Genomic DNA, 45,212 nt, shown 5'->3' with positions numbered 1-45,212 from the left:
CTAAATTGAAAACTGGAGTGTTCTCACCGAGAAAACTCCAGTTCTCAACATACTAAATCAGGGTTAATCGCAAGCTTTGGCGTCAGCGTTGACCTGCACTTTTAGGCAGACACGGCTTCAGCAGCAGGATACACACTGATTTTCTTGCGGGTTTTTCCTTTGCGCTCAAACGTGACAACGCCATCTACCAACGCGAACAGGGTATCGTCAGAGCCACGACCAACGTTGGCACCTGGATGATATTTTGTGCCCCGCTGACGGACAAGAATATTTCCAGCCTTGACAACTTGACCCCCATAACGCTTGACTCCTAAGCGTTGGGCATTAGAGTCGCGTCCGTTACGAGTACTACCAGTTCCTTTCTTATGAGCCATAATTCCCTCTGCGTTACCTTAACTTCGTCTTACGTCAGACCCGTACATTTGATTAGATCCGATCGATCAAAATTTACGGCGATTAGAATGCCTGATGTTAGTCTTCGGCATCATCCGCGCTGTCAGCAACAACGACCGCTTCAGCCGTTTGAGTCTCACTACTAGACGCGATCGTTTTTCCATTTAGGCTAATGGAATTAATCATCAATCGGGTCAATTCTTGACGGTGCCCTTGCTTCTTGCGGGTTTTCTTTTTCGGACGCATCTTATAGACAATAATCTTGCGTCCACGCAGATGTCTTAATACGGTTGCCTGTATTAATGCACCTTCAACTAAGGGCTGCCCAATAGAAAACTCACCTTCGTTTTCTACAAACAAAATCTGATCGATGGTGACGTCTTCACTCTCTTCGACTGCGAGCCGCTCAACGTCGTAAAAGCGACCGGGTTCGACGCGGAGCTGTTTGCCACCTGTTTCGATAATTGCGTAAGCCATTTTTTCACCTTAAATTAAGCCGTACAGGTAGCTGACTGATCCAAATTGAAGCGTCAACTTTGTTAAAAGGGACCTGATCCGAGCCAGTAAACAATCAAACATTCATTCTCCTTAATTTAGGAATCGAATGTCAAGCCCTGAATTTGAAGGTATCAATGTACTGGATAAGACCGTCAACCCTATCAGCGCACATTCAGATTTTTTGTGGCGTGGGCGACGCCCGCGCCACAAAAAATCATTACCTTTTTAGGACTACCAGAACTGCTATATAACGAAGCTGGTGGTTTCACCCTGTGCCGCTTGCCAGCTGCGAGCATCGTAATATAAGTCTTCTAGAGAAATGCTATAGAGCGCTTCTTTTAATTTTTGATTGAGCCGATTCCACAATGTATAGGTTACCCAATCTCCTGCTTGATCGGCGTTGGGAACATGGTGTGGCAAGGGTTCAATGGTTTCGCCAACTGCCTCTAAAATTTCTCCAAGAAATATTTGAGCGGGCGATCGCGCCAGTTGATAACCGCCCTGTGCCCCTCGACTCGATATCACCAATCCGGCGCGGCGCATCTCAATCAATAACTTCTCTAAGTAAGGCGGAGGCAGGTCTTGTCGGTGGGCAATAGTCTTGACAGACGCTGGTCCATATCCCGGTTGCAAACTTAAATCTAGCAGTGCTTTTACGCTATAGTGCCCGCGAGTTGTTAGCTTCATCGATCGCGATTCCCCTGTGATCACCCTGAACGGATAGCATTCTAGAGCGTGTTTTAAAACCCGCTAAGAGGGTTGTTTTTTCGTAGCGTTGGGGCATAAAAAAGAACGTTCTGGACGGGCGATAAAAGCATTTCTCCAGATCATTTATCAACTGTACAGGATGATCCAAAAAACAAATGGATTTAGGTTAATTTCGCGAACATGGAAGTCTGGAATAGACAATGCGTTTTCTCAGCCTATTTAAGATACTTGCAAAATAGACAACTATAACGCCAGAGTATTTAGAAAAAGTAGAGTCTATGATTGGACGAGATTTTGCATCTGGAACAGAGTTTCTATCGCCGGATGCCATTGGTTCGATCGCTTTAATTTTTTGGACAACACTCCCAATAGATGGCATCTCTGGATCATGGATTGCCCAGTCACGGTTGCTGGATCGGATGCAAATTGACTCAAAATTGTTGTTTAGATGCTTCTGTAGCAGAGCTGAACCCCTGCTGGATAACGGACAAAGACTGATAAAGTCCGCTAGACTTCTGGTGATCTAGCCCATCAGTTAATAATCTCTCAGTCAGGATATGATCGCAGACTAAACTTCGTTTAAAACGATGCGATCCATAACACTAGTACACATTGTATAAAGAAGATACTTGAAAAAGAACTCCCTTCGCTAGAAAATTATTTTTTCGTCAATCCTATAAGCCTAAGATCATATATTTCTCAAAACAAACATCAATCGATTAAAAAGATTGAACCTTATACGAAATCTGCGAAAAGATAGAAATTATCCGTGTAATATATTTGAATGAGCTGCCATAGAGTTGGAGGTTTTACTTTTCTTCTAACTCTCGGCTGTATTGAGTTGATGAAGAACTTATTTCGATTGATTCAGAGTTGAGTTAATGACTAAGAAGAAAAAAATTGAGCCTTTGACCGGCGAACTACTCTTGGCTAAGGTTAAGGAGTTAGAGCACCTCAGTAAAGAGGATAAAGCGAAAGAATGCGGCTACTACACTGTGACCAAAAATGGTGTAGAGCGCGTCAATATGATGAAGTTTCTCAATGCACTGATTGATGCAAATGAGATTCAGCTAGATGGCAAACAATCTAGCAATGGACGAGGCGGACGGAGTGCTAGTTATCGCATTACAGTTCAGTCAAATGGGAATTTGCTGATTGGTTCTGCCTATACAAAGCAAATGGATTTACATCCAGGAGATGAATTTGAGATTTCGCTGGGTCGGAAGCACATTCGACTCAAGCAGATTGATGCTGAATAACTTTCTTCAGTAAAACTTTTCTCTGGATCTCTATCGCCAGCAAAAGAGGTGACTTGCCAAAAGCAAGTTCTCTCTATAGCAATTTCACCACTGCTCTATTGCGGGTGGTAGCATTTTTTGAGATAGAGCGATCGCCATTGGCGATCGCTCTATTTTCATAGGCTTCTCTCATCGGCTCTTCAGGTGGCGATGATATCTCTTCGGTTTTAATTAATCCACAATCTTGCGGATCACAAATTCGTTAACCTGTCATTCATTGTGAGAGAGCGATGGCGAAGCCATCGCTCTCTCACAATGAACTGGATTTTATTCAATCGACGATCCTCCGTCGAGTGACACATTGAGACGAGACAAATGGATCAGGCTCAGGGTTTTGCGGGGCAAACTTATCGTTTCAATGTGTCAGCAATTTACCAACTGACTGGGGCAATGCTGCTATACAATATCCGACGGCTTGATGAATTGAGATCACTCAACCGCAATCCTATTGTTCTCTATAAAACTTTTCGGTTTATTTTTTTCTAATTGGTATCAAAAGTAAACCTTATCATAGTACCGGATTGCTTTAGAGTGAGAATAGTTAACCATAACTCCTTTAATGACTCAAAAGGTAATCTCTATGCACCTGAGTGAAGTCACCCATCCCAACCAGTTGCATGGTCTATCAATCCATCAACTTAAACAGATTGCCCGCCAGATTCGAGAGAAGCATTTGCAGACTGTCGCCGCTACTGGTGGTCATCTGGGGCCCGGATTGGGTGTTGTAGAATTGACCCTGGCTCTCTATCAAACTCTTGATCTCGATCACGACAAGGTGATATGGGACGTAGGGCACCAGGCTTATCCTCATAAAATGGTGACTGGGCGCTATAACAACTTTCATACGTTACGTCAGAAAGACGGTATAGCTGGTTATTTGAAGCGATGCGAAAGCAAATTTGACCATTTTGGCGCAGGTCACGCATCCACTAGCATCTCTGCGGGGTTGGGGATGGCTTTGGCGCGAGACCTTAAAGGTGAAAAGTTTAAAGTTGCTGCGGTAATTGGGGATGGTGCTCTGACCGGAGGGATGGCTCTGGAAGCCATTAACCATGCCGGACATTTGCCCAAGACCAATTTGTTAGTGGTTTTGAACGACAATGAAATGTCGATTTCGCCCAACGTTGGTGCTATTCCACGCTATCTCAACAAGATTCGGCTCAGTCCTCCCATGCAATTTTTGACCGATAACCTGGAGGAGCAGTTTAAGAATTTACCTTTTGTAGGAGAGACGTTAACCCCTGAGCTGAGCCGGATTAAGGAAGGCATGAAGCGTCTGGCGGTACCCAAGGTTGGGGCTGTGTTTGAAGAACTGGGCTTTACCTATATGGGACCCGTCGATGGTCACAATTTGGAAGAGTTGATTGCAACCTTCCAGCTTGCCCACAAACATGCGGGACCTGTGCTGGTGCATGTGGCAACGGTGAAAGGCAAAGGATATGCGATCGCCGAACAAGATCAGGTGGGATATCATGCCCAATCTCCGTTTAACCTGACCACCGGAAAAGCTATCCCCGCCAGCAAGCCCAAACCTCCGTCTTACTCCAAGGTATTTGCCGATACACTGATTAAACTGGCAGAAAACAATCCTAAAATCGTCGGGATTACGGCTGCAATGGCGACGGGTACCGGGTTAGATAAACTGCAAGCCAAATTGCCCAAGCAATATATTGATGTGGGTATTGCAGAACAACATGCCGTAACCCTGGCAGCAGGCCTCGCCAGCGAGGGAATACGTCCGGTTGTCACCATCTATTCCACTTTCTTGCAACGAGCATACGACCAGATCGTTCATGATGTCTGCATTCAAAATCTACCCGTCTTCTTTTGCATGGATAGGGCAGGCATTGTTGGGGCAGATGGTCCTACCCATCAAGGGATGTATGACATTTCCTATCTACGTTGCATTCCGAATATGGTGTTGATGGCACCCAAAGATGAAGCGGAACTGCAACGGATGTTGGTCACCGGGATCGAATATACTGACGGTCCGATCGCCATGCGCTATCCACGGGGCAATGGTCATGGTGTGCCTCTGATGGAAGAAGGCTGGGAAGCCTTGCCCATCGGGAAAGCTGAAATTTTACGCCAGGGCGATGACGTATTGATCTTGGGCTACGGCACCATGGTCTATTCGGCAATGCAAACGGCTGAAATTCTCAGTGAGCACGGCATTGAAGCAACTGTTGTGAATGCTCGGTTTGCCAAACCGATCGATACTGAGCTAATTGCACCATTGGCACAACGGATTGGTCGAGTAGTAACAATGGAAGAAGGCTGTCTGCCCGGTGGGTTTGGGTCTGCGATCGCAGAATCATTACTCGATTTGGGTGTGGTTGTACCCGTCCAGCGCATCGGCGTGCCCGATATCCTGGTCGATCATGCAAAACCAGAAGAGTCGTTTGTCTCGCTAGGTCTGACGCCATCCCAGATTGCCGATCAAATTCGTCAGCGTTATGGCTCCGTTTTGCAACCCTCTGTGGTCAGCTAAACCGAATCGATAAAGCTGCCCTGCTTTTTGAGGGAGCGATCGCAGAACCATCGCTCTCTCAAAAAAACTGGATTTGAATTCATCATCCGGATGATAATGTGTTGAAAAGCGGCGCAGAGCGCCGCTTTTCAACACATTATCTTTTCTAACAGCATCGCCTAAGGCTATAGACTTGGAAAGGGCATGGCATCTTTGCTCCATGCCAAAAACCTAAACCCATAGCTATTTTTAATTGCTAAATGTTGTGTGCCGCGCTCCGCGCGGCACACAACAAAAAACTCTAACCCTATCAGGCGCAAAGCGCTGTAGGTCATTTCCCGACATGAAAATGCCAGCGATGTTTGGAAAATTTAGATTGGCACAGCCCGGTTTGAAACAATGCCCGTCGAGCCTGAGGCACCCAGGCAACCCCAAGCCACTACACCTGGGGTTGGGGTTCGTCATGCTTTTGATCTGGTTTTATCCGACCCTGGCGAGCATAGCGGAGCCTATCCCCCCACGGGTTGCACAAACCCAACCTCAGACCGCTGAAGAATGGCTCAATCAAGGGTTGCAATACATTCAGCAGGGGCAAATCCAGGGAGCGATCGCTGCGTTTCGCCGGTCGGCAGAGTTAAATCCGCAGTTGGCACCGGCTCATTACAATTTGGGGTTGGCTTTACGCCAGCAAGGCAATTTACAAGACGCCGCCGATGCCTTTTATCAGGCACTCCAGGCAGACCCCAGCTTTGCCCTGGCATACGCTAATTTGGGAGCGGCATTGTTAGAGGGAAATAATTTTGCGTTAGCAGAGCAATATCTGCAACGTTCGATTCAGCTGGATCCCAATTTGGGATTGGCGTATTACAACTTAGGCTTAGTCCAAAAGCAGCAAGGTAATGTGTCGCAGGCGATCGCGTCATTTCAACGAGCGACCCAACTCAGCCCGAATGCGCCCGAACCCCACTATTATTTAGGTGAAATTTACCTTCAACAGCGGCAGACCGATCAAGCTCTAGACGAGTTTCAAAGAGCGATCGCGATCGCACCCCAATACCCGGAAGCCCACTATAGTATCGGCTCGATTTTATATGAACGCAACGATTATGAGGGCGCGTTAGAAGCCTTTCGCCGGTCTGCTGAAGCCAATCCTAACTATGCCAATGCTTACTATGGAGCCGGATTAGCGTTCTTGCAACAGGGTAAATATGACGATGCCGAGCAAGTGCTAGAGTATGCAAGAGATTTGTTTGCCAGTCAGGGCAACCCCCAATGGGCAGCGAGTGCCGAACAGCTTTTACAGCAAGCGCAGCAACGATAATCCTGACAGGGTTCGTTGTACATCTGCCCTGACTGCTCATTAGAAGTCTCATGAGAGTTGAAGATGAACACCGTTTTAATGCTGAAATAGGGGCATGACACTAAAGCGACGGGCATTCTTGCAGCAAACGGGCTTAGCACTGACCGCCCTTGGGTTCAGTGACTTGAGTTTGTCTGGGTTGACAGGTCGCTATCAGCACGCTTTGGCTCAGCCTAGTCGCCGCAAGCTGGCATTACTCGTAGGAATTAACCAATATCCCGAACAGGTCTGCGATTGCACAGTGTCGCGAGGAAATGCGTTGCAAGGCTGCCTCACAGATGTGGAGCTGCAACGGGAGCTGTTGATCGGTCGGTTTGGGTTTCAAGCAAGCGACATTTTGACCTTGACCGATCAGCAAGCCACTCGCTCAGCCATTGAATCAGCCTTTTTGTCACATCTCACGGCTCAAGCGCGTCCGGGAGATATCGTCTTATTTCACTTCAGCGGTTTTGGCAGTCAGTTTCAGCTCAGCGATACTCCCGATACCGTTGCCAATGGTCTGGTGCCAGTGGATGGGTTTTTGCCGACCGAAGATGCCCCCTTTATTCAAGATCTACCCGAAGAAACCTTAGGGTTATTGTTGCGATCGCTGTCAACCGAGCAAATCGTCACCGTTCTGGATGCCAGCTACTTACCTCCTGGAAACAAAGCCTTCCATAGCAATTTACGGATGCGCTCTCGTCCCAATCCTCCCAGCGGTCAACTGGCTGAAGCAGAACGAGTCTTTCAAGATACCCTGTTAATCCAGACTCAAACCACCAAAGCCCAAATCAATACCCAGTGGCAATCTGGGCAACTCCCTGGGCTGGTGCTTAAAGCCGCTAAAAGTAACCAGATTGCTGTCGAATGCCAATGGAGTGGATTTAGTGCCGGGTTATTTACTTACAACTTGACGCAGCAACTGTGGTGGGCAACACCAGCGACCACATTGCGGGTTAACCTCAGTCGCGCCAACAAAACTATCAACCAGATGATTGGGGTTGAGCAACAGCCTGATTTAAGTGGTCAGAAAGCGCGAGATCAGCATTTGTTGCCCTACTTCCTCACCCCTGAACCCTTGAGTGGAGCAGATGGGGTTGTCAAAAAGCTCGACGAAGATGGGCAGAGTGCTCAAATTTGGCTGGCAGGTTTACCAACGCCCGTGTTGGAACATTATGGCGTCAGCTCGATTGTGACCCTTTGCCCTACGCCATCAACCCTTGCCACCTCATCAACAGTCAGTTCAGGTGCTTCCGATGCCACGACTGGCACATTCCCGGACGATGCTGTTTTTCTGCAAGTTCGTTCTCGCGATGGGCTAACGGTCAAGGCGCGGCTGTGTTGCACCAGTCCTAAACCCAATGCCATTCAGGTCGGGCAACTGGTGCAAGAATTTACTCGCATCTTACCTCGCAATGTTGGGTTAATCATTGGGTTAGACACCAGTCTCGCCCGGATTGAGCGAGTCGATGCTACGAGTGCGTTTGCCGCAATTCCCAGAGTATCTGCTGTCATTGCCGGTGAGCAACCAACCGATTATCTATTTGGCAAAACTCAACCGCCCGTTCAATCGCTGGCAGTTTCTCTCTTACCCAACCCGACCGCATCTGACGAAACAGTGCCAGCGCTTGCACCCGTGCCACCCCCCAGCCATGACAGCTATGGGTTATTTAATTTAGGACGGACGGTGATTCCCGGCAGTTTGACCGCCGATAGCGAAGCTGTAAAAACAGCCATCAATCGCATTACCCCTAAACTACAAACCTTACTTGCCAATAAGTTGCTGAGGTTGACGGCTAACCAGGGGTCGTCTCGCCTGGGTGTGCGAGCAACGTTGGAAATGGTGGCACCGCAAGAACGAATTGTGGCGCAGCAGGAAACCATGCGAGCAGCTGAATTGCTACCTCAAGGTAAGTTAGCCGCTCTCTTTGTGGGGGATGGGACGTTACCGGCCTTACCGATTGGCAGTCGCATCCGGTATCGTCTGCAAAATTATAGCGATCGCCCGATTTATTTCATCTTGTTGGGCTTGGAAAGTAATGGCAATGCGATCGCCCTTCAACCTCCTGCCCAAACGGCAAATGAACCTTCAGAGGCTCAACCTTGGGGCATGATCGCGGCCGCAGATACCCTGATTATTCCTCAAACCCTAACTCCCTCAGAATGGACCATTCATCCTCCAGAGGGTTTAGTAGAAACGCATTTGATTTTTAGTGCTGCTCCGTTTGACGAAACGCTGGCTGTTTTGAGAGCCGCAACGTCACCGGCTGATAGTCTGTATCGATTGACTTCTTTGCTCAATCCGTTGGATGTGGCGCAATCCGTTTTACAAGATCTACATCACGCCAGTTCTAGCTTGAACCAGACAGAAATTCCTGCGGATACCTATAGCCTTAACGTTAATGCCTGGGCAACGCTCAGCTTTCAATACAAAGTCATCAGTAGTTAGCCAATTCTTTTCAAGCCCATATCTAGCGATCCAGATGGGTTATGAGAGGCACACCCCTGCGGGGCGCGTCTCTCACAACGGATCATTTTCACGAATCCAATGGGATTGCTATATATCCATTTCTCATCATTTACAGAGATATTTTGTGACTTACGTCACAACTTTTAAGCTTCATTATTGTTAAGCATCCTGCGTGTAATTTGCGTCGTAGATGGCGCAAAAAAATAATTGTTTGCCCACTCAAACCTAGAAAGTTTGAATGCATAAAAAATAATTAAATATTTAACCGTACTTAAACAATAAAGGGGGCGCTATGGCTAGATCCACAAGACTTCTAGGTAATTGATGCTTTATGTGAAGGGATCAATACATAACAACATAATTCATATGTAATTTTGATTAGAAAGATTGCAAACGTTCTAGAGAAATGACATAATTTATTTCTGAACTAAAAGCATTTTTAAACCATCCGTCCATTCCGTAAAATCTTTACAAATTTAAGTCTTTTTTCACATTGAAAGATTTTTATTTAGCGGGCAGATTGAATTGTTTACCCTAGCAAGACTCGATCCAACCCAAGGGCATTTTCAACAAAATCTTTATTGCTGGAGCCAGAGCTGAAGCCAAAGAGGTTTTGGTGCGTCTCTCAAGCAATGTTTTACGTTTCAGTCAGTCGTCATCATTAAACATCAAACCTTAAACCCTTGCGCTGTCTGCGCAGCGGGCAGTGTAGGGTTCTACAACTGATTTTAATGAGGCTCCTGAGTTTTAATATTTTTCCAATAAAAAGAAGGGTTTAAAAAATGAAGACAATTCAATCCGTCCGATGTCCTAACTGCGGTGAACCTGCGGAACGTCATCACATTGCCGTCAGCCAGGTGATTCGCACTCAATGTCCGATCTGCGATTATTTGCTGGTGATGTGTTCACGAACTGGAAATGTGGTCGAAGCTTATGCTCCCGGTATTTCCGTGCATCGGTAAATTAGCACATGTCTCAGTTTTAAATGAGTTGTAAGGTAAGCGGGTTGTGAGAGGCTGACTCCTTCGGAGTCAGCCTCTCACAACCCATTTGGGATTGTTATATAGCGCTTCGCGCTTAGATAAATTACGGTTTTTGTGGGCGAGCCGCACGGAGCGCGGCTCGCCCACACCAATTTGCACTTTATGCCATAGAGAATTGCTATAGGGATTAGAAACACAATCCATATCCTGACTGAGTTGTAGGTAGTGGAGTCACCTTGCAATACAACTGGGATTTGATTAACCAACCAAGCGATCGCCCTGAACACTATAATCAGAGGTTTAGAACGAAAGACAACTAAGCAGAGGGCTTGGGATAGGCGGGTACCCGCATTTCTATCCCAACTCAAGACATGGAAGTTGTTCTAGTCCCTTAATTTGGTTGTCTCCCACTGAAAATCTCAAGCGTGAAAGTGTCTATTCCCACCGATATCCTGTGGGCTTTGATTGGCTTAATTCTGACCATTGGCGGTACCTTTCTGGAGGCATTCGTCACCAATGCACCGTGGGCGTGGATAGATAAAGGCTTACAGGCACAATCTTTGGGTGTTTCGTTTCAGATTGGAGCCGTTTTGCTGATTGGCTGTTTAGCAGGCAAAAATGCGGCTGTTATGTCCCAAATCGCTTATATACTCATTGGGCTAACCTGGTTTAATGTGTTTACCCAAGGAGGAGGGCTGGACTATATCTATCGACCCAATTTTGGTTATTTACTGGGATTTATTCCAGGTGCCTGGGTGTGTGGCTCTCTGGCATTTCGCGTTCGTCCCCGGTTAGAGTCATTGGCATTTAGCTGCCTTTGCGGGTTGCTCAGCATTCACCTGATTGGCATTAGTTATTGCTTTCTGGCAACTCAAGTGTTTAGTTGGTTAAGCCTCAACACAAATTCTCTGCTCAGCACTTTGTTAACGTATTCCATTTATCCTCTGCCAGGGCAGCTAGTGGTTGTGTGTGCCGTTACAGTGCTTGCCTTTGCATTGAGACAGCTCATGTTTTATTAATAGTGACGGTGCTTTTTCATCAAACTCCAAGCATGAATATCAAAAACCATTTCTTCTGGGTCGCTACGTTTGTCGGTCTCATGTTGGATCAGTTAACCAAATATTGGGTAGTGCAGGGCATGGAGCTGAGCCAGACCATTCCGCTATGGGATGGGGTTTTTCATCTCACCTATGTCACCAATAAGGGGGCAGCGTTCAGCATGTTTACGGGTGGAGTTTGGTGGCTGCGCTGGTTGTCTCTGGTTGTGAGTGTAGGGTTAATGGCGTTAGCGCTATTTGGACCGCAACTAAGTAAGTGGGAGCAATTAGGTTGGGGCTGTGTGTTAGCAGGGGCGATGGGAAATGGCATCGATCGCTTTTCTGCTGGCGAAGTGGTCGATTTCCTTGATTTTCGCCTGATCCAATTTCCCGTCTTTAACTTAGCAGATGTATTTATCAATATTGGGATTGTGTGTTTGTTGGTTGTGACGTTTCGCAATTCACCCCAATCCAATGGCAACGGGAATCATTCTTCCAAAGATCTATAGCGATTCTGAGTCAGTTGTGAAAGCGCCCGCCCGAAGGGCGGGCGCTTTCACAACTGATTTAGGATTGCTATATGAATCTAAATGAGATATCGACAGTGGTGAAGAATCCAGTAGATTAGCGATCGCTCATAGTTCATTACAGACCCGATTACTGGCGGAAATGACGGTCATGTCTGGGATTCTGCCGTTTTTATCCCTACTGACTTAATTTATCAATGCGATAGATTGCTTGGATTTGTGAATGGAAAACAAGCTTATGTCATAATCTTTAACAGAGTTCTCATCCAGGATGTCTTAAATATAGTTTGGAACGATGAGCACTGAAACTGTTGAACCTCAAAGTTTAGACCGCTATGAATGTGGCGCTTGCGGCTACATTTATGAGCCTTCCAAAGGAGATGGCAAGCAAATCCCTGCGGGTGTAGCCTTCGAGGATTTGCCTGACGACTGGCGCTGCCCCGTTTGCGGAGCTAGAACTAAGCAATTTAATAACGTTGGACCGACGGGTAACCCCTCCGGATTCAAAGAAAATTTGGGCTATGGGTTAGGGGTCAACACGCTAACACCAAACCAAAAAAATCTTCTCATTTTTGGTAGTTTGGCGCTGGCATTCTTATTCTTCTTGAGTCTCTACGGCTTGCATTGAATTGATCCAGACGCATTTAAGTCTCTTACGATCTAGCTAATCTGGGATTTACAAAACTTTAACTATAGCTAATCTGTGTATCGCAAATTTGAAGCTGATGAATCTGATCCTGAAGTCCTTAAGGCGAGTTCTTACACTACTGGTTGTAGTGCTGTTTTGTAGCGGTTGTGCCAAGGCATTCCTGCCGACTTTAGAAAACAATCCCTGGAAAGTTGTTGCTCTGCCAACAGATACAACGCTTTCGGATATTGCTTTCACCAATGACCAAACTCATGGTTGGTTAGTGGGTAAAAACTCCACTCTGCTAGAAACGTTTGATGGTGGAGAAACCTGGAATCTGCGAAGTCTGAGTCTGGGTGAGCAAGCCTATACCTTTACATCTGTCAGTTTTGCTGGCAAAGAAGGGTGGATCACGGGACAACCGGGAATTTTGTTGCATACCACAGATGCCGGTCAGTCTTGGTCTAATGTTCCGCTGAGTGATCAGTTGCCGGGGTCTCCTAGTCTGATTACAGCCTTGGGTCCCCAATCGGCTGAGATGATGACCGATATCGGCGCAATTTACGAAACGAAGGATGCGGGTCGGACGTGGAAAGCGTTAGTGCAAGAAGCGGTCGGAGTGGTGAGGAATATTTCGCGATCGCCTGATGGTCAGTATGTCGCGGTTTCTTCGAGAGGTAACTTTTACTCCACCTGGAAGCCCGGACAAGTAGCTTGGGAACCCCATAATCGCAATAGTTCCCGCAGATTACAAAACATGGGCTTTGCCCAATCAGGGCGGCTCTGGCTATTAGCCCGTGGCGGGATCGTTCAATTCAGCAACCCTGAAGACGTCGAAACCTGGGACGAACCCATTAACCCTGAATTTTCAACCAGTTGGGGATTGTTAGACTTAGCCTACCGAACGCCAGATGAACTCTGGGTTGCAGGTGGCAGCGGCAACTTACTTCGCAGTACTGATGGCGGAGAAACCTGGCAGAAAGACAAAGAAGTTGAGAACATCCCGTCTAACTTCTACCGAATTGTGTTTCTCTCGCCAGACCAAGGCTTCATTTTAGGAAATGGAGGAACACTTCTAAAATACGAGAAATCTGCTTAGAAGTGTAAATTTGTGAGCAAATTGATGGGCGATGAGTCACTGATTTGATTGTAGAAATTTCCTTCTCAATTGCGATTGGTTGCTTGTGGCACATTACCTGCTCCTCTATGATATAGATCATCGATACGTTCAATTGTTGTGGGAGGAATTTGAATGGCTGGTACCACGGGTGAGCGCCCATTTTCAGACATTATTACAAGCATTCGTTATTGGGTGATTCATAGCATCACAATCCCGGCGTTGTTTGTTGCAGGCTGGCTCTTTATCAGCACAGGTTTGGCATACGATATTTTTGGCACTCCCAGACCTAACGAGTACTTCACTCAAGAACGCCAAGAATTGCCGATCGTTAATGATCGGACGACTGCAAAACAGCAGATTGAAGACTTCATTAAGTAAGTAGTTTTTAAGTTGACGAAAATATGACCAGCAACAGTCCTAATCAACCCGTTTCCTATCCCATTTTCACTGTTAGATGGTTGGCGGTTCATACCCTTGCTGTCCCTACCGTCTTCTTCTTAGGAGCGATCGCTGCAATGCAGTTCATTCAACGTTAGGAGCAAGATATGGCAACTGAAAGATCTTCTAATCCCAACAAGCAGCCTGTAGAGTTAAATCGTACGTCGCTCTATCTGGGTCTGCTACTGATTTTTGTGCTTGGCATTCTGTTTTCAAGCTACTTTTTCAACTAATCGACAAAAGCCAATTTTGCAGGAGTAGAGGGGTTTTTGCTCCTCTAGGGGAGTTAAAACCTCAGCTCCTAAATTTCAAAGTTTAATGCGTGTAAGACCAGCTTTTTCTGGTTTTCAATGGCTGTAAATGTGTGTGTTTATTTTGAGTTAGGAGGTTCAAATCAATGTCTGGAACAGGCAGAATACCACTCTGGGTTGTCGCAACTATTGCGGGCATGGGAGTTATTGCCGTCGTTGGGCTATTTTTCTACGGCGCTTATGCGGGCTTAGGTTCGTCTATTTAGTCTTGTGCCTTAGAGTATTTGTGATGAACCCATTACAGGGTCTATAGCTAATTCTTCAGGCTTAAACAATAAGACAAATTCGTCATTTGTTGGCAAATCAATCGTTGATTCGACAAAACAATAAATCCTGTCTTACAGCGACTGTAGGACAGGATTTTTTAGATTAATAGAAGTCCAAATTTTTGAGAGAGCGACGGCTCCGCCGTCGCTCTCTCAAAAATTAGGTTTTATTCAATTCCTAATCCAATAGGCTGAAGCCAGCCAAATTGTTAGCGGCGCTTGAATTGTCTGTAGAGCAACCAGATACCAAACGCGACCAACAATGCCATTAATACTATTTTGGAGACGGGTCCTAAATACTCATCGACTAGCGTGTAGTTTTCGCCCAACGCATAGCCCAAATAGGTGAGTAAACTCACCCAAATTACCGTTCCTAAACTGGAGTAGAGGAGAAAGGGTAAGAGGGGCATCGCACAAAATCCGGCAGGTAACGAGATCAGCGTTCTGACACCCGGAACCAAGCGACAGAAGAAGACGGCTCCATATCCATAGCGTTGAAACCATTGTTTCGATTTATCGATATCTTCGCTATTAATGCCAAGCCATTTTCCGTAATGATCTGCCCATTGTTTTAAGCGCTTTTCTCCAACCAATTTACCAATGTAATACCAGGGCAATGCGCCTAACATGGTGCCAAATACCCCTGCCATGATGGCAGGTGCAAAATCCATATCCCCCTGAGAGATTGAAAAGCCAGCCAGGGGCATGATGAGTTCTGAAGGAATGGGTGGAAATAGGTTCTCCAGGAACATTAATAGCCAAATCCCGGTATAACCCAGGAAGTTCATCACGTTTGTGATCCACTCAGCCATGATGGATACTGCTCCTTAATCTACAGCCAGCTTTTAATGAGACCTCTTGCGGATCAATCGTTTGAGACTAGTACACCAACATAAAAGTTTTGGAGGGGATGGAGGGGGTGAAACCCCCTCTTGGGGGCGCAGCCCCCAACCCCCCATGTTGCAAAATTTAGTGTTTGTAATACTAGGATTGATTCGGTAGCCTGCGTCCTGATACTTTGCTGTCTACTTTAGCGATCGCACACTCTAAACCCGCACACTCTAAACCCGCATATATAGCAATTGAAGGGTTAATTGGGACGGGGTGCAGGAGTGGAACTCCTGTCCTAACCAGCTCTTCGGCTGCTATACCAGAGAGTCTGAACTAACCTGTCTTTTTTTAGAGAGCAACGGCGAAGCCGTTGCTCTCTAAAAAAATTGGGTTTTATGAAATTCACGATCCTAAGGAATGAGAATTAAATAACTCCGATGATTTGTTGTAGGGGCGAACGGCCGTTCGCCCCTACAAACGATTCAATATTCGATCTTATTTAATTCACGATCCTAAGCAACAGGGGCGCTGTCTCAACAACGCCCCTAGCACTATGTTCTATTTGCAGGACTTAAGTTCCCGATGTCCAAGAATTCATGTATTCAATTTGCTCTGCCGTGAGTTGATCGATCGCAATTCCCATGGCTTGGAGTTTGAGCCTTGCAATCTCTTGATCCACTTCTTTAGGAATCGAGTGCAAGCCCGGCGCTAATTTGCCTTTGTTCTGCACCAGATATTCGCAGGCAAGTGCCTGGTTGGCAAAACTCATATCCATCACAGCGCTGGGATGACCCTCAGCTGCTGCCAGGTTAACCAATCGTCCTTCACCCAAAACGACGACAGATTTGCCGTTCTTAAGACGATATTCTTCGGTGAAGTTGCGCACTTGCTTCACGTCAGTTGCCATAGAGCGGAGTGTTTTCAAGTCAATTTCGATATCAAAGTGACCTGAGTTGCAAACGATGGCACCATCCTTCATGGACTCAAAATGTTCAGCCCGAAGGATATGTTTGTTGCCGGTGACGGTGACGAAAATATCGCCCTGGGGTGCCGCGATCGCCATTGGTAGCACACGGAACCCATCCATGACCGCTTCAATCGCCTTGATCGGATCAATTTCAGTCACGATGACATTGGCACCCATGCCCCGAGCGCGCATTGCGGTGCCCTTACCACACCAGCCATAACCAGCGACCACAATCGTTTTTCCGGCTAGCAGAATATTGGTGGCGCGAATAATGCCATCTAAGGTAGATTGCCCAGTGCCATAGCGATTATCAAAGAAATGCTTGGTATCGGCATCGTTGACATTCATCGCAGGGAAGGTCAAGACCCCGTCTTTCAGCATGGCTTGAAGACGCACAATTCCTGTGGTGGTTTCTTCGGTGGTGCCAATCAAATCAGCAACTTGGTGCTGACGTTCTTGAACCAGGGTAGCAACGACATCGCTACCGTCGTCGATAATGACGTTAGGGCGGTGATCTAGAGCAATTTGTACGTGCCGCAGATACGTGTCCCCATCTTCACCCTTGAACGCAAACACTGGAATGCCATAGTCAACGACTAAGCTAGCTGCCACGTCATCTTGTGTAGAGAGGGGGTTGCTCGCAATTAAGATGGCATCAGCTCCAGCATTTTTGAGTGCGATCGCCAAATGAGCAGTTTCAGTGGTGACGTGACAGCAAGCCACTAACCGAATTCCGGCTAAAGGCTTTTCTTGAGCAAATCGCTCCTGAATTTGACGCAGAACTGGCATCTCTCTCCCTGCCCACTCAATGCGCTGCTTACCCTGCGAAGCGAGGGAGAGATCTTTAACTTCGTGTTTTACTTGAGTTGTTGTGGTCATGGAACTCTTGCTTAAAGAAAATAACTTAGAACTTTGCTACAGTTTGACGTACTACAGCAACAAAAAATAAACATTGCCAGGAGTCATGTAAAGCGGCACCTATTTCAGAGGCGCACCTATCTCCAAACATTACAAAAATTTATTATTTGCGACACTAGTATAGATCGTCTGTTAGCTAAATTGGCGATCGCCACCTAGCGGACCAGAGTGATCAGCACTGTCAAAACTGATATTTAGCGTAGCGATGACAGCCGGAAGATAAAACCGTACGGCAAAAAAACTAAGTATCTTTACACTCTTAAAACCCATCGTTTTTTGAGGAGAGTGCGGCAGAGCCGCACTCTCCTCAAGATCGATAGCAATCCCAAATAGCCTGTGAGAAGCGCACCCCTTCGGGGTGCGCTTCTCACAACCCGTCTATTTTGCTATATAGCGCTGTGCGGGTTGATTTAGTCCGGTATTGTGGGGCGCGGAGCGCCCCACAATACCGTTTCTGTGCGTAATGAACTTGCATACCGCTGTCTTTCAGCCATTTTGACCAGAATCCTTAGGATCACAAATTAATTAAAACCCGGACGTTTATTTTTGTCAGCGCGGCGGAGCCGCGCTGACAAAAATAAATCTTCGGTTTTATTAAATCCACGATCCTTAAGTGTCACCGTATTCGTAATGTCGTTAATCTGGGGGTTGCCGTAAAGGGCGATCGCCTATTTTTCTTTGGTGACTGCAAAGCCTTGATAACCGCTAGTTTCTCCAGGTTCTGCATTTAGTCAGGGTTTATAAAAACTTAATGATCTCTAGAACTTAACGTGAATCAGGCTTTATCTCCATCACTCAACCTTTTGAAGCGCTACATCATCTCATACAATGCTATTCGAGGGGTGTTGAAGTTTGGCTTCATTTAACCTCAGTGCCTAAATTTGGAGAATTGTTGTGGACTTATCGCGCATTCCCCCGCAGCCCAAGCCAGGTCTAATTAATGTCCTGATTGAGATTCCGGCTGGCAGCAAGAACAAGTATGAATTTGACAAAGATTTGCAAGCGTTTGCGCTAGACCGAGTGCTCTATGCCTCGGTGCAATATCCTTACGACTATGGGTTTATCCCCAATACCCTCGCCGATGATGGAGACCCATTGGATGGCATGGTAATTATGGATCAGCCTACATTCCCCGGATGTGTGATAGCGGCTCGTCCCATCGGCATGTTGGAAATGATTGATGGTGGCGATCGCGACGAAAAAATTCTCTGTGTTCCAGACAAAGATCCTCGCTACGTTCAGGTTAAATCCATTAAAGATATTGCGCCTCATCGCCTAGATGAAATTGCAGAATTCTTTAGAACCTATAAGAACTTGGAGAAAAAGGTCACTGAAATTTTGGGCTGGAAGGATGTAGACCAGGTCATGCCACTGGTAGAAGCCTGCATTCGTGCCGGTCAAAAATAATTTTCCTGACAAACCTAGACGATAGGCTTGAGCGGGTTTAATTAGACAGCCTGATGAAAGTCCTGAAAGGGGGGCATGGGGTTTTGACCCTGTGTCCCCCTTTTTTGATATCAATCCCCAGTAGGTTGTGAGAGGCGCATGCCGAAGGGGTGCGCCTCTCATAACCCCTTTCTCTCATAGGACTGCTATAGAAACGGTATTAGCTGTGGCAATTGAAGGGTTAATTAAGCCGGGATGCAGGGGTTCTAAGCAGCTCTGCGGCTCCTAGCGCTGCTCAGGTTAATTCAGCGCGGTGTTGTGGGACGCTTTGTGCCCCACACCCATGTCTGTACCGAAGAACTTGCACGCCGCTTATATGACCTTATGGATCACACATTAATCAAAACCCGGACGTTTATTTTTGTTAGCGCGGCTCCGCCGCGCTGACAAAAATAAATCTTCGGTTTTATTAGATCCACGATCCTATAGCGCTGTGCAGGTTGATTCAGTACGGTGTTGTGGGGCGCTCCGCGCCCCACAACACCGTTTCTGTACTTAACGAACTTGCATACTGCTATATATGAGGGTAAGAGATGAATTTTTTACTCTTCGGGTACGCAATTCTAGTGGGTTTGCAGATTTGTAAAAAATCTCTTGCAAGAAAATGTCTAATTTCCCAGAATACTTCCAGAATACAAATCCTAAGTGCGGTATATGAGAGTAAGGAGTATGCTGGAAAAAAGTTTGAAACATTCATCGGGAAAATTGGGAATGATGAGGGTGAGGGCAGTTATGGAGAAATTTTCTACCAACCGTTACCCTTGAGAATACAGATCCCTCTCTTTTCTCTCAACTTTATCCAGTGCATCAACCATTTCGGTCGTTTTCAACAGTTTAGGGGTGCAATTTTTAATACAAGGGTTTTAGCGATTCATCCTCGTATCGTGTCTTGGCACGGCTCAACGAGTTAGTTTCGCTCTGTATCACCCCTTAAAAATTAATACTTGAAGCGCTAAGCTGTTGATCACTATATCCAGGACTCCGAACAAGCCAATACCTGCTTAGTAAGGGTAATTCGATCCAAAAATGCCAGGCTTTGACCCACCCACCACCACCAATCCAGTCAGCAAGACTCATCCTCTCGGTGACTCTAGTCTGTCCACCCAATTCAGCGTCAGATTTTGGGGCGTTCGCGGTAGCATTCCGACACCGGGGATAGAAACGGTTCGCTATGGCGGCAATACTGCCTGTGTTGAGCTACAAGTTGCAGGTAAACGTTTAATTTTTGATGGCGGCACCGGGCTACGAGCGTTGGGCAAAAGCCTAATGGAGCAAATGCCCGTTGAAGCTCATCTTTTCTTTACCCATACCCATTGGGACCGGATTCAAGGATTTCCTTTCTTTATTCCGGCGTTCATGAAGGGCAATTGTTTTAACATTTATGGGGCAATTGGTCCCAACGGTGCCTCGATCAAGCAACGGCTATCGGATCAAATGCTCCGTCCTAATTTTCCGGTGCCGCTTCAGGTGATGAAGTCTGACTTGAAATTTAACAATATTGCCCCTGGCTCAGTCATTACGTTAGACGACATTGTTATAGAAACGATCTCTTTAAATCGACCGAACAGCGCCTTGGGCTATCGCATTACCTGGAATGACCATTCCGTCGTGTATGCCACCGATACAGAGCATTCGCCCGACACCATTGACAACAGTTTGTTGTATTTGGCGCAGCAAGCAGATGTGTTAATTTACGACGTTGCCTATGCCGATCATGCGTATTACGATCCTGAGGTGGCGCAAGAGTTTCAACAACGAGAGATCTGGCAAAAAGGGCTGGAGATGGCATTTTCTGCCGGTGTGAAGCAAATTATTATGTTTCACCACGATCCAGCGCATGAAGATACATTTTTAGATCAGGTTGAAACTGAGGTTCAGGCGAGTTTCCCAAATGTCAGATTGGCGCGTGAAGGGATGCTTTTAGACATTATGCAGAGTTAGACCGTTGCTCGGAACCAGAGGTTGACATGAAGCCTCAAACGTTCAAGGAATTCAGCGAAGGGTCTGTTATAGCGCTTCATTGGGTGACAGCCCTAGTCAAAATTTGTCGTCAAAATTCGTCCAGTAACCATTCTGATGCCCGTTCTCCTAAATCCAGTGGGATACTAACGGCTTTTCCCAGGCGTGGGCGATCGCTAGTTTGCTCAATATAGGTTTGGACTTGGTCGGTGCCACCCCAGGCATTGATGTAATTTGCAACCACCTCAAGATGAGCCAGATAGTCTGCTTCCGACAGAGGGAAGGAGGCTTGCTCCAAATATTTCCACATCACTTGCACCAGAATTTTGCCCTGCGTGCGGCGTAATTGCACATCATAAGAACGTCCCCACTTAGTCAGCAGCAACTGATGTAATTCTTCGCCAGTCATAAGTTTTGTAAGGTCAGCCACCTGAAATCCTTTACGTTTATTGGATCTGATACCTGAAATGGGTCGGGTTATCGTTCAGATGGGAATTTTTTAACGCTCCTGTAGGGAGCGTTAAAAAATTCCCCGTTTAAATCATTATCTATAGCAATGGAATGGTTAATCAGGACAGGCGCGGGGGTGGAACCCCTGTTCAGGGGCATAGCCTCCGCGCCCCCGGCTCAACCAGCCCCTCGGCTGTTATGGTCGCCCATTGGGAAATGCCCATCCTCTCGCCTCGCCTCCCCATACTGGTGGAAGACATTCCCAAATCAATATAGTTCTACGCAATCCAGTTAGGACATCAGGGGGGTGGGGGCGGTGCCCCCACGCAGGGGTTTCACCCCTGCACCCCCTCCTAACCCTAATGCGTACCGCTATACCATACTGACAGAACTATCAATATTCACCTACCACCCCGCGCTCAAACCCGCGCTGGTCATGGGAGGAAAAGCTGAGCTTCGCTCAGCTTTTCCTCCCATGACTTATCCCTAACTCGATCGCATGGGAGAATTACCCTTTTTATACCCTGAGTAAAACAAAATAGCCGAATTGACAGGATAGAGACACTCTGCCCTGTTTTTTAAATCCAATTGGTTTTCCTAAGCTGTAGAATACTTCTAGAAAAACTGTAAACCTTTCTTCAACAATTGGCGTTTGTCAGTGCTGAAGACTGTCTTGTTTACTTATACATTCCTGCGTTTGCAGTCTTAAGCACTCATAATTGCTATCCATCCATTTTTAAATGAAGAGAAGGATTTTCCTCCTGTAGATCATCTGTTTATAGGCTGGGACGGCGTAAAGCCCCATTCTGCTTGTAATCAAACCATTTACATTGGGAAGCTTTTTAGAAAGTGCAGGATTGGATGCTGAGTTGTTTGCCAGTTTTAGTTGTCCCTGATTGTTTTAGTGCCTGTCATGACCCAAATTTCTGGAACCCCTGACGTACCTGACATGGGTCGTCGCCAATTCATGAACTTGCTAACTTTTGGTGCAGTCACGGGGACTGCACTGGGCGCGCTCTATCCTGTTGTGAAATACTTTATCCCTCCCTCTAGTGGTGGAACAGGTGGTGGAGTGATTGCTAAGAATGCTCTCGGTAATGACATTGTATTGGGTGAATTTCTTGCAACTCACAGTGTCGGCGATCGCACGTTGGCTCAAGGGCTAAAAGGTGATCCGACGTATCTGATTGTGGAAAGCAGTGAAGCGATCGCAGACTTTGGACTGAACGCCGTTTGCACCCATCTTGGCTGTGTGGTTCCCTGGAACGTTAATGAAGACAAATTTATTTGTCCTTGCCACGGTTCTCAGTACAACAGTCAAGGTAAAGTGGTTCGCGGACCCGCACCGCTGTCATTAGCTCTGGTTCACACCAGTGTCACAGAAGACGGTAAGGTGGCAATGACCCCCTGGACTGAAACTGATTTCCGCACAGGTGAAGACCCCTGGTGGACCTAAGATTTGAGTGACACGGCGCAACCGTCAGCAAATTGACAGTTGCCTTGAAACCCAATTCTTTTTACCGAATCCTTTGTTACTGAACACTCTTTACAGATGAATGTGAAACTTTGGTCGATGTCGTCCCGAACTGGAAAGGGAATTGTACGCAGCTTTTTTGTGGCGATCGCTACCCTGACTCTACTGTTTGCTAGCGATTTGCTTCTGCCTCAGTCTGCGTCTGCCTATCCATTTTGGGCGCAACAAAACTACGAAAACCCTCGTGAAGCCACTGGGCGGATTGTCTGTGCTAACTGCCATTTAGCCGCAAAACCGACCGTGGTTGAGGTACCCCAATCGGTTCTACCGGATACGGTCTTCAAAGCCATCGTCAAAATTCCTTACGACACCAGCGCACAACAGGTGTTGGGCAATGGCGAAAAAGGATCACTGAATGTCGGTGCAGTTTTGATGTTGCCAGAGGGCTTTAAAATCGCCCCTGAAGATAGAATTCCTGAAGAAATGAAGGAAGAAGTGGGACCCAGCTACCTGTTCCAAACCTATAGCGATACAAAAGAAAATATTGTTTTGGTCGGTCCTCTGCCCGGTGAGCAGTATGGGGAAATTGTTTTCCCAGTGCTCTCGCCTGATCCTGGCACAAACAAAGCCGTGCACTTTGGCAAGTATGCCGTTCATGTGGGCGCGAACCGGGGACGGGGTCAAGTCTATCCCACTGGCGAAAAGACCAATAACAACTTGTTTACCTCACCTGTTGCTGGGGTTGTCAGTAACATCGTCAAGTCTGATGACGGTGGTTATCAGGTAACGATTCAGCCAGAAAGTGGTGCAGCTGTCGTTGAAACCATTCCGGCGGGGCCTGACCTGATTGTTGCCCAAGGTGACACGGTTGCAGCGGCTGGCGCACTTACCAATAACCCCAACGTGGGTGGTTTTGGTCAGGTAGATAAAGAGATTGTGTTGCAGAATCCAAACCGGATCAAAGGCTTGATTGCCTTCCTGGCGGCAGTAACGCTTTCGCAAATCATGCTGGTGCTGAAGAAGAAACAAGTTGAAAAAGTGCAAGAGGCTGAAATGAGCTTCTAAGTTGATCTGCGCTGATCTGCACATCAAAGACATTGGGGGGCGAAGCCCCCCTTTTTATTGTCATTAGAACAGGCGAGGTATAGGAAAGCGGCGCTCCGCGACGCTTTCCTATACCTCGCCATACTGAGATCTACAGCGCTTCGCGCTTGAATATGTTTAGATTTTTTGTTGTGTGCCACGCGGAGCGCGGCACACAACAAAAAATCTGTGGCTTAATCAATTGAAAATGGCTGTAAACGGGTAGGGAGATACGATGCCACAGACTCGCAATAATAGAGGTATGGATCATGGACTTACTAACTGTCAGTCTTTGTGAGAGCGATGACAGCGCGGATACCCAGGTAAGACAGGGTGCAGAAATCAGCATGACAGCCATTTAGGGAGGGTTTCAGCATGGCATATGTATGCGAATTAGGAGCCGGTCAACACATTTATCTCGATAACCAGGGAATGCAGACGACGGTCGTCCTCAGTAGCAGTGGTGCTGGACAGCAACAGCAATCGAGCAGTGGGTTTCAGTCAGGCGAATGGACGGCACCTCCTGAAATCTACCGTATCTCTATGGGCGTGGTGATTAAATTACAGACCCGAGAAGGCGATCGCTATATCCAGATTCAAGGTTCTAGCATCAGTGCCACAGCTCATCCTCCAGCATTAAATACGGCTCAAGCAATGCCTTTGCACCAGGCTGCCCCTTTGCCGAATGTCCCGATGCAGCCGATGCAGCCGATGCAGCCAATGCAGCCAATGCAACCGATGAAAATGGGGGATATGGAGATGAATCTCAACCCTATGACGATGCAGATGGGCAATATGGAACTGCGGATGTCAGATATATCAGCACCAACGGCATCCGCCGCGGATGCGGCTACACCAACCCGCAAATTTTGTAATCAATGCGGCGAACCTGTGAAACCGAGCGATCGCTTTTGTTCCAGCTGCGGCAATCGTCTGGATTAAAGCGTCAGGATCATGACATGAGCCAGAGTTTTCCTAAGCTGAAGATTATTGCAGTGGGTAAGGTCAAAAAAAGCTGGATTCAAGAGGGGATTCAGACGTATCTGAAGCGATCGCCAGAATTAGACATTGTCGAAATCAAAGACTCTGAGCCAGATCAGGAAGCCGACAAGATTCTCTCACTGGTCAAAGCGACGGAACAACTAGTGGTGTTGACCGAAGAAGGACAGCTCGTTTCATCGGTTGAACTGGCAAATTTTATTAGTCAACACGCCTCAAATGAGGTGGTCTTTGCGATTGGGGGTCCTACAGGCATCAGCCCCAAACTTAAAAGCCATGCTGCCAAAACTCTCAGCCTCTCGCCCATGACCTTTCCCCATGAACTGGCGCGGTTGTTATTGGTCGAGCAGATCTATCGCGCCAAAACTATTCTGCAAAACGGTAATTATCACAAATAAGAATATTTAATCACTTGGTTGCTGGACTTGAATAATATCAAAAGTTTCACGATTTCCAATGCGATAAAACAAAAAGTCCGAATCGAGGGTGAGAATTTGCCGCTCACCTGTGCCCTCCGCCACCAGAACGAGTGTTGCATCCGCTAAATCCATCGGTCGATCGCGATACTGCTCCATCAACATCGACTAGACAGAGCAATGCCCCTGCATCGCAGAGAATCATAGCTCTATGCCCTGTTGCCGATATTTGGTCAGAAGAAGTTGCTGATAGTCGCTGGCTGAATCGGTTGGTGTGACTTCCAGCTGATCAACAGACTCAAACCATCGTGCCCATGCTTTAGAAGGTTCGCCTTCGAGATTATTAATGTCTGTACTTCTTTGCTTACTCTCAGTCAAAAGATCGATGAAGTCGCTGACTTGTTTCAAGAGCGGTTCAGGTAATTGTTGCAATTTGGCAATGGTGGTTTCACGAATCGTCATGAGAATAACCTTTCCCAAAATCCTTTTCTTTTCAAACATTTCAATTTGTTCAAGAGCGGCACGGAACCCTTGTGTATTGCCCTGTTGCTGGCAAAGCTATACGGCTTGGCTTCTCACAAGTCTACAATTGCTCCCTGTTTATCTCCCAAATTCCACTCTGCCTCTTCAATATAAAAATAATTGAAAGCATAAGTACACTTAAGGCGAATGGCTTCACTATAGTTTGCGATCGCACCTTGGTAATCTCCAAGTCATATCGTTGATGTGTTGAGCGATCGCCTCAGCTTGAACCTGTGTTGCTACATAAAGTTTCTAAGCAAAACTAGCTACTACTGGAGATAGGTTGCCCAAACCTTGAGCGCGGCTGGTGAGCCGTACCAAACGTTGCCTGTACGGGGCGAATGGATGACATCGTTTAGAACTAAATTCTCTGCGCCCTCTAAGTGAGCAGCTTCTATTGGCGTAATGCCGTCGCCCCAGCACTCACCTGTGCCACAAGTCAGCTCATAGCTACTGTGGGCAAACCAGCTTTTCCAGCGGTTCCCGTAGATCGATTTCCCAGCAACACAGACATAGCGAACGGTGGGGTAGGTCGCATCAGGGTAATGCGTTTTGACAAAATCCAGGTTGCGTTTAGTCCAGCGTTCCTGGCTGATGTGGGGTGTGCCCAATGTGACCAGGGTGGCGATCGCCGGATGAGCCTTCCACAGACCCGACTGGGCAGCATCGCTGGGATGAATGGTATAGGGTATTTCGCCCAAATAAATGCGCGAGATCCAACCCCCAGCAGAATGACCAATCAGGTTAATGCGATCGCTTCCCCATGTGGCGATCGCTGCTTTCACCGTTTGATCGAGGCGTTGCAAAATCGGTGTCACCGAGCGACCGCCCAGAGTTGGTAGCCAGTCTCTTCGCTTCAATGGCACGGTCATCACCGGAAAGCCGAGTGATTCTAATCCTTGCTCCATTTCACGGTAGGGTGCTGCGCCAGCAAGATATCCAGGAAGAATGACAGTAGGAAGAGGCATGAGGAGGATGGGGGAAAGGTTGGAGGGGTGAAGGGGTGGAGGGGTGATGGGATGGAGAGGTGAAGGGGGGATGGGATGGAGTTCTTAATGGTGAGGTGTACCGTTTTGTCCAGCACTTAGGATCATGGATTAAATAAGATCTAATATTGAATCGTTTGGAGAGGCGAACGGCCGTTCGCCCGTACAACAAATCATCGGAGTTATTTAATTCCCATTCCTTAGGGGATTTCTAGAAAAGGTCATCTCAGCAAATCGTAGGGACAAAGCATTCGAACCATGATGTTTGCCATTGACCCAAGACTATCCAACGAATGCTTCGCTCTACAGGGGTAACTCAACATTGTCTAACCCCAAGCCTAGCCTCCGACCCCTAATCTTTGATTGTTTAGCCAGTCTAAAATCAGTTGATTGACAACTTCTGGACATTCGTCGTGGGGACAATGTCCGGCGTTCGGGATGGGGACAAATTTAACGGTTGTGTCGATCGCTGCTCGCTCCTGGTAAACTTTGGAGCCGGTGATGGGTGTCCAGGGGTCAGCTTCGCCCCAGAGAACGAGTAGGGGCTGTTGCACTTTAGGCAGGAGATCGTCTGGTTTGGGGCCTGGCGGTGCAGTCAGAATTGAAGCAAAGACTTTTTGTGCGCCAGCATCGCAAGAGGGTTCGTAGAGAATTTCGACGAGTTCATCGGTAACGGCGGTGTGATCGAAGTAGACCTGTTTTAAGGTTTCGCGAATTCGAGGTTTGCTGCGGATCTGGTTGAACAGAAAAGGTCCGATCGCATCTGAACTGACCAGTTTGGTGAAGGTACCCATGATCCAGTTCAGGGGAAAATTCAATTCTTCGGGGCGATGGTTTAAGCCTCCAGCTGCATTCAGCAATACCCCACCAGCGGAGAGGTCGGGGTAATCGACCAACATCATCAGGGTGAGCAATGCGCCGATGGAATTACCCACGAAAATGGCAGGCTGTTGGATGTGGGTTTGGCAAAAGTCGCGGAGTAAATCTTGCCAAAGCTCCAACGTGTAGTCGAGGGCGGGTTTATCAGACCCACCAAAGCCCAGCAAATCTAACACAAAGACCCGATAGCCTGCATTTGCCAGAGTTGGAATATTTTTTCGCCAGTGCCCAATCGACGCGCCAAAGCCATGAATTAAGATCAATGGCACCCCATTCCCCACAACGGTGTAACGGATTCGATGGGTTTGCCAAGTCCAGGTGAGCAATTCAAAAGGCGCGGAGGAGGTCAAGTCGTTTGCAATCACGGCAGTTATGCTTCATGTTTCTTAAACTATCTCTATCATAAAGAATTCTCGTCACCGATTGGTCAGGACGGGGGTTTAGAACAGATGAGAAGCTGTCCATTCCTCACCCTAACTATCGCGATCGCCCCGTCACAATAGATGATAGGAGACTCAAAATAAAATAAAAATTCAGTTTTGTGATGGCACGCCATCACAAAACTGAATTTTTATAAAACCGCAGATCCCTAACTTTCTTTCATGACCTGTCAGTGTTCTGTTATGCCTGTTATGTCTGCTCTTAAGTTAATCGTGCCCGTTATTTTAGGGATCAGCCTTTTGGGTTGCGAGACGATCGCCCAATTGCCCAACGCCCCTGTTTCTCAGAGCAGCACCCCGGCATTGCCTGCGCCCCAAACTGAACAACCCCTGACTCAAGCGGATGCAGATGCGCTGATGGCAGCATGGGTCGAAGCCATTAACCGGGGGGAGACGTCGGTCATTTTGCCGTATTTGCTAGAAACAAAGCGATCGCCCGAATTTGCGGATGCGGCGATCGCCGACTACCGCAGCTATTTTCATAACGAACCCATTAGCCGATTTGAGCTAGAAAATCTGGAAGATCTGGGTGAATTTGTCAATCAGCCCTCCCAAAAATTTCACTATCGGCTGTACAGCGACAGTGGCATCAGTAAAACCGTGACGCTGAATCAGGAACGCGGAGCCATTCAGATGGTTGACGAATTTTTCCTATATTCCTATCCGGCAAAACGGCTGTTAGACGGGGTGATCACCTCGGTTCAGACAAACGATGCGACAACCCTGGCAAGAGTGTTGACGGCGGATGATATCGATTATCCAGTCACTCAGGCAGAGGACGCGATCGCCAACTACCGCGCCAGTTTTGATGCAGAAACATTGCAATATCGGCTGAAAGGCTTGGATACCAATGGGTTTTTTGTCTATACCCTCTACGGCACAAAGGCAGACAACCCAGTCGAACATGAAGTCACAGTGATTTACGGAGATGGTCTGGTGGGAATTAGAGATAACCTGATTCCCCTCAGCACAAACTAATCATTTACAGAAAGGGATATGGAGCGCGGCAAAGCCGCGCTCCATATCCCTTTTTAAGCAGTCGAGGGGTTGATGAGAACAAAGGTTGAGTGAGAACCCGCGCGGAGCGCAGGTTCTCACTCAACGTCCTGATTTAACCGTCTCGACGGTTGCTATAGGCTCAAAGAAATAAATGCGGTCTAATTGGTTTGCTCTACAGTCGGTTCCGTTCGATTTTGCAAGGCATCGCCACCCACCAGCGTCAGGACGACGGGCAATGCCATGGCGACCAGCGACAAAATAATTGCCAGGGTTAACCCCTGACGCAAAGATTTGACCTGTTTATCTGTATTAATTAACGATCCTTTAATAGCTTGCAATCGGATATCTAACTTATCCAGTTTTTCCAAATGTTGCGGGCTAAACCCTGACTGCTCCATCCGGTTGATCACAGACCGCAGCTCTGTGCGCAATCGCGACTCAAATTCGGTGACATAGGACTGCATCGCTTCCTTAGGCTGTGCCCACTCATCTTTCAGGGTGGAAAACAACCCCTCTACCTCTAGTTTTAACTTGGTAATCTGCTGGAGCATGTCCGATCTGAGGTTGCGATCGGCTGTACTCAGCTCAGTCTGAGTCGTCATTAACTCTTCAAGGGTTTCTTTACGAGCGGCTTCAATCAGCTTTTCAAGATCGCTCAGACGGCGATTGACCGTGTCACGAAATTGAGCGAGTTGGTCTGCACCATTTGAGCCATTTTTTAAGTTTTGATAGGTTTTCGCTAAGTCTTCAAACTCAGTCTGGATGCCAGTCAACGCATCTAATACACTAAAAGACTGCTCCAATCGACGACGGAGTTCAGCGAGTTCCTGCTCAACGTGCTCTATCGCATTCATAAGATTTCCTGCAATTTACGATATCCTTCAATGTGTCAACACCCCATTCAGGCGGGTAAAACCTTGCTGCAATAGATTTAGCTTGGGTCGTAGTGCAAGACAGCGATCGCTCAACCGTTGCATCACCCTCATCTGGTGCAGGTTTAGACAAGCCTGATAGTAAGTAGATGTCGCCCCAAATCGTTGTTCTGCTTCCTGACAGAGAAACGCTAAGCCCGCATCATGATTGCGAAACGTCTCTGTCTGTATCAGCCAGTCAAAGGCCTCCTGGGGTGCAAACAGAGAGGTTTCTTTGTAAAACAGCAACAAATTCTCTTTTGACAATCCTTGCTTGACGCCTTCGGTAAACCCTAGACGCAAATATTGCAGGGCAGATGGTTGATTTTTTTGATTTCGATGAGATAAAGCACCGTATAGATAGAGCGACGATAAGTTGGTGGGTTCACTGGTCAAATATGCTTTTAGATCGGCCATAACAGTGGCTGCTTTACCGCTTTGGTGAATCCGCCGAACGGTTTCCAGTAAAGTTCTGGCGTCAAAATTTCTCAGCAGTAACAGCAAATCGACGTCGGGCAAAATCGTCTGAGTGGTTGCCCACATCGATGGCGGAGTCCGCTCTTGCTCGGTGGCTTTAGGAGACAGCGTTTCAGCACCACTCTCGGATGCCCCGACATGAGTCACCACTTTTTCTAACAAGCCAGGGCTGACCTGTCCATAGCCTTTGTCTACAGACCGGATAGCGGCTGCCAGGTCTTCGGCGGGAGTATTTTTGAGGAGATATCCTTTTGCACCAGCCCGAAAGGCTTCTGCCAGGTAGTTTCCCCCATCCTGCCCACTCAAGACCAAAACTTTGGTATCGCTAAACCGTTGACAAATTCTCTTAGTCGTCTCAATGCCGTCAATTCCGGGCATTTGAATGTCTACCAACGCAATATGAGGCTGCAACTCTGCAACTAGCTCAATTCCTTTCTCCCCGTTATCGGCACTGCCGACAATGAGAAAGTCTTTTTCTTGTTCCAGCAACACCATGAGTGCTTGCCGGATGGTGGTTTGGTCATCAATGATGAGGATGCGAATCGGATCTGTCATCAGCACGTTGTAGGTGGAGGCAAAAATTTCGACAATGCCCTTACATCATTAATCAAGAAAGAAAGACGGCATCAGAAAACTTTTGCCAATAAACCAATTTCCTCAGGCACAAAAAACGAGGGCATGGCTTAATATCGGCATGACGTTGCCAGCGAAACTTCCGGTTTCACCGGCAACGGTACAGCAAAATGCAGTAACGCGAGATGTTGAGTCAGGTTTGTAAGGATCACGGACTTAATAACCCGTAATTCTTGGGTAAGGGCGCACAGCTGTGCGCCCCTACAGAGCACTTGACGGATAGGAATTATTTAATCCGCGATCCTAAGGATTTAGGAACCGCTCTCGGCGTGCAAATTCCTGTTCACCAATGCCCAAAAATCATTACAAATTACCAATGTCTGGTCGAGGGTGTTATATACTTCCGCATGTTACAGGTACGTATAAAACGGGTGTTATGGGGTTAATTGTTCAAAAGTATGGGGGTTCTTCCGTCGGTTCCGTAGAGCGGATCAAATCAGTGGCTCAACGGGTCAGTCAAACGGTAGCCATGGGGCATTCCCTGGTGGTGGTGGTCTCAGCCATGGGGAAAACCACGGATGGATTGGTCAAGCTTGCCCACGAAATTTCTACGAACCCCAGCCGTCGAGAACTGGATATGCTGCTGTCTACAGGAGAGCAGGTATCGATCGCACTGTTGAGTATGGCGTTACAAGATATGGGGCAGCCTGCTATTTCCATGACAGGTGCGCAAGTTGGCATTGTGACGGAAGCAGAACATACCCGTGCCCGGATTTTGCGGATTGAAACCGATCGCATGGAACGCCATTTGAAAGATGGCAAAGTGGTCGTAGTGGCGGGGTTTCAAGGCATCAGCAGTAGTGGCGATTTAGAAATTACCACCCTGGGCAGGGGCGGCTCTGACACATCAGCGGTTGCTCTAGCCGCCGCCCTACGTGCCGACTGTTGTGAGATTTATACTGATGTGCCGGGGATTTTGACCACCGATCCTCGGATCGTGCCAGATGCCCAACTAATGCGCGAGATTACGTGCGATGAGATGCTGGAGCTTGCCAGTTTGGGCGCAAAAGTGCTGCATCCGCGTGCCGTAGAAATTGCTCGAAATTATGGCATGACGTTGGTCGTCCGATCGAGTTGGACAGATGATCCGGGAACGAAGGTAATTTCGCCCTTGCCCAAACCGCGATCGCTAGATGGGTTAGAAATTGCTCAACCTGTGGATGCGGTCGAATTTGACACCGATCAGGCAAAAGTCTCAATGCTGCGGGTGCCCGATTGTCCAGGGGTGGCAGCACGTTTGTTTGGTGAAATTGCAACCCAAGATCTGGATGTGGATTTGATCATCCAATCGATCCATGAAGGCAACACGAATGATATTGCGTTTACCGTGACTCGCAATTCGTTAAATCGAGCGGAAGCGGTGGCATCAGCGATCGCCCCGGCATTGAGAAACGATACGACTCCGCATTCTGCTGAAGCCGAGGTGCTGGTCGAGCGGCAAATGGCAAAGGTAAGTATTGCCGGAGCCGGCATGATTGGGCGACCCGGAGTAGCAGCGCAAATGTTTGCCACGCTAGCCGCCGCCGGGGTGAATATTCAGATGATTTCTACATCTGAAGTTAAGGTGAGTTGTGCCGTCGATTTGGCAGATTGCGATCGCGCGATCGCGGCACTGTGTGAAGCGTTTGAAGTCAACAGTTCGCCGATGCGAGGGCAACGATCAGACATCCACGATCCCGGAGTCGTAGAGACGCGATTCGTGTCGTCCAGGACAGAGACATTTGACCCGGACTCGGAATCTCTGTCTGTGCCCCCCGTGCGCGGCGCAGCATTAGACCTGAAGCAAGCACGACTTGCGATTCGCCATGTACCCGATCGCCCCGGCATGGCAGCGAAGGTATTCAGTTTGCTCGCTGACCACAATATCAGCGTGGATATGATTATTCAGTCGCAACGGTGCCGCCTGGTCAATGGTGTCCCCATGCGAGATATCGCTTTTACAGTGGCTCAACCTGATGGCACGGCAGCAGAGGCAATCTTGCAAACCGCTGCGATGGAACTGGGATGGGGTGAGATCGTGCTGGATGAGGCGATCGCCAAAGTCAGCGTTGTTGGTACGGGCATGATCGACTGCCCTGGGACAGCTGCCAAAATGTTTGCCGCATTGGCGAAAGAGCAAATTAACATCCAAATGATTGCCACATCAGAAATTAAGATTAGCTGCGTTGTCGCGGAGGCAGAAGGGGTAAGAGCATTGCAAGCGGTTCATGCCACCTTCGATTTATCGGGTAGCGAAACGATTGATGTGCCAGAACGCAAAGGTGAGGTGTTTAGTTAAATCTCACTCTATGTGCCCAAAAAATCGTTTAAATTGATACACGATTTTATTCTGGACGCCTTGCTGGGCGCAGCTTCCTATTAAAACGGCATCAGCCGACAATGGCACCTACGGGCAATGTGTGGAAACGCAGCGCGTTTCCACACATTGCCCGATTAGTTCTAAACGCATAGCACTATAGCCAATTGCCCACCAGGACAAAGGGTGCCCAAAAATAGGGACGTTGCCGATATTGAGGATCGTCCAAAAGCGATCGCTGTGCCCGACGTAGCGCTTCTGCTTTGGTGACAGTGGGATGGGTCAACTCTGTATAAAATCGCGTCATCAGGGCAGACGTTGCTGCATCATCCACACTCCACAGCGAAGCAACTGTACTGCGTGCGCCAGCTCGAACTGCCATACCCGCGATCCCCAATGCTGCACGGCGATCGCCAGATGCCGTCTGACATGCACTTAACACCAGCAACTCAATGGGTTGACGACGATTCAAATCAGTATTTTGCAAAATAGTGTTCAACTGGTTGATATCAATCCGGTCATCCCACGCCAGGATAAAGGTATCGTCGAGATTTGAGCTAAATTTGCCGTGGGTCGCCAAATGCACGACAGGATACGGTTGCCGATCCACCGCATCTTGTAAGGCACTACTGGTAAATTGTTGATTTAACAAAACCCGCGTCGGCACTTCATCTTGAATTTGGGTCAGTTCACTACCCACACTGGGTAACGCTGAAAAGCCCTGACGTCCCTCCGTCAGACCTGCCGCCAGGATGGTTAAGCGTTGTCGTTGCAGCGATCGCGGACTGAGTAACTGTAACCCTGGTGTGAGGGCAATGCCATAGCGTTCGACTAAATAGGTCTGCCCATTGTGCAGTACCGACATTGGCACACTACGCAACGAACCATCCAGCACAAATACCAGCGTTTCCACCTCGCTGTTGGCTAAATCAGCGTCTAGCGGTCGGATCAGCCAATCATAAAACTGTTGTGCCAGCGGTAAGATTTGAGCGTCTGTCCGGCGGCGATCGGTCAACAACGGACGAAACCGTAGCACGGCTGCCTCTATCTCATCCGCAGAAATGGGGGTCGAGTAATGGCGCAACGGCTGCTGCGGCGCACTCAAAATAATTTCCAAGCGATCGGGCAGAATGATCGGATAGATGACGGCTGCCTGTTGATCGATCTGGTCAATATTGACCGCTTGAGCATCTAAACATGCCGAACGAAAGAAATCTTCTAACTCTGCCAATTGCAACGATTCGATCGCCTGTCTTGCTTTTTCGATGTGTTCGGCTTCTGTTTGCCCCGGTCGGCTCAGCAGCAGACTGACAAATTCTCGATAGACAGGTTCTACACTGGCTTGAAACGAAAATTGTACCTCTGGATTGATGGCAACCAGATCGTTGCGCAGGGATTTTAGACTATTAATCGCTTCTGAATAGGCGGCGATCGCGGATTCATGGAGATCATCGCGATCGCTGGCTTGATCAGACCGTGCCTTTAAAATGCGTCCGAGCTGCCATTGCCAGCGGTAAGAAATATCGTCGGCATTGACACTCTGTGCCAGCAACAAGCTGCGTTCTGTGATTTGGGTGGCATTTTCCCACGCCGCCGTTTGTTCATACAACGTGCCCAGACTGCCGATGGCATAAGACTCCGCACGGCGATCGCCCAACTGTTGTGCCTGCCGGATTGCCCGAGTCAGCCATTGTGCAATCTCGGTGGGTGCCGTATCGCTGATCCCCAACGCCTGACCCCTGACCCCTAAATCCATTAAACTACTGGCAAAATTGACCTGTGCATAAATGGCAGTGCGGCTTGGCGGTAAGCTTTGTAGATCGGTTTGCAGTTGGGGTAAGAGGGTTGGGATGTCAGAAAATTGTTCATTTCTTAAGAGCAAACTTAACTGATTCAACTGAATCTGTACCCGACTCAGAAGGGAGGTGGCATGGGTACTGGCTTGTTGGTAAAGGTCGAGTGCCTCTTGGGGATCGCCCTGTGCCCGAACTGTGTTGGCTAAACTGAATAAGGCATCACTCATCAGCTCCGGGTGTTGCAACCGTTGTGCCATATCAAGGCTGGTCTGCAATACCTCATGAGAACGTGTCAAATTCCCGGCAACTCGCAGCGCATCTCCCAGACTTCTTAAGCCAGTCGCCTTTAGAGCAGAATCGGGCTGAGCCTGGAGGCGATCGCTAACATCAGTCAGGGTGGCGATCGCTCGTCGATATAACCCCAAGGCTTGCATCGCCTGAGCCTGGTTAATCTGGCTACGAATCATCGCCAGAATATTCCCCATGCGCTCATAGGTTGCGGCGGCGGTTTGCCAGGTTATCAGGGCGGCTTCGGTTTGCCCTTGCTCTAGTTGTAGACGACCTTGAATATCGAGAGTTTGGGCGACCACAGAGTCATAATCTGGATCGTTTTCCAGGGAAGGGTTGTGAAGGAGTGTCTGGCTCTGATCGAGGGCAGCATTCGCATCGTCCCAGGCTCCGAGCTGCTGATAGGTTAATGCGAGATTGCTCAGGGTCATTGCCTGCCGCAGACGATCGCCCGTTTGTTGATAGGCGTTCAAGGCTTGCTGAAAAGCGGCGATCGCCTCTGTAAATCGTTCCTGCCGATAGAGGGTTCTACCCGTCTGATCAAAGGTTTGTCCTGATGTCGCTGCCAGAGCAGGATCCGCGGCTGGTGATTGAACCGATTGAGCTGCTTGAGCCGAATGAATCGGGGGCATTTGAGCCAGATTGGGAGATGCCCAACTACATAGCAGTGACGTAACACACGCCAAAACCCCTAGCCCAAGAGGAAAAAGCTTTGCTAGCCTACGGTAGAGCGATCGCCAAACCCGTCGATCATGCATACTTGAAGATTATTATCTATACAGGGGATGTATAAAATTTTAAGGGGTAGTGCTTTGTGCACTACCCCTTCGTAATTTTCTTAATCTATGAGGCAGTCATCCCTTGCCACAGGGACGACATGCAGAATGTAGATCTTTTACCCAGATTGAAGCTGTAAATCAGCCGGAATTTAGTTTTAGGCGTCTGGAACTTCTGTTACTGAACGCTGCTCCTTGAGGGTTTGAAGTTGCTGGAGGAGAGCTTCAGTTTCGGCTTGCAGATGGAGCAATTCAACTCGATGACTGGCTTGATAGGGAAGTTTAGCAAGCTTCGTCAAAGATTCTTTAGCACTAGAGAGTGCATCGGCGTCCTCCAGGAATACATCTGGAGATTGAGGTCTTTCAACAACTGCTGAAGAAGTGTTCACGTCAGATAAACGGGTTTGTAATAAAACAGTGCTAGTCATTTTTACTCATTCACACCACAGCAATATTGTAACTTAAGCTTAATAATCGATTGTATTAAATGTGTCGATTTGCTTTTATTCGCCTGTGTCGGTTTAACAACTGGCTGAAAAGCAACCCACACTGCTACGTTCGATTTCAGCCCAAGGGGATAAGTCGAAGATAATCCCTGGATCATGATACCCACGATTACCCGGTTTCACCATTAAGCTATGTCCCTCTGTGCTGAAATCTTGCACTCAATTCAAAAACGATAGCTTTGTCAATTCTCTATAAGCCTGAGCCTGGTAAGGATGTAGGGACGCAACTCCCTATTTCCTCGATTCTGTTCAGATTTTTATATAGGATTGTGGATTTATTTGCCCGATCCATAAAGATCGCGACAATTGGGTTAAACGGCTTGAATATAGGGCAGACGAGCCTTGGCTACAGCCCTCTTACCGAGGGAAAAACTAAATTTAAAGGTTCAGTTATTCGGTAGTAAGGCAGAGTGAGGCGCATCATGCCTGAAAATATTTAACCCGAGTGTTCCGCTTGATAACGGCAACCCAAATTTCTATCGTTCTTTAGAAATATTAAAGCTCTATAAAACTTTAAAACAGCAAAATTAGCAACTTTTATATAGCGAGTCTGGATTTTTCTAGGTGGATTGGACGGTGCAGATCCGGGGTCAGCGGAGCTGACTGAAGGTGCTCAACCCCATTTCCATCAAATGGTTGCTCGATTGCGAAGGTGGGTGATCCCGATCCAAATTTCTCATCGCAGGGTTAGGGGTGAATTATTAGGTTCAGCATTTGCAGGCTGGCTGTCAGATAAACTAAAAGTCTGGAGTATATCAGGTGTGTCAGTCGGTTTTGCCAACCTCTGCTAGACCATCTGCACTCTAATTTTTTGACTTCTACGTAAAACTGAGACTACGCTGTTGTGACTATAAGTTTATCTTCTGCTAATTCTGAAATGACCGCACCCAAGCCTGAAGGTCCGGCAAAGGCAGGCAACTGGTTTGGGTTAATTGAGGCATATCGTGCTTATCTGCCGGTTAGCGATCAAACCCCTGTAGTCACACTGCATGAGGGGAATACGCCGTTGATCCCGGTGCCTGCGATCGCCGCTCAAATTGGGAAAGATGTGCAGGTCTGGGTCAAATACGATGGGTTAAACCCTACGGGCAGTTTCAAAGACCGGGGCATGACGATGGCAATTTCTAAAGCCAAAGAAGCCGGGTCGGAAGCCGTGATCTGTGCCAGTACCGGGAACACCTCCGCGTCTGCGGCTGCCTATGCCCGTCGGGGTGGGATGAGGGCATTTGTCGTGATCCCCGATGGCTATGTGGCACTGGGGAAGTTAGCCCAGGCGCTGTTATACGGGGCAGAGGTGTTGGCAATAAAAGGAAATTTTGACCAGGCGTTGTCGGTTGTGCGCGAACTGGCGGATCAGTACCCGATTACCTTGGTCAACTCGGTGAACCCCTATCGGATTGAGGGGCAAAAGACATCTGCGTTTGAAATTATCGATGCGCTGGGCACTGCACCCGATTGGCTCTGCATTCCCGTAGGCAATGCGGGCAACATTACGGCATATTGGATGGGGTTTTGCCAATATCATCAGGCAGGCTTGAGCGATCGCCTGCCTCGAATGATGGGATTTCAAGCCGCCGGAGCCGCTCCATTAATCTCCGGGCACCCCATTGCCCACCCCGAAACGATTGCCACCGCTATTCGCATTGGCAACCCTGCCAGTTGGCAGCAGGCCGTCACGGCTCGTGATGCCAGTCAGGGGCAGTTTCATGCCGTTACCGATGATGAAATTTTGTCCGCTTACCGGCTACTGGCATCCCAGGAAGGCATTTTCTGCGAACCTGCCAGTGCTGCATCGGTTGCAGGGCTGCTGAAGGTAAAAGATCAGATCCCGGTGGGTACCAAAATTGTCTGTGTGCTGACGGGTAATGGCTTGAAAGATCCTGATGTTGCCATCAAGCACTGCGAAAACCAGGTGAAACCAGGAATTGAGCCAGAAATGCAGGCGATCGCCCAAGCTATGGGGTTCTAATCTGAATAATTCACCAGAGTTTCCGACAGACAAATATTTATTGAGAGAGCGACGGCGGAGCCGTCGCTCTCTCAATAAATGACACTTCAAGAAATCCTTAATCCCATAGATCATTGAGCGCCATCCTGCAAGGATGGCGCTCAATGGGTTCTCTACATAATTTTATTCTGAAGGGAGATTGATCGAGCCAACCGGCTCAACCAGACCATTGCGCCCGGCGGCTCGCTCGCGGGCCAGCACATTCATCGTATCGCCCAATGCATCGGTCAGCGCTTTGCGGGTGCGCTCGTGATCCATCTGCTCTGCTTTTAGAGCTTGTGCCAGATGTTTGCATTCGACCAGGCTTTGAATCAGCTTTTCTTTTAGCTCTTGCAGACTGGTGAGATCTTCGACTTCTTGTTGAACAGCAAGGCGATCGCCGGAGCGAGGCTCTGCCCCAGCCAGAGGCGACTGGAAGAGTTGGATCTCTTCTTTTAAGCTCTCTATCGTCTGTTTGGCAAGATTGGCTTCCGTGCGGCGTTGCTTGGCTTCGGTTTCATACAATTTCCGCCAATTGGCTGCTCCAGCAAACGCCTCGTCGCGCTCCTTGTAAGCGTCGTCCAATTTTTGCTGGAGAAACTTTATTTCTGCTAGCCACTGTTTGACATCGTGGGTCATTGAAGGCTCCTCATGTCGCCTATGCTAGAGAGTCTAAAACAAAATTTGAGTAATCGCTTGCGGTGCTGGCAAGATGATCACAATTAACAGGGTTAAGGCAAGCAAGCCTAAAAAGTCTCGCCGATTATCCAATTCATTCACATCATTCAGGGTTGGTTCATCAACGACCGGAATGAAGAATAGCAAGATCGCCCACAATAACAATTCTTGTTGGGCAAAGGCTAAGGCTAGCACCAGTAGACGCGCGACTTGACCAATGACAGCACCCGTTCGTTGACCAAACATCGCATGGACGATGTGCCCTCCATCCAATTGCCCAACGGGCATAAGATTGAGCGCTGTGACCACAATGCCCAGACAACCGGCGATCGCAACCGGATGCAGTTGTAAGGCTTTGTCGATCGTCAACTCATTCCCTAGCGCTAGTTTACTCAACAAAGCTAAAAGTAATGATGAAGTTGGTTTGAAGGAATCGAAGTTAAATAGACTGGAGGTGTCTGCCAGCTCAACAACCTCAGAGTGGGCAAAGCCCCACACCAAAATCGGCAGCGCTACCAAAAATCCGGCGAGGGGGCCCGCAATTCCTACATCAAATAAAGCTTTACGGTCTGGAACGGGGGAACGCAGCTGAATAAAGGCTCCAAACGTGCCGAAGGGGAAAAACGAGGTGAAGGGAACCGGAATAAAATAAGGCAGCGTGGCGCGAATCTTGTAAAAACGAGCGGTCAGATAATGGGCTAACTCGTGAATGCCCAAAATTGCCATTAATGACAACGCATAAGGAATCCCTGTCGAAAAGACTGACCAGTTTAATTGCGGTGTTTCCACCACGGTTGGATCAGAAAAAACAACACCTGCCCAGGTGGTAGTCAACAGGGTGGCAACCAGCAAAACAAGCCCTAAGCCCGGACGGTTAACAACTTGATCCTCCGGTTGCGGGGTTGCTTGATTGCGGGGGTTAGGAACGAGCGCGAAGAAAGGTTTGCCGTTTAATCCTTCTTGAAAAATAACCAGGAAGCGATCGCCAAACCTGGCTTCAATATTCTCGCGAATGGTGCGATACGCGACCTCCGGAGATGATCGCAGTTGCCCCCGGCAGATCAGTGCCTGAGGGCGATACTCGATATTTTGTAGATAATAAATCGACCAGGGAAAGCAAGTCTGCAAATCTGCCTCTTCTTGCCGATCGATCGGGCGGAGATTGGGGCGCTTTTCCGTGGCGGATGGGTTTGTTGGGTCGCCAGATGAGGGTTGTGATTCGGGTGTCGAGGCCTGGGGCGGACGCCCCCACTGAATCAGCCAGTAATACAGAAAGGGACAGACGATAAACGGTCCCAGTAGAAGTAAGGGCGGGATAGGGGTCGTTTCACCTTTGAACAAAACCCAAACCGTCCAGATTAAAGCCGGAGCCATCAAAACGAGCCAGAGCATCCAGACCGGAGTGCGCGTGATCGTAGCCGCACTGCGTTGAACGATCAGGTATGTAATGACTCCTAAAACAATCAACCAAACAAGCATGCTGTGAATATTGAAAAGCTGCAAACCTAGATCTCAGAAGCCGACGAGTGTACTCAAAACAGCATCCATTAAGCTTAATGGATATTTTGATAACTCATGCTAACCGTATCAACGCCGGGATAGTAAATTCTCTCTTGATCTCCAGGATATCGTTTTAATCGTGTCTTCTGGGTCAGCAACGTTTAACTGATAAAGATGACTCGACTAAGATGCTTGTCGAAGTCCACATGTCTTAACCTGACATCCCTGTATTCGTATCAATCAAATATGAAACTGCAACTGTTTAAGAGGGGTGTGGGGGTGAAACCCCCATAAAGGAGGCAGCGCCCCCTTCACCCCTGCTTTTAATTCGACGCATCTTCATAATAGAAATGGCATCAGGATTTAAAAAACGGATAAACCCCTGGTAGATGGATAAAAAAGCAACTCAGTTTTGGTCATCGCATTAAGCTCGTGGATTTCATAAAACCGAAGATCTAGGGTTGGAAGCGCGGCGTCGCCGCGCTTCCAACCTAAACGTTCGGGGTTTAATTGATCGGTGATCCTAAGGCGTGACAGAACTGAGGCGTTTGATAGAAAGATCGAATGTTTTTAGGAGATCTTGGTAGAAAAAATTAATGAAACATACTTAGTTTAGGCTAGCAGAAATCGAGTCTGACTTGAGCAATTCAGGGTTAAGCCTAAAGAATTACGCAATATTTCGTTAATTTCTAATCCTGAGTACTATTTTTTGTGGCGCGGGCGTCGCCCGCACCACAAAAAATCATCACAGTTCTAGGACTGCCGAAAAATGTATCGATGTGGAATTGACTTGGGTGGTACCAAGATTGAAGGGGTGGTGTTGGACAGTACAGGACAGCCACTCTGGCGCGATCGCATTCCCACCTATCGAGATAACGGGTATGACTTTATTCTCAGCAGAATAAAACAGATCTACGACCAGATGCTAGAGCAGATGGGGCAGCAACCCCATACCCTTGGCATTGGCACACCGGGAGCTATTTCGCCCAAAACGGGGCTACTGAAAAACTCCAACACAACCTGTCTGAACCAGCGATCGCTGCACCGTGATTTAGAAACTGTCTTAGGTCATCCAGTTGCTATTCAAAACGATGCCAATTGTTTTGCCATGGCAGAAGCGCTCTATGGAGCTGCTGTTGGGGTAGACATGGTGTTTGGTGTCATTATGGGCACCGGCTGTGGTGGCGGAATTGTCTACCGGGGGGAGTTAATCAGTGGCGGACGGGCGATCGCTGGCGAGTGGGGGCATACATCCATTGATCCACAAGGACCCCAATGCTGGTGTGGACGTCGTGGCTGTGTCGAAACTTTAATTAGTGGGGGTGGATTGGAACAGTTATATGAACACCAGTTTGGCGATCGCTTGCCACTCACTCAGATCCTGGAGAAATTTCGCGCAGGCGTTCCCGAAGTCATCCCGTTTGTAGACCATTTTTTCCAAAATTTTGGTCAAGCGATCGCCAATGTGATCAACATCCTTGACCCCGATCGGGTGGTGTTGGGGGGTGGACTATCGCATATTGATGAACTCTATACTTTAGGCATACAAGCTGCCTCAGAACGGGTGTTTAGCGATGGGTTGGAAACGGCGATCGTCAAAAATCAGCTCGGTGATTCGGCAGGAGTGATTGGGGCGGCGTTGATCGGGGTTTGAGGATTGCTGTAAAGTGACTGTATGTATGACGACGACTTAAGCCTACTAGATGCAGATGCTGATCTGGAAAGCCCCTTAGACAAGATGGGGACGATCGAAGCTGAAGCAGAGATCCCCAAGCCAGATCCGGAAGAAATGTTGCCGCTGCTGGAGTCGCCTGACAATCAGCAACGGATGTTAGCCGCGCGTGCATTTTGTGAATTAGAAGATAAGCGGGCGATTCCCCATTTGATTCGCCTGTTAACCGATGCTTGTCCTTTAATTCGGGTAAGTGCTGCCTATGCATTGGGGCGCAACCCCAGTGACACGGCGGTTGCTCCTTTGATTGACCAGCTTGAGCAAGACTGGAATGGCTATGTGCGCAAAGGCATTGTCTGGGCATTGGGCAACTGTCGCGATCGCCGTTCTTTAGAACCCCTGACCCATGCTCTGAAAACCGATATCCAAGCAGTGCGGCTCTGGGCTGCGAGCGCCCTGGCACAGATGTCAAATGTTAGCTACGAGGCAATCATTAACGTCATCCCTGTTCTGATCGAAGGCTTGCGGCGTGACCCCGTTTCTGCCGTGCGCAGCAACTGCGCCTGGGCTGTTGGGCAACTGTGTCGTGATTTACCTTCCAATGTCGTCTATGCAACGGCGATCGATGCCCTGATCGAGTCGTTTGCAGAAGATGAAGATATGGGGGTGCGAGAAGATGCGCGATCGGCAATTCTCAAGGTGGGTGATACCCGAGGATTGCAGGTGATCGAAGAAATTGAGCAGGATGGCTTGATCTAAGGATCATTCACCTGAAGTTTATTGAGCGCGCGACGGCAGAGCCGTCGCGCGCTCAAACTGTGATGGATTAAGGTTACGAGGCTCAGGGAACAGGGATTTTATTACACTGCTAACGTCTATAGCGCTGTGCGGGTTGATTCAGTACGGTGTTGTGGGGCGCGGAGCGCCCCACAACACCGTTTCTGTACTGAAGAACTTGCACTCCTGTGGTGCGATCGGGAGTGCAATCGCTGCTTACGGTGTCGTTTTACAGAGTTGGGCATCACTTTGATTGACATTGGGATTGGTTTGCAAGTAATCACTCACCCAATTGCAGCCTTGCTCTAACAGTTGAGTCAGATCTCCCATAACTGCTAAGTTGCGGACCAAAATGGTTCTGTCGTCGCTGGCTGTCACCAGTTGCAACCCATCGGGACTAAATTTGACATTATTTACCCCTGCGGAATGCCCTCGAATGGTTGTAATCAGCGTGCCATCCAGTTTCCAGAGTTTAACCGTGTTGTCATAGCTGGCACTGGCAAGGATTTGACCATCGCGACTGAAATCGACATCAACGACGCCATCTGTATGCCCTTCCAGGGTTCTGATCAGCGTGCCATCCAGGTTCCAGAGCTTGATGGTGTTGTCATAACTTGCCGTGACGACCATTTTGCCATCCGGGCTAAAGTTGGCAGCATAGACCCAACCGCTATGACCTCTAAAGGTTTGTATTAGGGTGCCATCTAAGCGCCAGAGTCGGGCTGTGTTATCCCAACTGCTGGTGAGTAAGGTTTGCCCATCTCGGCTGAAGCCCACATTTAGCACACCAGAGTCATGTCCTTTAATCGTCCGGATGAGTGTCCCTTCTCTGGTCCACAGACGGACGGTTCGGTCTTCGCTGGCAGAGGCGATCAGCTTGCCATCTGGGCTGAAGGCGACATCTTTCACGGGGGCACCATGCCCAGTCAAGGTCTTCAGCAGTTGTCCATCGCGACTCCAAATTCGAACGGTGCGATCGGAGCCTGCCGAGATTAAGGTTTGCCCATCGGAGCTGAAGCTCACATCCCAGACTAAACCTTGATTGCCCACCAGGGTTTTGAGCAGGGTGCCGTCTCGGTTCCAGAGTTTAATGGTTTTGTCGGCACTGGCAGAGGCCAGTAATTCTCCATCGGGAGAGAAGGCTACATCGTAAACCTGGGCACGGTGATCTTGGAGGGTAAGGGTGAGGGGTCGCTGAAGTTGCCACAGTCGAATGGTGCGATCGCCGCCGGTGGACGCCAGCATTTGACCATCGGGGCTAAAGCTGAGACTGCGCACCTGAGAACTGTGACCGTTGAGAGTGTTAATCAGCGTCCCATCTAGTTTCCAAATGCGAACAGTTTTATCCCAACTGGCAGTGGCGATCGTTTTGCCATCGGGGCTAAATACTGCATCATACACGCGGGTATCGTGGGCACGAATCAGCCGTACCAAAACGCCATCGCGTCGCCACAACCGAACGGTATTATCTGAACTGGCAGAAACCAGTAGTTGCCCGTCGGGGCTGAAGTTGATACTACTGACCTGGGCGTTGTGTCCTCGCAAGACTTTGACTAAGGTGTCGTTGACGTGCCACAGACGAATGGTGCCATCGTCTCCTGCCGAGGCGATGAGTTGCCCATCGGGACTAAATTTGACATCCCGAACTGCGGCACCATGACCTGCCAGTGTCTTGACCAGAGTGCCATCTAATCGCCAAAGTTGCACGGTATGGTCTTCTCCAGCGGTGGCAATGAGTTGACCGTCGGGGCTAAAACTGACACTGTTGACTTCAGCGGTAAACCCTGTCAATGTGCGGATCAAGGTGCCGTCGGTGCGCCACAGTTTGACGGTTTTGTCGGCACTGGCAGACGCAACGATTTGATTGTCTGGCGAAAAAGCAATTCCTAAAACCTGGGCAGTATGTTCCTGTAATCGCGCGATCAGGCTACCGTTCGATCGCCACAGCCGCACATCATGATCGGCGCTGGCGGAGGCAAGCATCGTGCCATCGGGGCTGTAGGTTACATGCCAGATTAATCCGGCGTGCCCTTCCAGGCGATTGCGTTCTTGGATCCAAA

At 48.3% G+C, this 45,212-nt stretch carries 41 protein-coding genes (1 of these 41 only partly in view); 24 read left to right on the top strand and 17 right to left on the bottom strand.

Annotated features, from left to right (window positions below; translation table 11 throughout):
* Nucleotides 1-101: 101 nt before the first annotated feature.
* The 3 genes from rpmA to ACR6Z4_RS19360 all read right to left on the bottom strand — a co-directional run bounded on the left by rpmA (nucleotide 102) and on the right by ACR6Z4_RS19360 (nucleotide 1,578).
* The gene (gene rpmA / locus ACR6Z4_RS19370; RefSeq protein ID WP_479718953.1) at nucleotides 102-374 is read right to left on the bottom strand and encodes a 50S ribosomal protein L27; all 273 of its coding nucleotides are present in this window, start codon (nucleotides 372-374) and stop codon (nucleotides 102-104) included.
* Between the two features lie 97 nt (nucleotides 375-471).
* Nucleotides 472-870, bottom strand: a complete 399-nt coding sequence (gene rplU / locus ACR6Z4_RS19365; protein ID WP_479718952.1) for a 50S ribosomal protein L21 — start codon at nucleotides 868-870, stop codon at nucleotides 472-474.
* A 264-nt stretch (nucleotides 871-1,134) separates the two neighbouring features.
* Nucleotides 1,135-1,578: an Rrf2 family transcriptional regulator gene (locus ACR6Z4_RS19360; RefSeq protein ID WP_479718951.1), complete on the bottom strand. Its 444-nt coding sequence runs from the start codon at nucleotides 1,576-1,578 to the stop codon at nucleotides 1,135-1,137.
* 902 nt (nucleotides 1,579-2,480) lie between these two features.
* Here ACR6Z4_RS19360 and ACR6Z4_RS19355 point away from each other — a divergent pair.
* The 13 genes from ACR6Z4_RS19355 to ACR6Z4_RS19295 all read left to right on the top strand — a co-directional run bounded on the left by ACR6Z4_RS19355 (nucleotide 2,481) and on the right by ACR6Z4_RS19295 (nucleotide 14,426).
* Nucleotides 2,481-2,858, top strand: a complete 378-nt coding sequence (locus ACR6Z4_RS19355) for an AbrB family transcriptional regulator (protein WP_479718950.1) — start codon at nucleotides 2,481-2,483, stop codon at nucleotides 2,856-2,858.
* A gap of 619 nt (nucleotides 2,859-3,477) precedes the next feature.
* Entirely contained in the window at nucleotides 3,478-5,388 is a 1,911-nt protein-coding gene (gene dxs, locus ACR6Z4_RS19350) for a 1-deoxy-D-xylulose-5-phosphate synthase (RefSeq protein ID WP_479718957.1), read from the top strand.
* Nucleotides 5,389-5,830: 442 nt separating this feature from the next.
* Complete coding sequence (locus ACR6Z4_RS19345; RefSeq protein WP_479718949.1) at nucleotides 5,831-6,688, top strand: tetratricopeptide repeat protein; 858 nt, start codon at nucleotides 5,831-5,833, stop codon at nucleotides 6,686-6,688.
* Between the two features lie 94 nt (nucleotides 6,689-6,782).
* Nucleotides 6,783-9,155 carry a caspase family protein gene (locus ACR6Z4_RS19340; protein WP_479718948.1) on the top strand — a complete coding sequence of 791 codons (2,373 nt, stop codon included), beginning with the start codon at nucleotides 6,783-6,785 and terminating at the stop codon, nucleotides 9,153-9,155.
* 803 nt (nucleotides 9,156-9,958) lie between these two features.
* Nucleotides 9,959-10,138 carry a replication restart DNA helicase PriA gene (locus ACR6Z4_RS19335; protein ID WP_479718947.1) on the top strand — a complete coding sequence of 60 codons (180 nt, stop codon included), beginning with the start codon at nucleotides 9,959-9,961 and terminating at the stop codon, nucleotides 10,136-10,138.
* Between the two features lie 452 nt (nucleotides 10,139-10,590).
* A complete protein-coding gene (locus ACR6Z4_RS19330; protein WP_479718956.1) occupies nucleotides 10,591-11,178 on the top strand; it encodes a biotin transporter BioY in 588 nt (195 codons plus the stop codon).
* A gap of 32 nt (nucleotides 11,179-11,210) precedes the next feature.
* Complete coding sequence (gene lspA, locus ACR6Z4_RS19325; protein WP_479718946.1) at nucleotides 11,211-11,705, top strand: signal peptidase II; 495 nt, start codon at nucleotides 11,211-11,213, stop codon at nucleotides 11,703-11,705.
* 313 nt (nucleotides 11,706-12,018) lie between these two features.
* Entirely contained in the window at nucleotides 12,019-12,351 is a 333-nt protein-coding gene (locus ACR6Z4_RS19320) for a rubredoxin (RefSeq protein ID WP_479718945.1), read from the top strand.
* A gap of 97 nt (nucleotides 12,352-12,448) precedes the next feature.
* Nucleotides 12,449-13,450 carry a photosynthesis system II assembly factor Ycf48 gene (locus ACR6Z4_RS19315; protein WP_479718944.1) on the top strand — a complete coding sequence of 334 codons (1,002 nt, stop codon included), beginning with the start codon at nucleotides 12,449-12,451 and terminating at the stop codon, nucleotides 13,448-13,450.
* Nucleotides 13,451-13,603: 153 nt separating this feature from the next.
* Nucleotides 13,604-13,849, top strand: coding sequence for a cytochrome b559 subunit alpha (gene psbE / locus ACR6Z4_RS19310; RefSeq protein WP_479718943.1), 246 nt, complete (start codon nucleotides 13,604-13,606; stop codon nucleotides 13,847-13,849).
* 23 nt (nucleotides 13,850-13,872) lie between these two features.
* A complete protein-coding gene (gene psbF / locus ACR6Z4_RS19305; RefSeq protein WP_479718942.1) occupies nucleotides 13,873-14,007 on the top strand; it encodes a cytochrome b559 subunit beta in 135 nt (44 codons plus the stop codon).
* 9 nt (nucleotides 14,008-14,016) lie between these two features.
* A complete protein-coding gene (locus ACR6Z4_RS19300) occupies nucleotides 14,017-14,142 on the top strand; it encodes a photosystem II reaction center protein L (RefSeq protein ID WP_479718941.1) in 126 nt (41 codons plus the stop codon).
* Between the two features lie 164 nt (nucleotides 14,143-14,306).
* Nucleotides 14,307-14,426, top strand: coding sequence for a photosystem II reaction center protein J (locus ACR6Z4_RS19295; protein WP_479718940.1), 120 nt, complete (start codon nucleotides 14,307-14,309; stop codon nucleotides 14,424-14,426).
* Nucleotides 14,427-14,695: 269 nt separating this feature from the next.
* On the opposite strand, the gene ACR6Z4_RS19290 is transcribed toward ACR6Z4_RS19295, so the two are convergent.
* Both ACR6Z4_RS19290 and ahcY read right to left on the bottom strand, forming a co-directional pair.
* The gene (locus ACR6Z4_RS19290) at nucleotides 14,696-15,298 is read right to left on the bottom strand and encodes a DedA family protein (protein ID WP_479718939.1); all 603 of its coding nucleotides are present in this window, start codon (nucleotides 15,296-15,298) and stop codon (nucleotides 14,696-14,698) included.
* 590 nt (nucleotides 15,299-15,888) lie between these two features.
* Nucleotides 15,889-17,163, bottom strand: a complete 1,275-nt coding sequence (gene ahcY, locus ACR6Z4_RS19285; protein WP_479718938.1) for an adenosylhomocysteinase — start codon at nucleotides 17,161-17,163, stop codon at nucleotides 15,889-15,891.
* Between the two features lie 933 nt (nucleotides 17,164-18,096).
* Between ahcY and ACR6Z4_RS19280 the strand changes: the two genes are divergently transcribed.
* Nucleotides 18,097-18,609, top strand: a complete 513-nt coding sequence (locus ACR6Z4_RS19280) for an inorganic diphosphatase (protein ID WP_479718937.1) — start codon at nucleotides 18,097-18,099, stop codon at nucleotides 18,607-18,609.
* A 1,065-nt stretch (nucleotides 18,610-19,674) separates the two neighbouring features.
* Nucleotides 19,675-20,589, top strand: a complete 915-nt coding sequence (locus ACR6Z4_RS19275) for an MBL fold metallo-hydrolase (protein WP_479718936.1) — start codon at nucleotides 19,675-19,677, stop codon at nucleotides 20,587-20,589.
* Nucleotides 20,590-20,698: 109 nt separating this feature from the next.
* Here the strand turns inward: ACR6Z4_RS19275 and ACR6Z4_RS19270 are convergent, their stop codons facing one another.
* Nucleotides 20,699-21,016, bottom strand: a complete 318-nt coding sequence (locus ACR6Z4_RS19270) for a DUF3067 family protein (protein ID WP_479718935.1) — start codon at nucleotides 21,014-21,016, stop codon at nucleotides 20,699-20,701.
* 954 nt (nucleotides 21,017-21,970) lie between these two features.
* Here ACR6Z4_RS19270 and petC point away from each other — a divergent pair.
* From petC to ACR6Z4_RS19250, 4 genes are all read left to right on the top strand, one after another.
* Complete coding sequence (petC, locus tag ACR6Z4_RS19265) at nucleotides 21,971-22,513, top strand: cytochrome b6-f complex iron-sulfur subunit (protein WP_479718934.1); 543 nt, start codon at nucleotides 21,971-21,973, stop codon at nucleotides 22,511-22,513.
* Between the two features lie 96 nt (nucleotides 22,514-22,609).
* Complete coding sequence (gene petA / locus ACR6Z4_RS19260) at nucleotides 22,610-23,596, top strand: cytochrome f (protein ID WP_479718933.1); 987 nt, start codon at nucleotides 22,610-22,612, stop codon at nucleotides 23,594-23,596.
* 393 nt (nucleotides 23,597-23,989) lie between these two features.
* Nucleotides 23,990-24,556: a zinc ribbon domain-containing protein gene (locus ACR6Z4_RS19255; protein WP_479718932.1), complete on the top strand. Its 567-nt coding sequence runs from the start codon at nucleotides 23,990-23,992 to the stop codon at nucleotides 24,554-24,556.
* Complete coding sequence (locus tag ACR6Z4_RS19250; RefSeq protein ID WP_479718931.1) at nucleotides 24,493-25,011, top strand: 23S rRNA (pseudouridine(1915)-N(3))-methyltransferase RlmH; 519 nt, start codon at nucleotides 24,493-24,495, stop codon at nucleotides 25,009-25,011. Before ACR6Z4_RS19255 ends, ACR6Z4_RS19250 begins: the two co-directional genes overlap by 64 nt.
* A gap of 6 nt (nucleotides 25,012-25,017) precedes the next feature.
* On the opposite strand, the gene ACR6Z4_RS19245 is transcribed toward ACR6Z4_RS19250, so the two are convergent.
* The 4 genes from ACR6Z4_RS19245 to ACR6Z4_RS19230 form a co-directional block, all read right to left on the bottom strand.
* On the bottom strand, nucleotides 25,018-25,194 hold the full coding sequence (locus ACR6Z4_RS19245; protein ID WP_479718958.1) for a hypothetical protein: 177 nt from the start codon (nucleotides 25,192-25,194) through the stop codon (nucleotides 25,018-25,020).
* Between the two features lie 36 nt (nucleotides 25,195-25,230).
* Nucleotides 25,231-25,491: a hypothetical protein gene (locus ACR6Z4_RS19240; protein ID WP_479718930.1), complete on the bottom strand. Its 261-nt coding sequence runs from the start codon at nucleotides 25,489-25,491 to the stop codon at nucleotides 25,231-25,233.
* Between the two features lie 329 nt (nucleotides 25,492-25,820).
* On the bottom strand, nucleotides 25,821-26,519 hold the full coding sequence (locus tag ACR6Z4_RS19235) for an esterase/lipase family protein (RefSeq protein ID WP_479718929.1): 699 nt from the start codon (nucleotides 26,517-26,519) through the stop codon (nucleotides 25,821-25,823).
* 356 nt (nucleotides 26,520-26,875) lie between these two features.
* Nucleotides 26,876-27,781 carry an alpha/beta fold hydrolase gene (locus ACR6Z4_RS19230; RefSeq protein WP_479718928.1) on the bottom strand — a complete coding sequence of 302 codons (906 nt, stop codon included), beginning with the start codon at nucleotides 27,779-27,781 and terminating at the stop codon, nucleotides 26,876-26,878.
* Nucleotides 27,782-28,039: 258 nt separating this feature from the next.
* On the opposite strand from ACR6Z4_RS19230, the gene ACR6Z4_RS19225 reads away from it, so the two are divergent.
* Entirely contained in the window at nucleotides 28,040-28,834 is a 795-nt protein-coding gene (locus ACR6Z4_RS19225; protein ID WP_479718927.1) for a hypothetical protein, read from the top strand.
* Between the two features lie 179 nt (nucleotides 28,835-29,013).
* Here the strand turns inward: ACR6Z4_RS19225 and ACR6Z4_RS19220 are convergent, their stop codons facing one another.
* The gene (locus ACR6Z4_RS19220; RefSeq protein WP_479718926.1) at nucleotides 29,014-29,709 is read right to left on the bottom strand and encodes a hypothetical protein; all 696 of its coding nucleotides are present in this window, start codon (nucleotides 29,707-29,709) and stop codon (nucleotides 29,014-29,016) included.
* A gap of 27 nt (nucleotides 29,710-29,736) precedes the next feature.
* Nucleotides 29,737-30,798, bottom strand: a complete 1,062-nt coding sequence (locus ACR6Z4_RS19215; RefSeq protein ID WP_479718925.1) for a response regulator — start codon at nucleotides 30,796-30,798, stop codon at nucleotides 29,737-29,739.
* A gap of 454 nt (nucleotides 30,799-31,252) precedes the next feature.
* Between ACR6Z4_RS19215 and ACR6Z4_RS19210 the strand changes: the two genes are divergently transcribed.
* The gene (locus ACR6Z4_RS19210) at nucleotides 31,253-33,154 is read left to right on the top strand and encodes an aspartate kinase (RefSeq protein ID WP_479718955.1); all 1,902 of its coding nucleotides are present in this window, start codon (nucleotides 31,253-31,255) and stop codon (nucleotides 33,152-33,154) included.
* Nucleotides 33,155-33,329: 175 nt separating this feature from the next.
* Here the strand turns inward: ACR6Z4_RS19210 and ACR6Z4_RS19205 are convergent, their stop codons facing one another.
* Together ACR6Z4_RS19205 and ACR6Z4_RS19200 are read right to left on the bottom strand one after the other, a co-directional pair.
* The gene (locus ACR6Z4_RS19205; protein ID WP_479718924.1) at nucleotides 33,330-36,014 is read right to left on the bottom strand and encodes a CHAT domain-containing protein; all 2,685 of its coding nucleotides are present in this window, start codon (nucleotides 36,012-36,014) and stop codon (nucleotides 33,330-33,332) included.
* Between the two features lie 176 nt (nucleotides 36,015-36,190).
* The gene (locus ACR6Z4_RS19200) at nucleotides 36,191-36,460 is read right to left on the bottom strand and encodes a hypothetical protein (RefSeq protein ID WP_479718923.1); all 270 of its coding nucleotides are present in this window, start codon (nucleotides 36,458-36,460) and stop codon (nucleotides 36,191-36,193) included.
* A 922-nt stretch (nucleotides 36,461-37,382) separates the two neighbouring features.
* On the opposite strand from ACR6Z4_RS19200, the gene thrC reads away from it, so the two are divergent.
* Nucleotides 37,383-38,507: a threonine synthase gene (gene thrC, locus ACR6Z4_RS19195; RefSeq protein WP_479718922.1), complete on the top strand. Its 1,125-nt coding sequence runs from the start codon at nucleotides 37,383-37,385 to the stop codon at nucleotides 38,505-38,507.
* A gap of 162 nt (nucleotides 38,508-38,669) precedes the next feature.
* Here thrC and ACR6Z4_RS19190 read toward each other — a convergent pair whose 3' ends face one another.
* Together ACR6Z4_RS19190 and ACR6Z4_RS19185 are read right to left on the bottom strand one after the other, a co-directional pair.
* Nucleotides 38,670-39,164 carry a hypothetical protein gene (locus ACR6Z4_RS19190; RefSeq protein WP_479718921.1) on the bottom strand — a complete coding sequence of 165 codons (495 nt, stop codon included), beginning with the start codon at nucleotides 39,162-39,164 and terminating at the stop codon, nucleotides 38,670-38,672.
* 33 nt (nucleotides 39,165-39,197) lie between these two features.
* The gene (locus tag ACR6Z4_RS19185) at nucleotides 39,198-40,682 is read right to left on the bottom strand and encodes a site-2 protease family protein (protein WP_479718920.1); all 1,485 of its coding nucleotides are present in this window, start codon (nucleotides 40,680-40,682) and stop codon (nucleotides 39,198-39,200) included.
* Nucleotides 40,683-41,472: 790 nt separating this feature from the next.
* On the opposite strand from ACR6Z4_RS19185, the gene ACR6Z4_RS19180 reads away from it, so the two are divergent.
* A complete protein-coding gene (locus ACR6Z4_RS19180) occupies nucleotides 41,473-42,357 on the top strand; it encodes an ROK family protein (RefSeq protein WP_479718919.1) in 885 nt (294 codons plus the stop codon).
* Nucleotides 42,358-42,378: 21 nt separating this feature from the next.
* Complete coding sequence (locus tag ACR6Z4_RS19175; protein WP_479718918.1) at nucleotides 42,379-43,134, top strand: HEAT repeat domain-containing protein; 756 nt, start codon at nucleotides 42,379-42,381, stop codon at nucleotides 43,132-43,134.
* A gap of 234 nt (nucleotides 43,135-43,368) precedes the next feature.
* Here the strand turns inward: ACR6Z4_RS19175 and ACR6Z4_RS19170 are convergent, their stop codons facing one another.
* Nucleotides 43,369-45,212, bottom strand: the 3' portion of a protein-coding gene (locus ACR6Z4_RS19170; protein WP_479718917.1) for a WD40 domain-containing protein. It continues 1,270 nt past the right edge of the window; only the last 1,844 of its 3,114 coding nucleotides appear in the window; its start codon lies off the right edge, out of view; its stop codon occupies nucleotides 43,369-43,371.

This window comes from Calyptranema fuscum S582 (assembly GCF_055793305.1).
Note: the sequence above shows the minus strand (reverse complement) of the source record. Positions and strands in the feature narration are given on the sequence as shown.

Coding starts and splice junctions, on each gene's coding strand:
- ACR6Z4_RS19340 (WP_479718948.1), top strand. CDS start 6,783: ATGACACTAAAGCGACGGGCATTCTTGCAGCAAACGGGCTTAGCACTG.
- rpmA (WP_479718953.1), bottom strand. CDS start 374: ATGGCTCATAAGAAAGGAACTGGTAGTACTCGTAACGGACGCGACTCT.
- rplU (WP_479718952.1), bottom strand. CDS start 870: ATGGCTTACGCAATTATCGAAACAGGTGGCAAACAGCTCCGCGTCGAA.
- ahcY (WP_479718938.1), bottom strand. CDS start 17,163: ATGACCACAACAACTCAAGTAAAACACGAAGTTAAAGATCTCTCCCTC.
- petC (WP_479718934.1), top strand. CDS start 21,971: ATGACCCAAATTTCTGGAACCCCTGACGTACCTGACATGGGTCGTCGC.
- ACR6Z4_RS19225 (WP_479718927.1), top strand. CDS start 28,040: ATGCCTGTTATGTCTGCTCTTAAGTTAATCGTGCCCGTTATTTTAGGG.
- ACR6Z4_RS19210 (WP_479718955.1), top strand. CDS start 31,253: ATGGGGTTAATTGTTCAAAAGTATGGGGGTTCTTCCGTCGGTTCCGTA.
- psbF (WP_479718942.1), top strand. CDS start 13,873: ATGACCAGCAACAGTCCTAATCAACCCGTTTCCTATCCCATTTTCACT.
- ACR6Z4_RS19190 (WP_479718921.1), bottom strand. CDS start 39,164: ATGACCCACGATGTCAAACAGTGGCTAGCAGAAATAAAGTTTCTCCAG.
- ACR6Z4_RS19290 (WP_479718939.1), bottom strand. CDS start 15,298: ATGGCTGAGTGGATCACAAACGTGATGAACTTCCTGGGTTATACCGGG.
- ACR6Z4_RS19180 (WP_479718919.1), top strand. CDS start 41,473: ATGTATCGATGTGGAATTGACTTGGGTGGTACCAAGATTGAAGGGGTG.
- dxs (WP_479718957.1), top strand. CDS start 3,478: ATGCACCTGAGTGAAGTCACCCATCCCAACCAGTTGCATGGTCTATCA.
- ACR6Z4_RS19255 (WP_479718932.1), top strand. CDS start 23,990: ATGGCATATGTATGCGAATTAGGAGCCGGTCAACACATTTATCTCGAT.
- ACR6Z4_RS19235 (WP_479718929.1), bottom strand. CDS start 26,519: ATGCCTCTTCCTACTGTCATTCTTCCTGGATATCTTGCTGGCGCAGCA.
- ACR6Z4_RS19360 (WP_479718951.1), bottom strand. CDS start 1,578: ATGAAGCTAACAACTCGCGGGCACTATAGCGTAAAAGCACTGCTAGAT.
- lspA (WP_479718946.1), top strand. CDS start 11,211: ATGAATATCAAAAACCATTTCTTCTGGGTCGCTACGTTTGTCGGTCTC.
- ACR6Z4_RS19205 (WP_479718924.1), bottom strand. CDS start 36,014: ATGCATGATCGACGGGTTTGGCGATCGCTCTACCGTAGGCTAGCAAAG.
- ACR6Z4_RS19295 (WP_479718940.1), top strand. CDS start 14,307: ATGTCTGGAACAGGCAGAATACCACTCTGGGTTGTCGCAACTATTGCG.
- ACR6Z4_RS19185 (WP_479718920.1), bottom strand. CDS start 40,682: ATGCTTGTTTGGTTGATTGTTTTAGGAGTCATTACATACCTGATCGTT.
- ACR6Z4_RS19240 (WP_479718930.1), bottom strand. CDS start 25,491: ATGACGATTCGTGAAACCACCATTGCCAAATTGCAACAATTACCTGAA.
- ACR6Z4_RS19275 (WP_479718936.1), top strand. CDS start 19,675: ATGCCAGGCTTTGACCCACCCACCACCACCAATCCAGTCAGCAAGACT.
- ACR6Z4_RS19215 (WP_479718925.1), bottom strand. CDS start 30,798: ATGACAGATCCGATTCGCATCCTCATCATTGATGACCAAACCACCATC.
- ACR6Z4_RS19300 (WP_479718941.1), top strand. CDS start 14,017: ATGGCAACTGAAAGATCTTCTAATCCCAACAAGCAGCCTGTAGAGTTA.
- ACR6Z4_RS19270 (WP_479718935.1), bottom strand. CDS start 21,016: ATGACTGGCGAAGAATTACATCAGTTGCTGCTGACTAAGTGGGGACGT.
- ACR6Z4_RS19335 (WP_479718947.1), top strand. CDS start 9,959: ATGAAGACAATTCAATCCGTCCGATGTCCTAACTGCGGTGAACCTGCG.
- ACR6Z4_RS19345 (WP_479718949.1), top strand. CDS start 5,831: ATGCTTTTGATCTGGTTTTATCCGACCCTGGCGAGCATAGCGGAGCCT.
- ACR6Z4_RS19175 (WP_479718918.1), top strand. CDS start 42,379: ATGTATGACGACGACTTAAGCCTACTAGATGCAGATGCTGATCTGGAA.
- ACR6Z4_RS19200 (WP_479718923.1), bottom strand. CDS start 36,460: ATGACTAGCACTGTTTTATTACAAACCCGTTTATCTGACGTGAACACT.
- ACR6Z4_RS19315 (WP_479718944.1), top strand. CDS start 12,449: ATGAATCTGATCCTGAAGTCCTTAAGGCGAGTTCTTACACTACTGGTT.
- ACR6Z4_RS19320 (WP_479718945.1), top strand. CDS start 12,019: ATGAGCACTGAAACTGTTGAACCTCAAAGTTTAGACCGCTATGAATGT.
- ACR6Z4_RS19355 (WP_479718950.1), top strand. CDS start 2,481: ATGACTAAGAAGAAAAAAATTGAGCCTTTGACCGGCGAACTACTCTTG.
- ACR6Z4_RS19220 (WP_479718926.1), bottom strand. CDS start 29,709: ATGAATGCGATAGAGCACGTTGAGCAGGAACTCGCTGAACTCCGTCGT.
- petA (WP_479718933.1), top strand. CDS start 22,610: ATGAATGTGAAACTTTGGTCGATGTCGTCCCGAACTGGAAAGGGAATT.
- ACR6Z4_RS19245 (WP_479718958.1), bottom strand. CDS start 25,194: ATGTTGATGGAGCAGTATCGCGATCGACCGATGGATTTAGCGGATGCA.
- psbE (WP_479718943.1), top strand. CDS start 13,604: ATGGCTGGTACCACGGGTGAGCGCCCATTTTCAGACATTATTACAAGC.
- ACR6Z4_RS19250 (WP_479718931.1), top strand. CDS start 24,493: ATGCGGCGAACCTGTGAAACCGAGCGATCGCTTTTGTTCCAGCTGCGG.